The organism is Polaromonas sp. AER18D-145 (assembly GCF_002379095.1).
Lineage (GTDB): Bacteria > Pseudomonadota > Gammaproteobacteria > Burkholderiales > Burkholderiaceae_C > Polaromonas.
In genome coordinates this window covers 1-53622 of the sequence record NZ_NBZV01000022.1, presented here as the reverse complement: position 1 = coordinate 53622, position 53622 = coordinate 1, and the positions used below count along the sequence as shown (strand labels likewise).

Here is a 53622-nt window from a genome sequence, read left to right as displayed (position 1 = left end):
CAGTCGCAGGTTCGGCGCCTGCATCACCGGCTGCATCAGGTGCCGAACCGCCAGCTTCGGCAGCCCATCGGAAATGCCAACGACCAGCCGCACGGCAGGCGAGCCGGCCGCGTCACGCAACACCGCCGGCAGTTGTTCGCCGAGCTGGAAGATTTGTTCGGCCTGCCGCATGGCCGCGATACCCGCGTCCGTCAACGCAACCCCGCGCCCGGCCGGCTTGAGCAGGGCGTAGCCTAGCGAGCGCTCCAGTTCGCGAACCTGCGTGCTCACGGTCTGCACCGCCATGTCCAGCCGTTCGGCGGCGCGGGCCATGCCGCCTTCCTTGGCGACGACCCAAAAGTAATAAAGATGCCGGTAATTGAAGCCTGGATTCATATTCAGTTTTTTCAGAACTATTTATCTCTGATTATCTGCTTTTTTAAAACCTGTCGAAGCCGTATGGTTGAGCTTCGTTCAACTCAATGGAGCCATGCCATGCAAGTGATCTTTGCGTCCCGCGATCCGGAAGGCGCTCAATTGCGCAGGCTGGCGGTGCGCCGAGTCCGCTTCGCGATGCGTCGCCTTGTCTGGCTTGTTCCTCGTGTCAGGGGGCGACTGTCGGACGTGAATGGCCCGCGCGGCGGCATCGACAAACTATGCCAGGTGGCGCTGATGACGAACAACTCCGACTCTGTAGTCGTTACCTCAATTGCCAGAGACTGGCGTTCTGCGCTGCGGAGCGTGCTGACACGCGCCACGCGTGCGCTATTGCACAGCTGGCAGCGCGCCTGCAACCAGCAACGCTCGCGTCCTCCTGCGTTGACTCTTCACATCTAAACAACGAGAAGACACCATGGATCACACCCAGACAGTCCTGTCAAATAGCGCGACCGCTAGCCCGAAACTAATCATTCACGCGCCTGCGGCACTCAACACCGACACCAGCCGCGTCCTGCGCAACACCTATGCGCTGCTCGCCATGACGCTGCTGTTCAGCGCCGGCGTCGCGGCTACCAGCCTGGCGCTCAAGTTGCCGGCACCGGGGATCATCTTCACGCTGGCAGGATATTTTGGCCTGCTCTTTGCTGTTTACAAACTCAAGAACAGTGGCTGGGCCTTGCCGGCGGTGTTTGCACTCACCGGCTTCATGGGCTACACGCTGGGGCCAGTGCTGTCGCAGTCGCTAGCGCTGCCCGGTGGCGGCCAAATCGTGACGATGGCGCTAGCCGCAACGGGCGCCACTTTCCTCGCGTTGTCGGCCTGGGTGCTGACAACCCGGCGCGACTTCAGCTTCATGGGTGGCTTCCTGTTTGTCGGAATGGTCATCGCACTGCTTGTCGGGTTGGCCGCCGTCTTCCTGCAAATTCCAGCGCTGGGGCTGGCCGTCTCTGCGATGGTTGCGCTGCTTTCAGCGGGCCTGATTCTGCACGAGACCAGCCGCATCGTGCATGGCGGCGAAACCAACTACGTGCTGGCCACGGTGGGGCTCTACGTTTCCATCTTCAACCTGTTCTCCAGCCTGCTCAGCCTGTTCGGTCTGGGCGGATCGGATGAATAAGCTTTTTTTCCAGGAGAAAATTTTATGAAATGCCCGACCTGCCCCGACGCAAGCCTGGTCATGACGGACCGCCAGGGTGTCGAGATTGACTACTGCCCGCTGTGCCGGGGCGTGTGGCTTGATCGCGGCGAGCTCGACAAGCTGATTGATCGCGCCGCGGCGCTTGCGTCAAGCTCTGCCGCCGCATCATCGAAGCCGGACTTCGTGGACTCAGACTACCGGGGCGCGCAAGGTCATCACCACCGCCGAAAAAAGTCCTGGATGAATGACATCTTTGACTGATGCTCTTCACCTGACCCAAGGAATAAAAATCATGCGACCCTACCCGTGTAACAGCCCGCAGGCGGCCGCCCGTATCGTCGCGCTGGCTACGCTGGCCGACGGAAACATATGCAAAGTCGAGGTTGACGTGCTCGACCGGCTGCGCGTTCACGAGCAGCTTGGCCTGGTGCGGGCCGAGTTTCATGCAGTCGTGCACACCCTGTGCGAGGATCTGCTTATGCCAGCTCACCTTACCTGGGCCGATGCATGCCGGGTCGATCCTAGAGCACTTGCCGGGTTGATGGCCGAGGTCGCCGATCGGGACCTGCGCCTCAAGGTGCTGCACCTGTGTATCTCGGTGATTGAGGCGGATGAACGTGTCGCGGAGGGCGAAGCAGTTGTGCTCGTCGCAGCGGTCGAGCACTGGGGCCTGCATCGCGAGATGCTGCGGGAGCTTCCCAAACGAGGCGTCGAACATGCTTGACTACGCGCTCCCGATCGCAGCGCTGGGAGTCCTGATTTTGTGGTGCGCCTGGTACGAGTATGTCCGCGACAACCGGCGCGATGCTAAGCTGCTAGCCGCGTGTGGCGCGGGTGGAATGCTGGCGGGTGCCGCTGTGTGGCTGGCCTGACCCAACGGGCCGCTGAATATTGCCTCGTCAAACCGATCAGCTGAAGGAGTAAAGCCATGTCAAGAGTTCTTGTCCCGACCGATGGATCACCCAATTCGCTGCACGGCGTGCGTCACGTTGCGAGGGAGTTCAAGAAGAATCGGGAGCTCGAAATCCACGTGCTCAACATACAACGAGCGTTTTCGAGCGAGGTCGCCCGTTTCACGAGCAGGCGGGACCGGATGGCGTTCCATCAAGAGCAGGCCCAGAAAGCACTTGAGCCCGTGCGGCAGGCGCTGGACCGCGCCGGCATTCCCTACACCGTCCATACTGAAGTCGGCGACAAGGCCGATTGCATTGCGGATGCGGCCCGCCGGCTCCGATGCGAGCGCATCGTGATGAGTACCGCGCGCAAAAGTTCGCTGATTCGCTGGGTCGAGGACTCGGTCACCAACCAGGTGATCGAACGCACGACGGTGCCCGTGGAGGTGATTGCCGGGGACGCAGCCTCGAGTCTGGAGCGTGTTGGCATTCCGGCAGGCGTCGGGGCGGGCCTCCTCGTTCTGGGTATGGCGGCCGACTGATGTGGCTCGGTTGCACCGATTGGCGCGAATCACGCCACCAGGGTTTCTGCGTTCGACGTGGCCTAGCCACTTTGGACGCTGACGACCGGCGGTATGCCGCCGCCAACCCTCTCGCGCCGACGCAAATCGGCCCTCGACCAGATTTTTCTTGCTGACCCATAACGCCACCTGACAACCCATGAAAACAATCGCCTCAATCACGCCTTTTCGAAGAAGACCAGCCACGCACGCCACGTCTGGGGGGTGCCCATGAGCAATATTGAATCTTTCGCTACCGGGCCGATGTGGGCCGGCTTCATCGCCTTCGTCATTGTCATGCTTGCCCTGGACTTGTTTGTACTGGGTGGTAACAAGGCGCACCGTGTTTCGGTCAAGGAGGCCGGGAGCTGGGTCGTGGCCTGGATGCTCCTGGCCATTACATTCGGCGCCTTGTTGTGGTGGTACCTGGACGGCACGGCCGGTCGCGAGATCGCCAACCGCAAGGCGCTGGAGTTCTTCACTGGCTACCTGATCGAGCAGACCCTGTCGGTGGACAATATGTTCGTGTTCGTGATGATCTTCACCTACTTCGCCGTTCCGCCGGAGTTGCAGCGCCGCGTGCTGTTGTACGGCGTGATAGGCGCGATTGTCATGCGCGCCGGGATGATCATGGCCGGCGTCTGGCTGGTGTCGGAGTTCGCCTGGGTTCTCTACGTGTTCGGCGCGTTCCTGGTGGTGACCGGCATCAAGATGCTGGTCATGGCCGATCAACAGCCCGATCTGGAGAAGAATCCCTTTCTGCGCTGGCTGCGCGGCCACATGCGCATCACCCCGGGCTTTCATGGCGAGGCCTTCTTTGTGCGCATCAACGGCCTGCGTTATGCGACGCCCATGTTCCTGGTGCTGATGATGATCGAGGCCAGCGACCTGGTTTTTGCCGTTGACAGCATCCCGGCAATCTTCGCGGTGACCACCGATCCGTTCATCGTGTTCACCTCCAACATTTTCGCCATCATGGGCCTGAGGGCGCTGTACTTTCTGTTGGCTGACATGGCCGAACGCTTTCACCTGCTCAAGTACGGCCTGGCGCTGGTGCTGGTCTTTATCGGCGGCAAGATGCTGGTGATGCCCTGGTTCCACATGCCGGTGCAGTGGTCGCTGTTGATCGTGGGCTCCATCATTCTCATTTCCGTTGTCCTCAGCTTGAAGATGACTGCCCGCCAACCTTCCAGGAGTGATTCATGACCGATGCTGCAACACGAGACGCCATGCCGGCACCGGCGCTCGAACGACGCGATGACATGGGCCGGCTCGTCGCCGTGACCTGGCACGGCGACGAGGCCAGTGACGGCAGCGGGAGCGCGCGCTGGCTGGTGGCGGTCGATGGCTCGGCGTGCTCGTTGCGCGCCGTCGCGATGGTCGCAGGGCTGGCGGCACTGGAGCAGGGCGCCGGGGTCGATCTGGTGCATGTCCAGCCCTGGCTTAACAAAGAGGCTGCAGAGTCTGAACTGGCGCGGCGCGGATGGACCGCCACGGCGCAGGCGCGCCAGTTGCTCGACGCGGCGTCGGTCCGCTGGCGCCTGCATGTCGTCATGGGAGAGGGCGCGCCAGAGATCGCAAGCTTGGCCGATGCGCTGGGCAGTCGCGGCATCGCCATCGGCTCGCGCGGGCTGACCGCCACCGAATCCCTGTTGCTGGGATCGGTGGCCTACAAGGTCGTGCACCTGGCCAGGCTGCCTGTGCTGATCGTGCGCTGACGCCTGCCACGTCCATAACTGACGATGCCCTACTTCGAACCCGTCATCCTGTTCTTCGTGCTCGGCATGATCGCCGGCTTCGTGCGTTCGGACCTCAAGATCCCCGGCGTCCTCTATGAGTCCTTGAGCATCTTTCTGCTGCTCGCCATCGGTCTCAAGGGCGGTGTCGAGCTGGCGCGTTATCCGCTGCTCGACGTCGCGCTGCCGGCCCTCGCCGTGGTGGTGGCCGGCGCCCTGATCCCCCTGGCCGCGTTTCCGGTCCTGCGCCGCGTCGGCAAGCTGTCAACCGCCGATGCGGGATCGATCGCCGCGCATTACGGATCGGTCAGCGTGGTCACCTTCGCCGTCGGCTCCAGCTATCTCGCCCGGCTGGGCGAGGCCGCCGAAGGCTACATGACCGTGTTCCTGGTGCTGCTCGAGTTTCCTGCCCTGATGATCGGTGTGTTGCTGGCCCGGCGCGGCGAGCAAAGCACCCCCTGGGGACGGGTGATGCACGAGGTTTTTGCCGGCAAGAGCATCGTATTGCTGCTGGGCGGACTGATGATCGGCTGGGTAGCCGGGCCCGGCGGCATCGCGCCGCTCGACAGCCTGTTCTTCGACCTGTTCAAGGGGCTGCTTGCTTTCTTCCTGCTGGAGATGGGCCTGGTGGTCGCCCGGCGTTTCGGCGACCTGCGGCGGGCGGGCGCCTTCCTGGTCGTGTTTGCCGTCCTCATGCCGCTGGCGGCCGCGGGTCTGGGCCTGATCACCGGCATGCTGCTCGAGCTGTCGGTGGGTGGCGTCACGCTGCTGGCCACACTGTACGCGAGTGCCTCCTACATCGCCGCGCCTGCGGCCATGCGCATCGCCGTGCCGCAGGCCAATCCGGCGCTGTCGATCGGCGCGGCGCTCGGCATCACCTTCCCGTTCAACCTCGTGGTGGGCATTCCGCTGTACCACCGGCTTGCCCAGTACCTTCATCACGCCGGAGCCTGACGCCATGGAATTGACCACCCGCAAGCTGCTGACGATCGTGACCGAGGCCGCCCTCGAGGACATCCTCGTGCGCGACATCGAAAATCTCGGTGCGCGCGGTTACACCATCACCGATGCACGCGGCAAGGGCAGTCGCGGCATGCGCGACGCCACCTGGGCGCCGCACGCCAACATCCGCCTCGAAGTGCTCTGCGACGCCGACACGGCCCATGCCATCTGCACTGCGCTGCGCGAACGCTACTACGACAACTACTCGATGGTGATGTACGTTGGCGAGGTCGTCGTTTTGCGCCCCGAGAAGTTCTGATTCTGGAAACAACAACCGAAAGTTCAGGATGCAAATCGCCACCCAAGGCCGTCTGGCCGTGATCGCTATGCTGGATTTGGCCCTTCGCACCGATCACGGGCCAATTGCGCTGGCCACCATCGGTGCACGGCAGAAGATCTCACTGACGTATCTCGAGTCGCTGTTCGCACGGCTGCGTCGGCGAGGTCTGGTGCGCAGCACGCGCGGGCCCGGCGGCGGCTATGGCCTGGCGTGCAGCGCTGCTGACATTACAGTCGCCGACATCGTGCACGCTGTCGACGAGTCGGGGCCGCGATCCACCCGCACCGCAGCCCAGTCGTCCAGCCGCGACCATCCTCCGGGTCAGCGGATTGCCAGCGACTGGTGTGCCGACCTTGAACGCGAGATGGCGCAATTCCTGGCGTCGGTTTCTCTGCACGACCTGGTTTTGCAGCATGGCCGCCGCGGCGCAGCCCCGGAGCCAGCCTCCGTGCGGGCTGCGATCATCGGCGACGTGATGCACCAGCGGGGGGTGGGAACAGCGCCCAACTCGGTCGTTTCAGTGCCTCGCCGCTTAACGCTGTGATCCCGTTGAACTTGCCGCCACTTGAGCGACCCAGAAATATCGAAACATGAAAGCGCGCCTTCGCACCCATGGCATCGTTGCCAGTCATCGCCATGGCTACGGCCATGTCTGCGGTTTGCGCCTCGCCCTGGGCACGAATCCATCGCTTTCATTGTGTTCCGATATTTCTGGGTCGAAGTACCAGGCAATCGGTCTACCAAGCTCCTGGCATGGCTGACTTGCGCATTGAATCTGCCGGTGTCGGGCGCGCCGACGCGCCCGCATGGCACGCCCTCGACGCTGGCGCCGCACTGGCCGCGTTGCAGGCCACGCCGCATGGCCTGAACGCTGACGAGGTCGCGCGCCGCCTGGCTACGCATGGCCCGAACCGGCTGGTCGAAGTCCAGCCGCTGAGCACGCTCGAGCGGCTGCTGCGACAGTTTCACAACCTGCTGCTGTACGTGCTGATGGCCGCGTCGGTGGTCACGGCGCTGATGGGCCACTGGGTCGACACCGCGGTGATCGCCGCGGTCGTCATTCTCAACGCGGTAATCGGCTTTGTGCAGGAGGGCAAGGCCGAGAAGGCGCTGCAGGCCATCCGCCACCTGCTGGCGCCGCATGCGGTGGTGCTGCGTGACGGCCATCAGCACGAGATCGCCGCCTCCGACCTGGTGCCGGGCGACATCGTGCTGCTGGCCTCGGGCGACAGCCTGCCGGCCGACGTCCGGCTGCTGCAGGCGCGCAACCTGCGCGTCGATGAGGCGGCGCTGACAGGCGAATCGGTGCCGGTCGACAAGGGCATCGACCCGGTGGTCGCCGACGCCGCGATCGGCGACCGCCAGTGCATGGGTTATGCCGGCACCCTGGTCACGCAAGGCCAGGCGCGCGCGGTGGTGGTGTCCACCGGCGCCGCGACCGAGATCGGACGCATCGGGCGCATGCTCGAATCGGTCGAACCGGGTACGACACCGCTGCTGAAGAAGATGGAAAGCTTCGGGCGCACGCTGACCTTCGTCATCCTTTGCGCGGCGGCGCTGCTGTTCGTTTTTGGCACGCTGGTGCGAGGCATGCCCGCCAGCGAGATGTTCATGACCGCGGTCGGCCTGGCGGTGGCAGCGATTCCCGAAGGCCTGCCGGCCATCATGACCATCGCGCTGGCGATCGGCGTACAGCGCATGGCTGCGCGCCACGCGGTGATCCGCCGGCTGCCGGCGGTCGAGACGCTGGGCTCGGTGACGGTGATCTGCTCCGACAAGACCGGCACGCTGACGCGCAACGAGATGACGGTGCAGCAGGTGATCTGTGCTGGCGGGGTGGTCGATGTCGATGGCGGCGGCTACGCGCCCGTGGGCGCACTGTGGCTGGCCGGCACGGAGCTTTCGAATGGCGCACTGGCCGAGCATGTACCGGCGGCCTGGGCGCTGGCCGAGGTGGCGGCGCTGTGCAACGACGCCGCCTTGCACGAGCGGGAAGGCCGGTGGCATCTGTCCGGCGACCCCACCGAAGGCGCGCTGTTGACGCTGGCGATGAAGGTCGGGCTGAACCCGGCCGAGCTGGCGCTCGATCGCCCGCGGCTTGAGATGATCCCCTTCGAGTCCGAGCACCGCTTCATGGCCACGCTGCACTCGGCCGGCGATGCGACGGTGGCGCTGGTTAAGGGCGCGCCCGAGCGCGTGATCGGCATGTGCGACGACCAACTGGGCCCCGACAACCGGCCGCAACCGCTGGACGAGGCCTACTGGACGGCGGCTATCGAGACCCTGGCGCGTAATGGACGACGTGTGCTGGCATTGGCGCGTCGCCAGTTGCCGCCGGACACCAAGGACCTGGGCCACGCCGACATTGCGTGCGGGCTCACTCTGCTCGGCTTGGTCGGCATCATCGATCCGCCGCGCCAGGAGGCCATCTCCGCGGTTAAGCAGTGCAAGGACGCGGGCATCCGTGTCGTGATGATCACCGGCGACCACGGCGTCACCGCGATCGCGATCGCCGGACAGCTTGGCATGGGCGACGACCTGGAGGCCATCACCGGTCCCGAGATCGAGGCGATGGACGAAGGCGCGCTGCGCGCGGCGGTGCGCACGACGCGCGTGTTCGCGCGCGCCAGCCCCGAACACAAGCTGCGCCTGGTGCGCGCGCTGCAGGCCAATGGCGAGATCGTCTCGATGACCGGCGACGGCGTCAATGACGCGCCGGCGCTCAAGCAGGCCGACGTCGGCGTCGCGATGGGTATGAAGGGCACCGAGGTGGCCAAGCAGGCCGGCGCCATCGTGCTGGCGGACGACAACTTCGCTTCCATCGCGCACGCGGTCGAGGAGGGCCGCACGGTCTACGACAACCTGAAGAAGACGGTGACCTTCCTGATGCCAATCAACGGTGGAGAGTCTCTCTCGCTGTTGCTGGCGGTTCTGCTGGGTGTGGCACTGCCGATCGCGCCAGCGCAGATCCTGTGGGTAAACATGGTCAGCTCGGTCGCGCTGGCGCTGGTGCTGGCTTTCGAGCCGACCGAGGCCGACGTGATGCGCCGCCCGCCGCGCCGGCCCGACGAGCCGATGCTGTCGGGCTTTGTGCTGTGGCGCATCGCCTTCGTCTCCATGCTGTTCCTGGCTGGCATCTTCGGCATGTTCATCTGGGCCATGCAGCAAGGTGCGAGCATCGAGACCGCGCGCACGGTGGCCGTCAACACACTGGTATGCATGGAAGTGTTCTACCTCTTCAGCGTGCGCTACCTGAAGGCGCCGTCGTTCACGTTGCAGGGTGTCAAGGGCACGCCACGCGTTCTGGTGGCGGTAGCGGCGGTGTTCATGCTGCAGTTGGGCTTCACGTACGCACCCTTCATGCAGCAGTTTTTCGTGACGACCGCACTACCGCTGACTACCGTGGTGCTAATCGTTGGCGTTGGCGTGGCGGTGCTAGTGATTCTGGAAGTGGAAAAGCTGATGCTGCGCCGGCTGGGCGTGGCGGTTCGGTGAGCAGGCCATCGAGGTCGCGGCCCTGTTGCGCAGTTGGCGCCCGTGAACCTCGCCCCGCTCTTTGTCCCGATCCTGTTCCTGCTGGGCTGGGCCGCAGCCATCGTTCTGCTGTTCCGGCACCTGCGCATCCCGTCCAACCTGGGCTACCTACTGGTCGGCCTGCTGCTCGGGCCGCACATCGTGGGCCCGGTCGTCGGCGTCCCGCCGGTGCAGGCGCTGGCCGAGTTCGGCCGGGCCGCCCAGGCCAGGGCGCTGCAGATGCCGATCTCACCGGCGCGGCTCTGGCAATGGATGCAGTCCGGCGGTTGAACGCCTGACCGTCGATCGGTCGAAGTCAGGGGCGTTCTGGCCGCACTTCGGCCAACCGGGCGGACCGCCTGTAGCTACACTTTTTAACTACATTGACTTTGAAGGCGCTCCGTGTTTCGTCACCTTGTGGCCGCTATGGCCATGCTGTCAGGCCGTGCCCTCGCGCATGCCAAAAAAGCTGTTTATGCCTTCTCCCCGGTCAGTCCGTACGAGATCCATCTGACCGCTGCCTGCCGGAACCCGATCATCCAGCGCGTTTCTACCGTCCAGCGGGGTGGCACGGCCAGCCCGCTGGCCGTGCCACCAGCCGGCCTGCCCGGCCTGCGCTGAGCGGCTGCCAATGATCGCGCTGGCCCGACTCCTTCCGCAATCGCTGGTTGCGCGGGTCTACCTTCTTTACACGGTGACACTGCTGCTGTTTGTCTGCAGCGGCTTGTGGCTTTTTTATCATTACCAGTTCTCCGAAGCCGTCGAGAAAGCCCAGGACTCGGCGACCATGCTGGTCGAGGTGGCCGTGCAGACCATTTCCGACAGCGCCGTGATCGGGGACCATGACACCATCAAGCGCATCCTGGACAAGGTTGTCCTGCGGTCGCAGTTTTCGTCGGCCTCGTTCATCGATCTGGCAGGCGGGGTCATCGAACGCCGCAACCCCCAGCCGTCACCGGTGCAGCCCCCTGCGTGGCTGCGCGACGCGGCGGCAGCCCATCTGCATGACGTCCACCGGACCATTTCCCTGGACGGGCGTGACTATGGCGTGCTGCGCCTGGGTTTTGCGGTGGACCAGGTGGCTGCAGGCTTGTGGCAACTGATGCTGGCCGCCCTGGGGCTGGCGCTGGCCGGTGTTGCCGGCGGGCTGCTGCTGATCTGGTTTCCGCTGCGCCACTGGCTGGGTTCGCTGGAGCGCGTGAACACCTTCAAGGCGGACTTTCCTCGCCATGGCGATCCCGCGTCGAGGCCACTGCTGCTGCAGAGCCTGCCCCTGGAATTTCGCCCCACGTTCGAGGTTCTCGACCAGACCGCCCACAGCCTGAGAAAAGAGCTGGACAACCGCGAGGAGGCCTTGGGGTCGCTGCGCAGCGCGCTGGCGGAACTGCTGCCCCACGTTGCATCCGACGGTTTCGCAGGAAGTGACGACATCGCTGTGTTGTCCCGCACGATTGCCGACCTGGTGCAGGAGCGTGGGGCCAGGCGCGACGCACTGCAGGAGGCCGTCGCGGCAGCACAGTCAGCCAACCGGGCCAAAAGCGAATTTCTCGCCAACATGAGCCACGAGATCCGCACCCCCATGAACGGCATCCTGGGCATGACCGGCCTGGTGCTCAGAACCGAGCTGACGGCGCAGCAGAGACAGTTTCTCGGGATTGTGAAGACTTCGGCCGATGCCTTGCTGACCATCATTGACGACATTCTGGATCTCTCGAAAATCGAGGCAGGCATGCTCACCATGGAGCTGATCCCTTTCGATCTGCACCAGTTGATGGACGAAGCGGTTCAGTCGCTTTCCATGCGGGCCCAGGAAAAAGGGCTGCGCCTGAGCAGCACCATGGCAGTTGCGGTGCCCCGGCGGATTGTGGGCGAACAGGTGCGCCTGCGGCAGATTCTGTTGAACCTGATGGGCAATGCCGTCAAGTTCACCGACCGCGGCGAGGTCAGCGTTCACTGCACGCTGGAGCCCGGCGCATCCGGCGGCGCCATGCTGCACTTCACCGTGACGGACACCGGCATCGGCATTTCCCCTGAAAAGCAGCAGCATATTTTCCAGGCCTTCAGCCAGGAAGACACGTCGACCACGCGCAGGTTTGGCGGCTCGGGCCTGGGGCTGACAATTTCGCGCCGCCTTGTCGGCTTGATGCAGGGCGAGTTGTGGGTGGACAGCAGCCCCGGCGCCGGCAGCAGTTTTCATTTCACCATGGCCTTCACCGAGGACGCGACGCCCTTGCCGGCACCGGACGCCTTGCCGGTTTTCTCGGCGACCCTTCCGCCGGGGACGAAAGAGGAGCTGCCCGTGCTGGTGGTGGAAGACAACCTGATCAACCAGACCCTGGTGATGACGCTGCTGCAACGTGGCGGCTACCGCGTGACCCTGGCGGGCACAGGGCGGGAAGCCGTGGAGAAATTCCTGATGCACCGCTTTTGCATCATCCTGATGGATATGCAGATGCCCGACCTGGACGGCATGGAGGCGACCAAGGCCATTCGCCTGCTCGAACGCAAACAGGAGCGCTTGCGCACGCCCATTGTGGCCATGACGGCCAATGCCATGCGGGGTGACCGCGAGCGCTGCCTGGAGGCCGGCATGGACGACTACCTGGCCAAGCCCATCAAGACCGCGGAGCTGTTTGCCATCATTGAAACCTTGATCGCGGACTGACCAGGGGCGCGTTGGTCCCGGCCGGCACCTCTTTCAAGCTACGTCACCTGCCACATGGTTTCCACCATGTGGATCTTCTGCGTCTGCGTGAAGTGCTCGTTCATGGCGGAGGTGAAGCGGTGGTAGTCGTGGCTGGTCCTGGCCGTGTCATTTGACCTTGATCAAAGTTCGGTCGGATCCATGCCTGCGCGGCAACAGGCCTGAAGCCATAATCAAAGTAATTTATCAATTACTTGGATGCCCATGAATGCAGAAGCAAGCGGCAAGCGCCTCAAGCAGGCCACGGAAGTCCGCCAGGCCGGCTTGGTAGAGGCCGCCCTGCAACTGGCCGCACAGCGCAGCCCGGCTGACATCACCACGGGCGATCTGGCGCAGGCCGTGGGCATCAGCCAGGGCGCGGTGTTCCGGCACTTTGCCAGCAAGGAGGCCATCTGGCTGGCTGTGATGGACAGGGCTTCCGACACGCTGATGTCCCGGCTGCAAACGGCCGCTGGCACGGCGCCCACCCCGCTGGCAGCGTTGCAGGCGGTATTCATGGCGCATGTGGACTTTGTGGTGGCCCATCCCGGTGTTCCCCGGCTCCTCTTTCAGGAGCTGCAACACGCGCAGGACACCGCACTCAAGGCCAGCGTGCGCAGCCTGATGCAGAAATACCGGAGCTTGCTCATGGGTGTGTTGCAGCAGGCGCAGGACCAGCGCTTGCTGGCACCGGGCACGGACCTGCAGGCCGCCGCCGTCTTGTTCATCGGTTCGGTGCAGGGCCTGGTCATGCAGTCGCTGCTCAGTGGCGACGTCCGTGCCGTGACCACGCATGCTCTCGGGGTGCTCACGATTTACCTGCGCGGGCTCGCCGCCGGGAGAAGCCGGACACCGGCAACAGACCGGCATGCCCCCGCCTTGAAGGAGACCTCATGAAAGGCAAACTCCCGTTTTCACGCCGCATCACGCTGGGCGCCCTGGTCCTGGTGCTTGTGGGCGCGCTGGCCTGGGTGGCGCTGCGCACCGGCCCGCTGGCGGCCACGCGCATCACGGTCATGCGGGTGCAGGAGGGGCGTCTGGCCCCGGCGATTTTTGGCATCGGCACCGTGGAAGCGCGGCGCAGCTGGATGGTTGGCCCGACGGCGGCGGGACGGGTGCTGGCTGTCCGGGTGGACGTGGGCGACACGGTCAAGGCCGGGCAGTTGCTGGCCGACATGGACCCGGTGGATCTCGACCAGCGCCTCGCGGCCCTGGATGCCTCACTGGCCCGCGCGGGCAGCACGCAGGCAGCGGCGCAGGCCCAGTTGAAGGACGCTGCGGCCAGGCGGGAACTGGCCGCCATCAATGCCAGACGCAACCAGGAGTTGGCTGCGCAAAATTTCATCAGTGCCGCTGCGCTTGAATCCCGCATGCAGGAGAAAGCGTCCGCCGACGCTGCGCTGCAGGCTGCCCAGGCCAATCTGGCCGGCGCTGGCCAGGACGTGGCCCGCCAGAAGGCGGAACGCGCCGGCCTGCAGCAGCAACGCGGCAATGTCCGTCTGCTGGCCCCGTCCGATGGGGTGGTTACCAGCCGCGACGCCGAAGCCGGCACCACCGTGGTGGCAGGCCAGCCTGTGCTGCGCCTGATCGATCCGGCCAGCCTGTGGGTCAAATTGCGGGTGGACCAGGGGCGTTCGGCCGGCCTCGCGCCGGGCTTGGCCGCGAGCATCGTGCTGCGTTCGCATCCGGGTGCGCCCGTGCCGGGGCAGGTCGCGCGCGTGGAGCTGCTGGCCGACAGCGTGACCGAGGAGCGCATCGCCCAGGTGGCCTTTGCGCAGGCGCCGTCCGCCAGGGCGATGGGGGCCTCCGTGGGTGAACTGGCCGAAGTCACGCTGCAACTGCCCGAAACAGCTTCTTCACTGCTGGTGCCCAGTGCCAGCATCCAGCATCGCCAGGGTGAAACCGGCGTCTGGCGCATCGAGCATGGCAAGCCGGTGTTCGCGCCCGTGCGGCTGGGCGTCCGCAGTCTGGATGGCCAGGTGCAGGTGCTTGACGGCCTCAAAGCGGGTGACGAGGTGGTGGTGTACAGCCAGAAGGCTCTCACCCCCGGCGCCCGCGTGCAGGTGGTGGACACGCTGATCCAGGACGGACACAAAGGGGCCGTACCGTGATCAGTCTGGCCGGGCGCGACATTGCGCACAGCTGGGGCAAGTTTGTGCTCACGGGCCTGGGCCTGGGCCTGCTGATCGGTGTGACGCTGACCATGGCCGGTGTCTACCGCGGCATGGTCGATGATGCACAGGCCCTGCTGACCAACAGCCGGGCCGACCTGTGGGTGGTGCAAAAAGACACGCAGGGGCCGTATGCCGAATCGTCGAGCCTGAAAGACGATGTGGTGCGCAGCGTGCGTGGCATGCCCGGTGTGGCGCAGGCAGCCAACGTGACCTACTTCACCATGCAGGTTCAGCGCCATGACGGCGACGACATCCGCGCCATGGTGGTCGGGATGGAATCCGGCCAGCCTGGCGAACCGGGCTATCTGGTGGCGGGCCGCCAGCTCACACGCAGTCATTACGAGGCCGTGGCCGATGTAAAAACCGGCTTTGCCCTGGGCGAGCGCATTCGGATCCGCCGCCACGATTACGCCGTGGTGGGACTGACGCAACGCATGGTGTCCTCGGGCGGCGACCCGATGGTGTTCATTCCGCTCAAGGACGCCCAGGAGGCGCAGTTCCTGAAAGACAACGACGCCATCATCAACGACCGTACCCGAACCGCCACCAACCCGGCCTTCAACCGCCCCGGCGTGCCGGGCCTGCTTGATGCGGTGCAGGCGCTGCAGACCAGCAGCCACAACGTCAATGCCGTGCTGGTGCAGCTGGCACCCGGGTTCGAGGCCGGGCAGGTGGCCGAGCCGATTCGCCGCTGGAAGCACCTGGAGGTGTTCACGCGGGCCGGCATGGAGGAAATTCTGGTTGCCAAGCTGATTGCCACTTCGGCCAGACAGATCGGCATGTTCCTGGTGATTCTGGCGGTGGTCAGCGCAGCGATCGTGGCCTTCATCATCTACACCATGACACTGGGCAAGATCCGCGAGATCGCGGTGCTCAAGCTCATCGGCACGCGCAACCTGACGATCGCCAGCATGATCCTGCAGCAGGCGCTGGGCCTGGGGCTGATCGGTTTTGTCGTCGGCAAGGTGAGCGCCACTATCTGGGCGCCGGTGTTTCCCAAGTTCGTGCTGCTGCTGACGCAGGATGCCATGATGGGGCTGGGTGGCACGCTGCTGATCTGTGCGCTGGCCAGCACACTGGCTATCCGCGCGGCACTCAAGGTCGATCCCGCAGAGGCGATCGGATGACCCAGGGGATGGACATGACCCCTGCAACCCCGGCAAGCGCCGGCGGCATCCGCATTGAAGGCCTGCGCAAGGTGTATGGACAGGGCGACACCGCGGTCGAGGCACTCAGGAACGTCAACATGACCGTGGGCCCCGGCGAGGTCGTGGGACTGGTGGGCCCCTCGGGCTCGGGAAAGAGCACGCTGCTCAAATGCCTGGGTGCCATCATTGAACCCACGTCGGGGCGCATGACGCTGGGCAACGATGTGATTTACGACAATGGCTGGACCACCTCCGACCTGCGTGCCCTGCGGCGCGACCGCATCGGTTTTGTGTTTCAGGCACCGTACCTGATTCCCTTTCTGGACATCACCGACAACGTGGCCCTGCTGCCCATGCTGGCCGGCGTATCCAATGCCCAGGCCAGGGCCCGGGCGCTGGAACTGCTGACCGCGCTGGATGTGGCCCACCGCGCCAGGGCCGAGCCCTCGCAACTGTCGGGCGGTGAGCAGCAGCGCGTATCGATTGCGCGGGCTTTGGCGAATCGTCCGCCCGTGATCCTGGCCGACGAACCCACCGCCCCGCTGGACAGCGAACGGGCGCTCGCCGTCATGCGCATCCTGAACCAGATGGCCCGGCAGGCCCAGACCGCGATCATCGTGGTGACCCACGACGAAAAAATCATTCCCACGTTCAAGCGCATTTATCACATCCGTGATGGCCAGACGATTGAAGAAGCCGGGCAGGGGCTGAGCTTGTGATGCCGGATTGGCGCGCGCCGGACGCATGAAAGGACTTGCATGAACCTCTCCCGGCTCCTCAGGTTCCTCGCCGCGGTGGCCATCGTTTTCGGGGTACTCACGGTCTTCAGTGGTGGGCGAGCGCTGTTTGGCGGCGCAGAGGCACGCGCCGCCGTTGGCAACGCCGTGGACTTCGTGTTGTGGTTCAACTTTTTTGCCGGCTTCGCCTATGTGCTCAGCGGCTTCGGGCTGTGGCGGCGGCGTCGCTGGGCCGCCCGGGCGGCCAGCCTGCTGGCGCTGGTCACGGCCCTCGTGGCGGGTGCCTTTGCCGTGCATGTTGCGGGTGGGGGTGCCTATGAAACACGCACGGTGGGTGCGCTGGCGCTCAGGCTGCTGTTCTGGGGGGTGGTGGCCGTCGTGGCGCTGCGTGTATTGAAACCATCACGCTGACCCCGGCTGGCGGGAGTCGGTAAAAAGTGCCTGCAACCCTTTTAGAACGGGCGGAAGATGCTATCAATAACAGAGCATATTCAGGCGCCAAACTCCCGCTCAGGCATGGCCGGCGGCTTCCTTGGCACGCATCTTGGCGCCTATGTATTCGCCATGCGTGACATGCAGCAGCCCGGCAATCTTGCTGATCAGGTGGTTTCATGGGCGTCGAGGTGGGCGTCCGAATACGCCACCTCACACATGGTTTCCACCATGTGGATCTTCTGCGCCTGCGTGAAGTGCTCGTTCATGGCGGAGGTGAAGCGGTGGTAGTCGTGGCTGGAATTGGCCGTGTCTTCGGCCAGTTCCAGCAACCGGGCCAGCTCGTCGTCGGCGAGCGAAAATTTTTCGCGCAGCGTGTCCAGCACGGTGGCCTTTTCGGCGGCGGTGATGGCAGGGTCGGCACGCATGACTTCCACCAGCAGCACGGCGGTGCCCAGTTGCAGCGCATGGTCGCGCTCGCCCGGGGATGGGGCCTGGGCCGGCGCGGTGAAAGTGTCAAACAGGTCTTTGAGGGTTCTGAGCATGGGCTTCCTTGGGAGCTTTGCGGCCATGCGCGCAAACACTTGCACGATGGAGCCGGCGGGCGCAGATTGGTTCCCGCTCCGGTGCTGGGCGGCAGGCTTCCACGCCTTCAACAGGGACAAAGAGGGCGCCGCTGCAGGGCGGGAGAAGCCGGGTTAAAACATGAAACATCTTTGCTTCCCATCGTGCCTGACCCCTGATTCATGTCATGGCCGGGCGGTGCTTGCCGTGGAATACTGGGCATTTTGCGACAAGCTTTTCATGGAGTGCCGTGCCCCTGATGAACTGGTTGAAAAAACTCCCGAACTCCCGGCGCGCCGCCAGCGGCCTGGAATGGACGCTGTGGCGCAAGCTGCCGCTGATTGCCGCGGTGGGCACGCTGCTGCCCCTGCTGGTCCTGGGGCTGGTGTACCTGTTCAACGATCCTGCCGCCGGTGCCGCCCAGGCGCGCTGGGAGCAGATGGTGGGCTACATGGTGCTGGGCGCGATCCTTTTCCATTGGTCCATGGTGGTCACGGTGGCTTTTGGTTGCGTGGTCGTGATGATCATGAAAGGCCCCGGTTATGTGGCCGACGGCCTCTGGGTGTCGCACAGCGACCGGCCGCGCGACGGCATGGAAAGCGTCGAAGAGGCCGCCAGCCGCCGGCCGCCCCAAGAAGCCCAGCGCGACTGATCCGCGAAGAAGCCCCCGCCGCTGGGCGACAATCAGAGGGCCATGAAAACCATACTTCCCCTGCAACTGCTGGTTGCCCCCGACAAAAACGACCCGCAGCCCCTGGTTCTTTACCACGGCCGCGGCTGTCCGGACGGCTTTGCCGCGGCCTTGGCCGCCTGGCTGTATTACGAAGGCCGGGCCGAGCTGGTGGGGCTGGACCACGGCGACACCCGCTCGGTCGATGACCTGCCGGCGCTGGCCGGGCGCGCCGTGTACATCCTCGACTTTTCGTTTTCCGCCGACATCCTGCGCGGCATCGAAGAACGCGCCGCCAAACTCGTGATGCTGGACCACCACAAAAGCGCCGCAGAAAAACTCTCGGGGTTTGCCTGCCGCTGCGGTGTGGTGCACTTCGACATGGACAAATGCGGCGCCCGCCTGGCCTGGGAGTTTTTTCATCCCGCCGCCCCCTTGCCGGACCTGGTGCGTTACATCGAGGACCGCGACATCTGGGTCTGGCGCCACCCCGAGAGCCCGGCCTTCCTGGCTGCGCTCGACATGGAGCCGCACGACTTTGCGCGCTGGGCGGCGATCGCCGCCTTCAGCCCCGAGCAGGTGGCGGCCTTCATGGCGCGCGGCCAGGCCATGGACGAAAAATTCAGCAAGCTCGCGGCCGGCATCGCCGAGAACGCGCAGCCTGTCACCTTCAACGGCCAGCATGGCCTGATGGTCAACGCACCCGGCGTGTTTCACAGCCTGGTGGGGGAGATGCTTTCAAAACAAAGCGGCACCTTTGCGCTGATGTGGACGGTGGCCCCGGGTGGTGTCGTCAAGGCCGGTCTGCGTTCGCAACGCGGCTTTGACTGCATCGCGCTGGCCGAGAGCATGGGCGGCGGCGGCCACGCGCAGGCCTGCGGTTTCAAGATGGGCGTCGCGCGCCTGCCCGAGCTGCTCAGCGGCGTGTTTGACGCGGCCGCAGCGCCGGACGCCAGCGCCCGGCAACCCACCTGAAAACCATCCACGGACACCCCAGCCATGCCACGCCTTGCACCCCTGCCGCCCGACACCACGCCGGCGCTCAAACCGCATTTCGATTTTTTCCTGACCACGCTGGGGTTCACGCCCAACAGTGTGCTGACCATGCAGCGCAAGCCCAAACTTGTGCAGGCGCTGGCGCAGCTCAATGGCGCGGTGATGGACCCCGAAGGCGAGGTGGACCTGGGCTTTCGGCGGCTGATCGGCCATGTGGTGAGCAAGGTGGCGGGCTGCCTGTACTGCCAGGCGCACACCCTGCTCGGGGCCAGAAACTTCGGCATCAGCGAAGCCAAGCTCGCCGACGTCTGGAGCTATGCCAGCAGCCCGCTCTACAGCCAGCGTGAACGCCTGGCCCTGGACTTTGCCCTGGCCGCGGCCAGCCAGCCCAACGCCGTGACCGACGAACAGTTTGCACAGCTGCAGCAGCACTGGAGCGACAGCGAAATCACCGAAATCCTCGGCGTGGTGGCGCTGTTTGCTTTTTTGAATCGCTGGAACGACACCATGGCCACGCCGCTCGAAGCCAGCCCCGCGGCCGTGGCCACGCAGGCCCTCGGCGATCAGGGCTGGACGGCGGGCAAACACGGGTGATGGCGCGGCCCTAGGGCATCAGCGTCACGCGCCACCACGAGGCGTCCGCCAGCAGCAGGCAGCCGCCACCGGCCAAAGGGGTGAGCCGTTCGACGCGGGCCGGCAGTGGCTTGGGATCGGCAAGCTCTGTCCATTGTCCCGGCGCGTCCCAGCGCAGCGCATGCAGGGCCGCAAGCTGCATGTCCGGCACAACGATCGTGGGCCGGCTGCCAGACTGTTCAACCGTCACCGCCAGTTGCTGCTCCAGCGCGCCCATGCGATGGTTGGAGACATCCATCGCCCTGGCGTAGACCTCGAGCCGGGGCGGGCGAAAGTGGTACAGCGTGAGTACGCCGCCCACATGGGGTGTGGTCACGCTGGCAATGTCAGGCTTGCCGTCGCCATCAAAGTCGGCAACGCCCACCGGGTTGAGCCAGCGGAAGGTGGCGCCAGCATAGGGGCTGCGGGCCACTTCGGACAAGGCCTGGCCTGAATCCGCGTCCCTGGCGGCGCGGGGCTGCGGGCTGGCGCGCAACCCAAACACCACCACAGCCGCACCACGCAGCGCGTCTGCTTCGACAAGAATGATTTCATCGCGTCCGTCCGCATCCAGATCGGCGAGCCGGGGCACCCTGTCTTCAAACACCCGGTGCAGCGGCAGGTGATACACCAGCTCTTGCGACGCACCCGATGCGCCGGTCACCAGCACATGCAGGCTGGCCGCGTGGACCGGTGAACCCAGCGCCGCGTGCGGGTAGCGTGCGGTGGGCGAGCCCAGCCAGGCCCACAGAATGTCCTTCTGCCCCTGCACGGCCTGGCTTTGCGGCAGGCGTTGCCTGGCCGCTGCGGATGGCGCAGGCGGGGCCGGCGCATGAACGCCACACTGGGCTGACGACGCTTCCACCCGGAGCTCCATCGCCGAGGACGTGCCGGCCAGCGCCCATGAGGCCAGCAACAGGGGCAAGCCGCGGCGCAGCAGGTATGGGAGCCGGGGTTGGCCCGGGGAGATGGATGTCATGAAGATGGGGTCGTACCGGGCTGACTTTTCTTACACGAATCATGCCCATGTTGGCAGGGGTGTGCCGCGTTGCGAAGGTCGGACGCCGGACTTGCACCAGCGCGTCGGTTCCTGCGCGCATCTGGATACCACTGCAGTCGCGCGGTAAATGCCCGGTAAATCTCCGTTTTTCTTACACGGCGTTCACAAAGCCAGGCCAACAATGGCCTCACTGAATCACACACAAGCCTTCAAAAAGCAGCGATTCAGGAGCAGCTCCCACCGCCGCTTGCCGACCCTGGAAACCGCTCCAGCCACCGCAAGCTGCCCACCGGGCTGCTGGTTATTCATCCGCATCGCAGGAGAACCCCATGAAATCGAAACTGTTGACCGCTTCCTTGTTGGCATCCGCCTTGTTCGCCGGTCTGGGCATGGCCCCGGCGATGGCGCAGGGCAACTACACCCCGGGCATTGATCAGTCGCAGCAGGCGATCGGTGCGCGCATCCAGCAGGGCATGGCGTCCGGCCACATCACGCCTTCCGAGGCGCAGGCGCTGTACCAGCGTGACCGCGACATCGAAGCCCGCGAAATGCGCTTCAAGGCCAACGGCAGTGCCAACCCGCAGGAGCGCCAGCAGTTGCGCGCCGACCTGGGCGCCCTGAGCGCCGATGTGGAACGCATGATGGCCAACCGCGACGTGGTCCGTCCCGGCTATGCAGACCAGGCCGTCGCCACCCCCGGCATCGACCAGCGCGCGCAGGAGATCAGCCAGCGTATTGACCAGGGTGTGCGCTCTGGCCGCATCACCCAGCGCGAAGCGCGCAGGCTGTACAAACGCGAGCGTGTGATTGAGCGCCAGGAGCAAGCCTTCAAGTCTGACGGTGTCGTGACCCAGCAGGAGCGCCGGCAACTGCGCGCCGAGCTGTCTGCACTGCGCGACGACGTGGAGCGCATCATGCGCAACGACCGCCGTAACGGCCGCGACGGCCACGGTTAAGGCCGACACCGGGCGTTCACAGCGCACGGACAAAAAGCCAGGCAGTGCCTGGCTTTTTTATGCTTGATGAGGAAAAATGCTTTCAGCCCAATAAATACCTGCGCAGTTTGCTATTAAAAGCATAGCTGCTGAGCGACGCAGGCTCATGCCAGGTATTGGTTTTCGCGCAGCCAGGTCGCCAGGCGTTCGGCAAACACCTTGTAGCCCTCGGCATTGGCGTGAATCTGGTCCGAACGCAGCTCGGGCCGCGACAGCACATGCGACCAGCCGCCGGCAAACAGCGGCACGGCTGTGGCGCTGGCGACTTCGGCATACACCCCATGGTCTTTCAACGCGCCGGTGGTCAGCGCCATCAGTGCCGGCTCGGGCTGCGCAATCAGCACCACCTGCGCGCTGGCCGCGGCCGTCTGCACGATGGACGTGAGCGCGGCACGCGTGCGCTCCGGCGGCAGCCTGCGCAAAAAGTCATTGCCGCCAATCGACACCAGCACCAGGCCCGGCGTGTTGGCCTGCAGCAGCGCCGGCAGGCGGGCCAGCGCGCCTTCGGCCGTGTCGCCATTGACACCGGCGTTCTGCGCCACGCGGCCGGTCAACTGCTCGAGCAAGGGCGGGTAGGCGGTGCCCGCCGGCGCGCCATAACCGAAGGTCAGCGAGTCACCGAGGCACAGCAGCGTGGCGTCCTTCGCTAATGTTCTGGCTGTGGGTTTGGCCGATTTCGAGCAGCCGGTGGCCAGCAGCAGGGTGCTGGCAAGGCTGCCGAGCAGCCACTGGCGCCGCGTGGTGGCGGCCGGGTGGGGCAGGGGATGCATGAAGCTGACGAAGTGAACGAAAAACTTTGGTGGAGAGGAGGAGGATCGAACTCCCGACCTCTGCATTGCGAACGCAGCGCTCTCCCAGCTGAGCTACCCCCCCACACCAGTAAATTCTAGCGAACTGCGCCGCGCGCCGCCAGCCCTGCCGGGGCCCGCTTCCAGCTTCCCGGTTCAGGCGTGCCGCGGTCGGGCGGCCGCCAGCAGCTTTTGCACCAGCGGGTGCAGCAGCTTCTTGTGCGCGGCGAGGGCGTAGACGTGTTCTTCCACGCCCTCGCAAGGCCCCACCCGCCTGACCTGGTAACGCCCGGTCATTTCCTCCTGCACCAGCTCGGCCGCTGGAAAGACGCCCATCCCGGCCGCACCGAAAGTCTTGAGCAGCGCGCTGTCTTCAAATTCGCCAGCGATGTTGGGGGTGATGTCCAGCCGCTCGAACCACTGGTCGATGGGGGCGCGCACCGCGCTGTGGCTGGTGGGCAGCAGCACCGGGACCCGGGCCAGCGACTGCGGGAAACCCCGGCGCGCCGCGGCATACAACGAAGGCGGCGCATACCAGGCCAGCGGCGAAGAAGCGAGCGGGTGGCTGTACAGCTTGACGTTGGGGTTGGGCGGCGCGGGCCGGTCCGCCAGGATCACATCGAGGCGGTGCAGCGCCAGGTCACCGAGCAGGTCCTCGAACTCGTCCTCGTGGCAAAGCACCCTGAGCCTGGGCTCATGCATGACCGGCTGCAGAAGGCGCCGCACCGCCAGCTTGGGCAGGCCGTCGGAGATGCCCACCGCCAGCCGCACCGTCGGGGTGCTGGCTGCCTCGCGCACCGCGGTCGGCAGCTGTTCGCCGAGCTGGAAAATCTGCTCGGCCTGGCGCATGGCCGCAGCGCCTGCCGGCGTGAGCGCCACGCCGCGGCCCTCGGGTTTGAGCAGGGCGTAGCCCAGCGAGCGTTCCAGTTCGCGCACCTGCGTGCTGACCGTCTGCACCGCCATGCCCAGACGGTCGGCGGCGCGCGTCATGCCGCCTTCCTTGGCCACCACCCAGAAATAGTAGAGGTGGGGGTAGCTGAAGTCTTTGCTCATGTTTCTGTTTTTCAGAAGTATTTATTCACAATTATCTGCTTTTAAAGAAGTACGTGTCACGGTATCGTCAGAGCCTTACAAAGCGAAGGACTCCCACATGCAGATCATTTTTGAATCGCGCGAACCCTGGCTGGAGCGCCTGCGCGGGTTGGCAATGCGTCGGGTGCGCCAGGCCACGCGCCCGCTCGGCTGGCTCGCGCCGCGCGCCAGGGTGCAGATGTCGGACGTGCAGGGCGCCCGGGACGGCATCGACAAACGCTGCCAGGTCGAATTGAGCGCCGAAGGCGCCGGCACGGTGGTGGTCACGTCGATCACCCGTGACTGGGGATCGGCTCTGCAAAGCGCGTTGTCGCGCGCTGTTCGGGCGCTGCTGCGCAAGCTGCAGCCCGCCCGCACCCGGCGCCGCGCCATAACTCACCAGCGCTGAGCGCTGCCGTATAACCCTCGAAAGGAACACCCATGAAATGCCCCGTTTGCCCCGACGCGACCCTGCTGATGTCTGAACGCCAAGGCGTCGAAATTGACTACTGCCCCCAGTGCCGTGGTGTCTGGCTGGACCGCGGAGAGCTCGACAAGCTGCTGGACCTCTCCGCCGCAGCGCCCGCCGCCCGGCCGGTTGTCCAGCCGGTCCAGCAGGTCCAACCTGACTTTGTGGACTCGGATTACCGGCACGGCAAGCGCGGCTATCCGCGCCGGCAGAAATCCTGGCTCAGCGAAATTTTCGACTGAGCCCAGGCTTCCTCCAACCCTTCATTTCCACCGCCCATCTGTTTCGCACAGATCCCGGCGGACAGTCCGGCGGCTTTGCAGCTTTTTTACATCGTGCATGCGGCGGCAAGCAACCCCGGCGGGAGATCAACCGCCGGTGGCTGTGGTACGCTGGTTTGCATGGATGACGCCGCGTTGTGTGTGTATGCCCCCACCGCTTTGCCGGGGCGGTCCGGCACGTCTGGCGCTCCAGAAGACTGATGCCAAGGAGTACCCGGCTTTGAACCTGTTTTGCATGCGTTTTCCACCGGCGGGCCGGCTTGGCCTGTGTGCGCTCGCCGGCCTGTTGGCAGGCTGCGCAGCCCCCATCAAGCAGTTTCCCTTGCAGGAGCAGTTCGCATCAACCGCCACTTACTCGCGCCTGTTTGACGCCACGCCCGCGCAGACCTGCGAGGCCTCACGGCGCGCGCTGCTGAGCCAGGGCTACCTCATCAACACCGCCAGAAAAGACCTGGTGGATGCCCAGAAAAGTTTCCAGCCCGAGCCGGAGGCCCACCTGCAAATCGCCATTCGCGTGGTGTGCGCGCCGGAAAGCATCGATGGCAAGGTCAGCCTCGGTTTTGTCACGGCCCTGCAGGACACGTATGCCCTGAAGAAAAGCAACAACTCGGCCAGCCTCGGGGTGGGGGCGATCGGGTCGGTCTCGCTGCCCTTCAGTGCCAGCAATGACTCGCTGGTCAAGGTGAGCAGCGAAACCATCACCTCCGACGCGTTTTACGACCGCTTTTTCGACCTGGTCAAGCGTTACCTGGTGATGGGCGACACCGAGTAAAGCGCACAGGCCGAGTTCAGGCGGGCAGGGCTTCGCCCCAGTAGTGGAAGGTGAAGGGCCGCGGCCCGGGCAGGTAACGTGTGTGCAGGTCAGGCAGCACAAAGCCGGCTTCCTGCAGCAGCGCCGGAATGTCGCGCCCCAGGTGGCAGCCGCCGGCCACCTTTCCCCACAGCGGCTGCAGCCGCTCCTGCCAGCGCCGCACCGAGGCATCGGGCGCGCGGCCATGTTCGCAATACAGCAGCCGGCCACCGGGCGCCAGCACGCGGCGCATTTCCTTCAGCGCGGCCAGCGGGTCGGGAATCGTGCACAGGGTGTAAGTCATCAGCACCGTGTCCACACTCGCGTCGGGCAAGGGAATTTTTTCGGCCGACAGCGCCAGCAACTCCACCTCCAGCCCGGCCTGCGCGATGCGTTCGCGCGCCAGCGGGTGCAGCGCCAGCGCCGGGTCCAGCGCGATGATGCGGCTGACGCGGGTCTTGTCGTAGTAAGGCATGTTCAGCCCCGTGCCCACGCCCACCTCCAGCACGCGGCCGCGCGCCAGCGGCACCACCAGCTGGCGCTGGCGGCCCAGCATGGGCAGGCCGCAGGCAAAGTCCAGCGCGCGGGGCAGGATGTGGCGGTCGTACCAGGACGTGCCGGCATCGCGCTGCAGCGGCTCCTTCGCCGGCCCATTTTCAGGCATCGTCATGGTCAGTCTCCTGCGTCAGTTCCCGCCAGCTTCCCGGCGCCAGGCCGTCCAGGCGGTAGGGGCCGATGGCGGCGCGGATCAGGCGCAGCGTCGGAAAACCCGTGGCCGCCGTCATGCGCCGCACCTGGCGGTTGCGGCCTTCGCGAATCACCAGCTCGATCCAGGCGGTGGGAATGGCTTGCCGTGTGCGTATCGGCGGTTCGCGTTCCCCCACCTCGGGCGGCGGCACCAGCAGGCGGGCCCTGGCCGGCAGCGTGAGGCCCTCCTTGAGCTGCACGCCCGCACGCAGCGCCTGCAACGCGGCCTCGTCGGGCACCCCTTCGACCTGCACCCAGTAGGTTTTTTCCATCTTGAAGCGCGGGTCGCTGATGCGGGCCTGCAGCCGGCCGTTGTCGGTCAGCAGCAGCAGGCCTTCGCTGTCGGCGTCGAGCCGGCCGGCCACGTACACGTCCGGGATCGCAATGAAGTCCTTGAGCCCGCGCCAGCGTCCTTCTGGCGTGAACTGGCTCAGCACGCCATAGGGCTTGTTGAAAAGGATCAGGCGGGCTGGGCTGTCGTTCACTTCGCCCGCAGCCCCTGCACCAGCGCGCCCAGCGAGATGCCGGCCAGCGCCCACAGCAGGTCCCAGTTGCCCGCGCCCAGGCCCGCAATGGCCGGGCCGGGGCACACGCCGCACAGGCCCCAGCCCACGCCGAACAGCGCCGCGCCCACCGCAGTGTCGCGGTTCCAGGCGCTGGGGTGGGCGTGGAAGTGGTCGCCCAGCAACGGCCTGGCCAGCAGCCGGGGCGCCAGCTTGTAAACCAGCGCCACCACCACGACGGCGCCACCCATCACCAGCATCAGCCCGAAGTCTTCAAAGCGCAGAAAGCTCAGCACCACCTCGGGCCGGATCATGGTCGAGTACGACAGGCCGAAGCCAAACAGTGCGCCCGCCGCCAGCGTGGCCAGGCCGCGTGCGGCGCTCATTGCGCAGCCTCCGCGCGACGCGCTGCGGTATTCACCTTGGGAACGGCCCGGCGGTTCATGCCAGCCACCTTGCAGCCAGGTTGGCCGTCAGGAAGGCGGTCGCCATGAAGGTCAGCACCGCCATCAGGGAGGGGAGCTGCAGCGAGCCCAGCCCGCAGATGCCGTGGCCCGAGGTGCAGCCATTGCCCAGCCGCGCGCCGTAACCCACGAAGAAGCCGCCCACCAGCAACTGCCACACCGGCACCGCCGTGGCTTCCGGCTTGCCACCGGCAAAGCCCAGCCACCACACCAGCGCGCCGAGGATCAGGCCGGCCGCATACACCAGCCGCCAGCCGCGCGACTCGACAAAACGCGCCTGCTGGAAAAACGGCCGACGCAGCACGAAGGACCAGGTGCTGGAAAACACCGTGCTCATGCCGCCGATGCGGCCCGTCAGCACGAACAGCAGCGACGTGCCCAGGCCAATGATGAGGCCGCCGAGCAGGTAGTGCTGCCAGCCGAGGGGGAAGAGGGAAAGTGAAAGGTTCATGGGATGGAATTATCCGTGAGCGCAGGCCTTCTTGTCGCTGAATGTTGCCAGCGGGATGCGCCCTCGCTGCCTCCGGCCTCAGCAGCCCAGCTGCTCCGCCAGGGCCAGCAGGTCTTTCGCGTGCCAGGTGTTGGCGGGGTCGGGCGACACGTCCTTGGGTTGCGCCGCGCCAAACTCGGCCGGTCGCTCGATGTAGGCGGTCTGCAGGCCGCAGGCGCGGGCAGCGGCCAGGTCGTCCTGGTGGGCGGCCACCAGCATCACGTCGGCGGGCGTCAGGTCAAACACTTTGGCCACGCCCAGGTAGGTGGCCGGGTCGGGCTTGTAGGCGCGAAAGACTTCAGCCGACAGGATGCAGTCCCACGGCAGGCCCGCGCGCTTGGCCATGTTGGTGAGCAGGCCGATGTTGCCGTTGGACAGCGTGCAGATCGTGAAGCGCGACTTGAGCCGCGTCAGGCCCGCCACCACATCGGGCCACGGGTCCAGCCGGTGCCAGGCCTTGTTCAGGTGCTGCTTTTGCGCCTCGCTCAAATCGGCCAGGCCGAACTGGCCGAGGATGCCGTCGAGGATCAGCCGGTGCAGGTCATCAATCAGCGTCCAGCCCAGCTCGCCGGCCATCACGCGGCGCATGGCCGGCTGGTAACCGGCGCGCCAGGCCAGCGCAAACGCGGCGCCGTCCACATCTGGGCGCAGGGCCTGCACTTCGCGCGTTATGCCGCTGTGCCAGTCCACCACGGTGCCAAAAACATCGAAAGCCAGAACCTGGGGAAGCGCGGGTGGGGGTGGTGTGGTCATTTGCGCATTATCCGCACGCTGGGAGCCGGCGATACGCGCCACGCGCCGGGCCGCTTCAAGCTGCCGATGAAAAAGACCAACGCCCGGAAAGGTGGCTACCTTTCTGGGCGAAGAATGCTACATATTTGATAGCTAGTGGCGCTCGCCCCTCAAGGGGCGAGGCCATTCTTTCTTCTTAAAGAGCAACGGCGCAGGTAGTCTGGGCCGGTTTTACTCCCTCTCCCCCTGGGAGAGGGCGGGGTGAGGGCTGGCGGACTGTGCCAAGAGCTATCGTAGGTTGTGGCTTGCTGGCCCTCACCCCAACCCTCTCCCGGAGGGCGAGGGGGCAAGAAAAGCGTGCTGCATGCAGCGACTGAGTCGTTACCTTAAAAATCCGTATCAGGCGGCCTTGGCAGCGCGCCGCTGGCTGAAGGCCGAGCTGCGTTTGGTCTTGACGGTGGTGGCGTCGTCGCCGGCGATCTTGCCGGCCAGGTCGGCGGTTTTCTGCTCGATCTGCGCGGCCAGCTTGCTCAGCGCCAGGGCGCCGGGTGCACTGGCCTGGGCCAGCGTGGCCAGGGTGCTGACGCCGGTTTTTTCTTCAAACAGCGCGGCGTTGGCGGCGGCGCGTTCGACGCCGGTTTCGGCCAGCTTCACCAACTGGCTCACCACCTGCTGCGCGCCGTCCGAGCTCAGGGTCAGGCCCTTGCTGTAGAGCGCGCTGAAGGCCAGCTGCGCGGCCGTGGCGTTTTTGGCGACTTCAGCGCTCAGTTCCGAGCGCGACTGTTTCAGCGCGCGGTTCCAGCGCTGCTCCAGCTCGCTGACCACACGCTCGCCGCCGGCGCGGTAGGCCTCGATCACGTGGTTGGCGGTATTGCCGTAAGACTCGATCAGGTCGGCAGCAACGGCAGACAGGTTTTTGGCGCTCATGGGGTTTCCTTGGGGAAGTGGTTCAACAATGCCCCAATCATGCGGGTTTTCCCTAGTGTTTGCGACCTAGTGGGCTAGGGGCGGGCATTCAGAACCGGGCCGCGACCGGGCCAGAGAGCCGAATTTGCTACGTTTTTGGGAGCTACAGGCGCACGCAGCTATTGGGCTGGAGGCACATTTTGCATGTAAATTTGCGCTTAACCGTTCGGGCTGAGCTTGGCCTGTCCTGAGCTTGTCGAAGGGTCGAAGCCTGTTTGCGTTGTGGCCACCCTTCGACAGGCTCAGGGCGAACGGGGGTGGTGTCGCCTGAAAAACAGCATGGGCACTCGCCCGCAGGCCGCCCCCACCGGCGGCGCCACGCCTCAGGCGGCCAGAAACAGCGCCGGGTCCACCATGGTGCGGTTCAGCATCACGCCCCAGTGCAGGTGCGGCCCCGTGACGCGGCCGGTGGCGCCCACGGTGCCCACACGTTCGCCGGTTTTCAGCACATCGCCCAGCTGCACGTCGATGGCGCTCAGGTGGCAGACCATGCTCAGCAGCCCGCCGCCGTGGTCCAGCCAGACCGTGCTGCCGTTGAAAAAGTAGTCGCCGGTGTCGATCACCCGGCCCGGCAGCGGCGCCAGCACCGGCGTGCCCGTGCCGGCCGCGATGTCCATGCCGCTGTGCGGGCTGCGCGCCTGCCCGTTGAACACGCGCCGCAGCCCGAACGAGCTGGAGCGCCGTCCCGGCGTGGGCACCTGCATGCGCAGGGCCTGCGCCAAGGGCTGGCTGAACGTCGCCATCACCACAGCCTGGTGCGCGCGCTCGCGCTCGTAACGCGCCAGGTCTTCCGGCGACAGGTCCACCGTGCGCGGCGAGACCTTGAGCTGCTGCTCGCGGTAGCGCTTGGGCGCCACCGTGTAACCCAGCGGCCGCTGGCCGCCTTCGGGTGCCTGCACGGCAATGCTCGCCTCGCCGGGCGCGGCCGACAGCGTTATACCCACCAGCGCCGTCCACTCGATCACGTCGCCCACCACCAGCAAGGGCACGTCGCCATCGGCCTGCAGCAGATGCGCCACCGGCCGCAGCGCCGCCGGGCCCAGCGAGAGCCGGGCAATGCCGCCGGGCACGGCCAGCGCGCGCGGCCAGACCCCGGAGGAAGACGGCGACGGCGCGGCTGGGGCGGCGGCAAGGCGCGCAGCCGGCCAGGCCAGCAGGCCCATGCCGGCGAGCAGGGCACAACGGCGGTTAAACAGCGCGGGTGCGGGGTGAGGAGGGCGGGTGGGCACGGTGCGGACGGGCAGGTTGGCTTGTTTGTTTGCTGATTTATTCCGGTATCCAGGTGATCTTGCCGTCTTTCACATAGTCGTCAAACTGGGTGATGGGAATGGCCGTCAGGCCGGCGATGCCCGGGGCATCTTCCCAGCTCAGGGTGGCGCTGTCGAAAGACAGCGCGACTTCCACGCGCACCTGCGGAATCGTGATGGGCGCACCGTCACCCGGTGTGTAAGTCACGTCACCGGTAATCATGGCGAACTGGGGCATGGCAATCTCCTGGAGGGATGGGTGAATGATGTGAACGGCAGCGGGTGCAGTGTTGCACTAACAGGCCGCAGAAAACATATTACGCGCGGAGACGGGTGTTGTGTGTCGGCGAAGGACGCGACTTGCGGCAGCCAGGGCATCAAACTATTGAGACTTTCCTAAATCATGACAGGCCACTTACGACCGTTCGCCCTGAGCTTGTCGAAGGGCCCTTCGTCCTTGCTCAGGACAGGCTTCGACCCTTCGACAAGCTCAGGACAGGCCAGGCTCAGCCCGAACGGTGTGGTGGCATGAATTACGAAAACAAGTGCAACGCGGGGCGGGCGGAGCCGTTCTGCAGCGCCCGTTGGCTGCACTGCGATAGCATCACCGCATGAGTACCCAATACGAGAGCCTTCACCCCGCCACGCTTTACCCCGATGCCTTCCATGTGGCGGCCCCTGCTTCACCAGTGGGGCGCAAGGTGTGGCCGCGCCAACCGGGTGTCTTCATCCGGGCGGCCCTGGCCGCAGAGCCTCAGGAAACCGCAGAGGCTGCAGAAGAGGTCGAAGAGGCCGCAGACGCTGACCAGCCCCCGCGTGAGGCGCTGGTGCGTGAGTTGGTGACCGGGCAGTTCGGCCTGGTGCCGCGCTGGGTCAAGTCGGCGTCTGACGCCAAGCTGCGTTCCACCAAGCTGGTCAACGCCCGCTCGGAAACCGTGACCACCTCCAACAACTTCCGCGACGCCTGGCTGGGCGGGCAGCGCTGCATCGTACCCATGATGGCCTTCATGGAAGACGACTGGCGCAGCGGCAAGGCCGTGCCCACCCGCATTGCCCGGCTGGACGGCAAACCCATGGGCGTGGCGGGCTTGTGGGAGAGCTGGACGGGCGCCGACGGCGACGTGATCATCAGCTACACCCTGCTCACGGTGAACGCCAACAGCCACGCCCTGATGAGCCGCTACCAGCAGCCCGGCAACGAAAAACGCATGGTTGCGATTTTGAACGAGGGCGCGGCCGATGCCTGGCTCAGTGCCCGACCTGAAAAAGCCAGGGAGTTCATGCGGGCTTATCCGGCCAACTGGCTGACCGCCAACCCGGTTGAGAAGAAGAGCTGATCTTCCGGCGCAGGGCACGCCAGCCCTGTCGGGCTGGGGTGCTGCCGGCTACCCACCACGCAGCAACCCTCTTAAAACGTTTCCCAACTTCCTTCCGCGGTCGCCAGGGCACCTGCATGGCTCAACTGCCGCTGCACAGGGGTAGCCACGGCCTGTTTGGGCCGGGGCGGCTGCGTGGGCGTCACGTGCGGATGGCTGTGGGCGGTGTGCCGCGCTGAATCGCCTTGTCCGGGGTGTTGTTGCTGATTCAGCCTGAACACACTGACCACCTGGCTCAGCCCGCTGGCCTGCTCCTGCAGGGAGGACGCTGCCGCGGCCGCCTCTTCCACCAGCGCCGCGTTTTGCTGCGTCACCTGGTCCATCTGCGTGATCGCCTGGTTGATCTGCTCGATTCCGGCGGTCTGCTCCTGGCTGGCCGCCGTGATCTCGGCCATGATGTCGGTCACGCGTTTGACGCTGTCCACAATCTCGTCCATGGTCTTGCCGGCTTCGGCCACCTGTTTACTGCCTTGCTTGACCTTGCCCACGGAATCGTCGATCAAACCCTTGATCTCCTTGGCCGCTGTCGCACTGCGCTGGGCCAGGTTGCGCACCTCGGCGGCCACCACGGCAAAACCTCGTCCTTGTTCTCCGGCACGTGCAGCTTCCACCGCAGCGTTCAGGGCCAGGATGTTGGTCTGGAAGGCAATACCGTCGATCACACCGATGATGTCGACGATCTTGCGGGACGAGTCGTTGATGGCGCTCATGGTGCCCATGACCTCGGCGACCGAGCTACCGCCGCGAACGGCGACGCTGGAAGCCGAGACGGCCAGCTGGTTGGCTTGGCGGGCGTTGTCGGCGTTTTGTTTGACGGTGCTGGTCAGCTCTTCCATCGACGCGGCGGTCTCTTCCAGGGAGCTGGCCTGCTCTTCGGTACGGGACGACAGGTCGTGGTTGCCGGCGGCGATCTGGCTGGAGGCTGTGGCTATGGTGTCGGTGCCGCTGCGGACTTCGCCGACCACCCGGGCCAGGCTGCTGCACATTTCTTTCATCGCAAACAACAGGCTTGATTCGTCACCCGCGCGGGTCTGCACATCCATCGTCAGGTCGCCGGCAGCGATGCTGCTCGCAATAGCCACCGCGTAGTCGGGCTCACCACCGAGTTGCTTCATCACATCGCGGGTTAGCCAGAAGGTGATTCCAACACCCAGCAGAATGGCAATACACGCCATGACCACACTGATCAGCAGCATCCGCTGCGTGAATTGATGCAGTTCTGCTTCAGTGCTTTTGGCTGCCTCGTTTTTTGCCTTGATGAACTCCTGCAGACGCCCGCGCATATCGCGCCAAGTGGGTGTTTCGGCGGTGTTCAACAGGCTTTTGGCGGCATTCGAATCACTCAGGGCGAGCGCTGCAATTTCCTTCTGCAGAAGCGCCTGCTTGTCACGCAAATCGCCGATCTTCTGCAGGATTTTCAAGGTGTCCCCGTCCCCTTTCGAAAGGGATAACGCCGCCTGGTAGGAAGTTTTGAATTCGTCGCTGGCAGCGTCCAGATTTTCCTGCGCTTTTTTATTCGTGGGGTCGAGCACGATATTGCGCAATGCCTGCCCCATCTGCAAACCCTGGGCGTACAAATTGCTCCCGGCTTGAAGCAAGGCCTGGTCCTGCTGGAGAAAATTCTCGAACTGGCTTTTCGCGTTCTGCATGCCTACCAGCGCCACCCCAATGGCCAAGGTGAAACAGGCGCAGACCAGCGCCATCACGGAAATCATCTTGGTTCGGAGTTTCATGGTGCACTTCCCTTTTTTTAATTTCACAGAAAGAGCTGTGGCGGTTCGGCGGCGGTCGATGCCATTTAAATGGCTTCAATACATCCAGGCGGGATACGCAGGACTTCACACGCTTCGCATTCACGGGCCCACGCAGCCGGGTGCAAAAACCAGCCGATACGCTGGCAGCCCCTGCTGAGGCCTTGCCGGTGCCTCTTATTGAATAACGGCAAGTTGCGCCAAAACTTGAGGTCCAGCTTATGAGGGGGTGATTTGTGGGAAGGCTGGACGGGGGCAGACGGCGACGTGATCATCTAAAAGAGCTGATCAGGGGACCGGTCCCAGTCGTTCGCAGCGACTAATGGGCGGAGTCCCTATGCAGCCACCGCCATTTGCATACGCGTTTTGCAGCGCGGGTAGTTGCTGCAACCCCAGAATCCGGCTCCGCCTTTAGCCGGCGTACGTTCGACCAGCTTGATGCCGCAACTCGCGCAAGTGGGGCGCCAGTATTCGCCTTCATGAGCAACGTCCAGCAAGGCTTGCTGCTGTTCGGGCGTGCGTTTGGCAATCAGGGAGAGCAGGGCGGTACCATCGAGCGCATTGATGCCGTTGTCTTTTGCAAACTTCTGTGCATCGGCGGTATAGGTAGACGTGGTCGCATAGGTGCCGCGGTTGAGCTGGTGCGAAGCCATCACGCCGTAGAACTCGCGTATCTCTTTCACAGTCACTGCCTTGCCGTTCCAGTGCTTGCACTGCACCACGGCCACCGGACCTTCTGCGTTGGCCGAGTGCAGCCAGATGTCCACGCCGCCGTCGGCGCCATGGGATTGCGCCCGTGTTGCAAATCCCGCCTGCGCAAACAGTGTTTCGCACACTGCCTCAAACCGACGCCATTCGATAGCTGCGAACACGGCGGGACTCCATTGGGTGGCGAGCCGGCGGGCGCTGACCGCTCTGGAAAAAGGCTCGCGCCTGTCCTCAGCTGCAGAACCCCCCGGGGCTGGAGGAATGGCTTGGCCGAAAGCGCTCTGGCGATCGGTTGGCTCCTGGCGCCTGGCCGCAGAGTCTGTCAGGCTCGCAGCCGGTTCAACCTTGCTTTTCAACAGCAAGCGAATGCCCAGCAGCACCAAGCCAATGCCCAGCGCCATCCAGCCGGGAACCCGCAATGCGCCTGCAAGGGGCTTGAGCATCGGCGAGACCCCGAGAAACAGTGGCACAACCAGTAAACCAATCCCTAATGCTGTGAGGGACGCGCCTTTCTCCAGCAACTCGTCGAGTCCGCTTTTCTTCTGCTTGCGGGTTTTTGACCGTGGCATGTTTTTTCCTGTATCTACACTGCGCCAGTTCACTCTAACCAAGGTCAATCACATTGTCGCCACGCTTGACGCCGGCGCTGCTCAGTATCTCGAGCGTGACGTTGTCGGGGAGGTGAGGAAAGGGACTTCTTCGATGGGCTGGACGTGGGCTGGGGTGCCCAACAGAACGCTGTTGCGGTCAGTACTTCGTATTTGAGGCCATGCGGTGCAAAGATCTATTTAGTATTTGAAGTGCTGTTGTCGGAACCATCTGCTGCTGGCGCTGGCAACGCTCTCTGCAAGTCATCCGCGTGCTCAACGAATTCGGCATCTGGCTTGGAATACTGAAGCTCAAGTTGAATTTGCGAGGCGCGCTCAAATGCTGCAAGTTTTTTCTTTTGCTCTGCTGTGGGTTGCTCGCCCTCAGCAACAGTAGGCTTCTCAGGTAGTTCTAACCGCAGTTCAATCCTGGCACCTTCCGCAATTTTTCTTGAAAGCTTTTGCAACGCGATCGACATAGCAGTACGCAGTTCATTTTTCCTCCCTTTGTCCGGCCCTTTGTAAAATTCAGACACTAGTTTTGATGCTAGTTTTTCTAGGTCAGTTTTTACTTTCGATGCGTTATGAGTTTCAAGTGACTTTAGGATTGGCTTGGGGGTGTTGGTGCTGACTAGCTGCGTGTAAAGCGATTTCATCTTTATCAAGTCGCGCAATATTGCATTCACGCCCTTTGTGCACTGCGAAACGCCGTATATAAAGGAAGCAGTCCCGGCCAAGTACAACAACCAGGAACCAGATGCCAGCGTGCGCACTGTGACAGGATTGCGTTCTGGGTCAAACGTTTCGGAAATGGTTTCGCAAATTCGATTCCACTCCTTTGCCTCTTTTGAAAGATCGTCAAGTGTTTTTGTTTCTGTGGAAACTGGAAGATCAATCAACATCTCTGCCTCACCTTCACCTAACTCAAAGTATTCAACCTCAAGTTCTGTGAATGCTTCATTCATGGATCGGATATATCTCAGTTTCTTTTTTGCCAGTTCTTTCAATTCGTTGAGTGCGGTCGCCGCTAAATTTGCGCTAAGGTGATTTGCTTGGACGCAATCCAGTACTCTTGTGAAAAGCTGGTCACCGAGGAAGCTTTGGAGATGTAAATCGGCGACGACTTGCGCTGTGTCGTCGTCAGCCCTGTTAAGTGGGCTAATCTCGAATAATTTTCTGAGCTGCTCTAGATGATCTTTGAAAACGTTAGCTATCTCAACATTCCCGGGATTGCTAGCAATATTGTTGAGATCGGTAATCAGTTCCTGAAGACGTGTATCTATGTCGATTCGTTTCAGGTCATCATCGATTAACGCAATGGCTCGGTGAAAGCGTGCTAAATCCATTTTTGCCTCCCCAGTTTTTATATCGTCGGGCTATTTGTTACTTTCCCCAACTGTCCTTCATCCCCGTAACTCGATTGAACACCGCTTTCCCCTCAGCGTGATCCTTCAAGTCAGTGACAAAGTACCCATGCCGCTCAAACTGAAAACGCTGCCCGGCTTCAACATTCGCCAGTGAAGGCTCCACATAAGCCGTGACCACGCTCAGGCTGTCCGGGTTCAGGTTTTCCAGAAAATCCTTGCCGTCCGCCTCGGGGTGGGCCTGGGTAAACAGCCGGTCGTACAGGCGCACTTCGGCCTGTACGGCGTCGTTCACGCCGACCCAGGTGATCACGCCCTTGACCTTGACGCTGTCGGAGCCGGGGGTGCCGCTTTTGGTGTCGGGGATCAGTTTGGCCTGCACTTCGGTGATGTTGCCGGTGGCGTCTTTGGTCGCGCCCATGCATTCGATGACGTGGCCGTATTTCAGGCGCACCTTGCTGGCCGCGATGGCCTGGCCGCTGGTATTGGTGTGGGCGGGGAAGAGGCGGAAGAAGCCCTTGGGTGGCGTTTCTTCGTAGTCGGTGCGTTCAATCCACACTTCCTTGCCGATCTTGAAGTGGCGTGTGCCCATGTCGGGGTGGTGCGGGTGCACGGGGGCGGCGCAGTCGTCCAGATAGCGCCCATCTACAGCGGCTTGACCGCTGTTTTCCATTTCAGCGTCCCAGTTCGTCAGCACCAGTTTCACCGGGTCGAGCACGGCCATGGCGCGCGGGGCGGTCGGGTCCAGCGTGTCGCGCAGGCAGCCCTCCAAAGTGCTGTAGTCAATCCAGCTGTCGCTTTTGGTCACGCCTATGCGTTCGGCAAACAGCTGGATTGCCTCGGGTGTGTAGCCGCGCCGGCGCAGGCCGACGATGGTGGGCATGCGCGGATCGTCCCAGCCGCTCACGCGTTTTTCGTTGACGAGTTGGGCGAGCTTGCGTTTGCTGGTCAGCACATAGGTCAGGTTGAGCCGGGCAAACTCATACTGGTGCGGCAGCAGGAAGAGGTTGGGGCGTTCGCCGTCGAGTGCGTGTTCGAGCAGCGGTGTGAACTGCGCGAGTTCCGTCTTGAGCAGCGCAAAAAACGCGGGCAGGTCGTGCAGCACGGCGTCGGGGTTGTGCTCCCAGCGCACAAACATGGCGCGCATCTGCGCCTCGGCCTCGCTGGCAAACAGCTTGTCGGCGTGGTTGTGGCAGTGCAGGGCAAATTCCTTGCCGGCTTCCAGGCCCTGGCCTTCGATTTTTTCGACCAGCTCGCGCGCAAGGGCAAACTGCGGCGCGCGCAGGATGGGCACGATGCGCTCCAGCGTCCAGTCGTAAAACGGGCGCTGGTCTTCAAACTCCAGCGTGCAGATGCTGTGGGTGATGTTCTCGAGCGCGTCCTCGATCGGGTGTGCAAACGCGTACATCGGGTAAATGCACCACTGGTCGCCGGTGTTGTGGTGCGTGGCGCGGCGAATGCGGTAAATCGCTGGGTCGCGCATGTTGATGTTGGGGCTGGCCATGTCGATCTTGGCGCGCAGCACGGCGGCGCCGTCGGCGAGCTTGCCGTCGCGCATGTCGCGAAAACGCGCCAGGTTGTCGGCCGGTGTGCGTTGGCGGAAAGGGCTGTCCACACCGGCAAGCCGGAAGTCGCCGCGGTTGGCGCGCATTTCGTCGGCGCTTTGTTCGTCCACATAGGCGTGGCCGGTCTCGATCAGGTATTCCGCGGCGCGGTACATGAAGTCGAAATAGTCGCTGGCCTGGAACAGGTGGGCGGTAGCGACGCCGTTGACCCGGGCATTCCAGTCAAACCCCAGCCATTTCACGGCATCGATGATGCTGTTGACGTATTCGGTGTCTTCTTTTTCGGGGTTGGTGTCGTCAAAACGCAGGTGGCACACGCCGCCGTAGTCGCGCGCCAGGCCGAAGTTCAGGCAGATGCTTTTGGCGTGGCCCACATGCAGGTAGCCGTTGGGCTCGGGCGGGAAACGGGTGCGGATGCGTGCGGTATCGGGCTGGCCGGCGGCGTGGTGGGAGGCGTCGCCGGGGCTGCCGCCCCATTTGCGGCCGGAATAGGTGCCGGCGGCCAGGTCATGCTCGATGATCTGGCGCAGGAAATTGCTGGGTTTGTGGGGTTCTTTGTCTGCAGGGGCGTTCATGAGGCTGATTCTAGGGCGTTGCCACTGGACAACCCAGTTTGGGCGTTACTTTTGGCTACGCTCTTCACTGTGCGTGCGGTAGGCCGTTACCCGGCTGGCGCGTTTAATACCTACATGGGCTTTTTCTGCCCAGTACAAGGAGAAAGCAATGCTTAAGACAACTGTTCAAGCCGCACCGTCCCGCAAGCCGATGCTGATGGCCGGCGCTGCTGCCGCCCTGGCCATCGCGGCAATGGGGTTTGCGGGCGGTGCCCATGCCCGCAGCGATGTGCAGTTTTCCGTCGGTGTGGTGCTTCCGGGCGCGCAGATCGGTGTGACCAATGCCTACCCGGTGTATGCGCAACCGGTTTACGTGCAGCCCCAGCCGGTCTATGTGCAACCCCGCCCTGTGTATGTGCAGCCTGCACCGGTGTATTACCAGCCGGCGCCGGTGTATTACCAGCCGCGTCCAGTCTACGTGCAGCCCGCCCCGGTGTATTACGGTCGCCCCCATGGCTGGCACAAGCGGCATGGCCATCACGACCGCGACGACGATGACCGCCGCGGTGGTTATCGCCAGGGTGGTTACTACGTGCAAAACCAGGGCTCAGGTTATTACGGCCGCTGAACCCGCCGCTTGCCACCATCAAAAAAGCCCGCAGCGTCAACCCTGCGGGCTTTTTTGTGGGCGCCGTGGCCCAGTGCTGGAGACGGCGTTTCAGGAGCCCTTGGCGCGCCAAAAAATGTAGTCCGCCTCGTAAGGTACGGTCTTGCGCATGCCCAGTTGCGCCGAGGTGCAGGGGGTGCTCGATATCCAGCCGCCCACGGTGCGCAGGCGCTGGACATAAGTGATGTTGTGCAGCGTCCCGGATACGCCGGAAGACTGGGCGTTGTAGCGCTGCAGGGGCAGGTTGTTGCTGCCGTTGCCCACCTCGGAAAATTCGCGGGCCATGACGCTGGAGCCATCACGATGGACCCAACTCGCGCGTGCCCCGGGCTTGTGCATGATGGTGCCGCCGTAGGTGTCGGTCAGGTCCACGCTGGCGTTTCTCATGAGCCACTCGTATTCATACGGCGCGCGTTTGACGGCCTGGCATTCGTACAGCAGCCTGCCGTTGCTGGTGGCTTCCAGCACGGGCTGGTAACCGTCGGGCACACGAACGGCTTCGGGCAGGTCTTTCTGGTTGTTGTAGGGCTGGAGCGGGCGGTAGCCGCAGGCGCCCAGCAAGGCGGCGCTGCCGATGATCACAAGCAGGCTGCGCGACAGGCGACCAAAGGGGACATTGCTGCGGGAGGGTGTTTTCACGAAGGTTCCGGAGGGTGAGCTTGCCCTAGTAAACCCCATGATCATGGGGTGTTCTGTACGGGAAAACCCCCGCACGCCGGCGCGGTTTGTCCCGTCCGCGACCGGCTCCAGGTGCTTTTTAGCCCACGGTGGTGCAGGAAATGTCATACGCGGCCAGTGTTTTGGGCTTGGCGCCTTGGCCGGTCAAGGCACTGTTGCAGCTTTTCAGGGTCTTGCTGAAGCCGCCTGGTTTGGCCTGCAGGCTGTAGCTGACACGGCTGAAGACCGGCGCATCCAGGGTGGGGCGCATGGCCACAACGGCGCTGCTGCGGTTGTCCTGAGCCAGGGCGGTTTGCGGAGCCGGCGTCAGCTCCCATTCCTGGGTTCCGTCCGCTCGGGCCACGCGCTGGTACAGCACATGGTCGTCGCCCGCCGGTGAAAGGGCTTGCGCAGCGTCAGGCAGGGGCGCGAGCACCACCGGCTGGTCATAAGCGCCATACGCGCGGGGGGTTAAGGCCGGGCCTGAAAAGGCAGCGATCATGGCCGCCGTGCCGGTGACCACCAGCAAGGCCAGGCCGATGGCCAGGCTGATCGCTCGAAACATATGGTGCGTGTTTCTCATCTCAGGTTACTCCTTGCACTCATCAGACCGCAGCTCCGGGCCGGGCCCTGTAGGCGGTTGCCTCTTGCATGAGACAGCGCACAGCGCGGCGTGGAACAACGGTCTCCCATGGGTTGAGGCTTTTCAAACTGGCTGAAGGGGAGGCGTCTCATGGAAGGTCTGGTTCATTATTGGGTGGAGCTGTTGACCAGTTTCGGTTGCAACAGGTGTAAGCGTATGTAGGACGCCGCGCCAGGGATTTGCGGGCAAAAAACGCGATCGACCGCATGCACCAAAAAAAACCTGCAGGCCACCGCTCGCGCGATGGCCTGCAGGCTGTCAAAGCCGGCCCCGCCAGACGCGGAGCCGGCCGCTCACCATTCCGGCGAACCTCCCGAAGAAATGCAGCGCGGGGCTTACATGGCCTTGTAGAAGATGTAGTCGGCCTGGTACTTGACGATCTGCTTGGCCCCCAGGTTGCCGGCGGCGCACGGTGTGGCCGGTGCAACGCCGCCCAGGGTGGCCACGCGCTGGATGTAGGTGACGCCCTGCATGGCGCCGCTGCCCATGGCGGGGTTGCCCTTGACGAGCTGCAGCGGGATGTTGCCGGCCATGTTGGGCGCGACGGCGAGTTGTGTGGCGGTCAGCCTGGAGCCGTCCACGGCCTCCCAGGTGGCGGGCGGGCCGTAGTATTTGCCGACCTGTTTGCCGCTGCGGTCCATCAGTTTGGCGTCGGGGCCGACAAACACCCACTCGAACTGGCCGGCCATGTCTTTTTTGGCGCTGCACTGGTAGGTGATGTCACCCATGCCCACGGTTTCGAGGGCCACCCGGTTGCCGGCGGGCACCTGGACGGCGGCGGGCAGGCCGGCCTGCGAGTAGGTCGGCATCATCGGGGTCATGGTGCCGCAGGCGGCAACAAGGGAGACGGCGGCGGTGGCGATGGCGGTACGGATCATCATGAGGGGCACTCCTGGTAGTGAGCTGGCGGGCGCCAGTTGTTGGTGGTGGATGTCGCGGGTTCAACGCGTCGGATGGCCGCAATCAAGCCGGCAGTTCGATGGCGTCTGCCGGGGGTACGTGGCCGGCGCGCCGGTGGATTCAGCGCGGGCAGGCGGGGTGTGAAAAAAATTCACGCAGTGCAGTGCAGTGCAGTGCAGTGCAGTGCAGTGCGGTGTTGTGCGGAGCGGGGAGTGGACGGGTGGTGCTGGCGGGCGCGTTACTCCCGCGAATTCGCGCCGGCCGGTCCAGCGGTGCGGTGTTCGGTTAAGGGCCTATTGCCCGAAGCGCGGGCCGATTTTCAGGAACTCGAATTCCAGCGCGCTGCTGGTGCGCCCCAGTGCGGCGTTGCGGTAGGGAAAACGGCCATAGCGGGCAACGATGTCGCGGTGCTTGATGGCAAAGTCCAGCGAGCCCTGGGCGCTGGCACGGTGCGCCTCGGGCGCGGCCGCGGCCAGCGCGCTGAAGCGGCGCACGCCTTCTTCCTGCAGAGCCAGGTTTTCGGCATGGGTGAGCGGCATGTACAAAAAGACACGGCCGACCCAGGGCAGGGCCTCGTCGATGCCCTGTGCGAGTGCATCGCTGACCAGCCGCTGGGCCTGCTCGTCGCCGGCAAAGGCCTGGCCCTTGCCGCGAAAGATATTGCGGGGAAACTGGTCGAGCAGGATGATCAGCGCCAGCCGGCTCAGCGGCTGCGCCTCCCAGTCGGCCAGACGGCCGGCCAGCGCCTGTTCGACCAGCTCGCCGAAGGTCTGGCGGATTTCCTCGTCGAGTTCGGGCCCGCCGTTAAACCAGCGCTTGCCCATGTCCTGGCTGGGCCAGCCCAGCGTGACGCCATCGCCGAGCCAGAAGTCGAGGACCAAGTCGGGCGAGGCGGAGGTCGGGGAGGGCGTGGAAGGTGTGGACGACGTGAAGGAAGAGGGCATGGGCGGCAGGTACGGTCAGACAGAAACGGGGCTGTTTACATGGCCCTGAATTGATGACTGTACATGCGACTGACCGCTAGTTTCTCTATCCTGCCGCGCAGGCTCAAGGTGAGTTTGCCGGTCTCGTCCCGGCTGACGGTTTCAATCGCGCCGGCCTGCACCACCGTGCCGCGGTGGATCTGCCAGAAGCTTTGCGTGTCCAGTTGCGGCAGCAGGTCTTTCAGCGGGGTGCGTATCAGGTACTCGTGATCGGCGGTGAGCACCCGCACGTATTTGTCGGCCGCTTCAAAATAAACCACCTCGCCCACCGGCACCATGCGAATGGTCTTGTCCACGCTGATCTGCAGCACCTTCAGCGGCCTGTCCTGCGCTTTGTCGAAGGGGCCGCCCAGGCCGGTCATGCGGATGTCAAAAAACAGCAATTCGGTCAGCAGCTTGGCGGCCCAGTCGATGTTCATCGCTGCGGGCCGTCACCGAACTCGCGCTGAAGGCGTTCTCGCTCTTTCTGCACCATGCGCTCGCGCAGGCCGCTGCCGTTGCCCAGCACAAACACCGACATGCCATGCAGCACCAGCCCCAGGCCCCAGCCCAGCAGCGGGAACAGCGACCAGGGCCGGCTGCCGAAGCCGTAGGCCGACGTGGCGAAGATCACCAGATTGACCAGCAGGTAGAGCGCGGCGTGAACATACCAGCCCAGCTTGGCACCCGCGCGCTTGTGGGCCAGGCGTTCGATGTCTTCGGGCAGGGACGGTGTAGGCATCATGGCAGGGGTGTGAAGAACCAATCATTTTATTGAGACTTCCATAAATCATGACAGGCAACTTACTACCGTTCGCCCTGAGCTTGTCGAAGGGCCCTTCGTCCTTGCTCAGGACAGGCTTCGACAGGCTCAGCCCGAACGGTGTAGCGTCATGAATTACGAAAACATCAATAGAACAGGGGAGCGGCTTCAGGTGCGGCAAACCCGGATGAAGGGTTGCCGCTTCACCAGGGATCCCGCTGCATGCCCAGTGGCGACCACTCAGGTAAGACAGCGTGGCGAGCAGCAGGTTGACGGCGATATAGATGCAGAGGTGAACATACCAGCCGAGCTTGGCCCCTGCTCGCTTGCGGGCGAGTTGTTCAAGGTCGGGGTCTTTCCGGGTTGTGGTGTGCATGGCGAGCTCCTTGTTCATTGTTCATTGGTGAGGTGGTGAGGTGGTGAGGACGTGCAAGGTGCGGGCTGCAGCGGATGGCCGCGCCGGCGCGAGGACTTTGCGACGAAATGCAGGAGCAGCGGCGCGAGTTGCGCCCAGCGAACGTGAAAAGCGCAGCCCCACGCCTGCCGCGCCCCGGGGGGTGCAGTGGGCCGACAGCGATAATCAGCCCATATTTTTGGAGCGCGTGTGGACATTGCATTGCTGATCAAGGCTGCCGTCATGGGCATCGTCGAGGGTTTGACCGAGTTCCTGCCCATTTCTTCCACCGGCCACCTGATTCTTGCCGGCGCCTTGCTGGGTTTTGACGACGAGAAGGCCAAGGTGTTTGACATTGCGATCCAGACCGGCGCCATTTTTGCCGTCATCCTGGTCTACTGGCAAAAACTGCGCGACACCTTGGTGGCACTGCCTACGGAGAGGCAGGCGCAGCAGTTTGCGCTCAATGTCCTGGTCGCGTTTGTGCCGGCGGTGCTGCTGGGCCTGCTGTTTGGCAAGGCCATCAAGGCCCACCTGTTCACGCCCGTGGTGGTGGCGAGCACCTTCATCATCGGCGGCTTCGTCATTTTGTGGGCCGAGCGGCGCCAGAAAACCAACCCGGCCACGGCACGCATCCATGAGGTCGAGGCCATGACCATGATGGATGCGCTCAAGGTCGGCCTGGTGCAGTGCCTGGCCATGGTGCCCGGCACCAGCCGCAGCGGCGCCACCATCATTGGCGGCATGTTGCTGGGCCTGTCACGCAAGGCCGCGACGGACTTTTCGTTTTACCTGGCGATTCCGACGCTGATCGGCGCCGGTGCCTACAGCCTGTACAAGGACCGCGCCCTGCTGTCGGCGGCGGACCTGCCGCTGTTCGGCGTCGGGTTGCTGTTTGCCTTTGTCAGCGCCTGGCTGTGCATTCGCTGGCTGCTGCGTTACATCGCCACCCACAGCTTTGTGCCCTTTGCCTGGTACCGCATCGTCTTCGGTGTGGTGGTGCTGGTGACTGCGCAGATGGGCTGGGTCACCTGGGCGGCCTGAATTTTCCGTTCGCCCTGAGCTGGGCCTGTCCTGAGCCCGTCGAAGGGTCGAAGGGCTGTATCAATCCATCAGGTTGCGCAGGGCCGCTTCGATGGCCGCCGCGGTGGCCACGGGTTTTTCCATCGGGAACAGGTGGCTGCCGTCGAGCATCATGATGCGGCCACGCGTGACCTTCTCGGTCATGGCCATGCCCACCTGTTTCATCTCGACCGACTGGCGCCCGCCGATAAAGGCCACCGGGCATTTGAGCGGATGGCGTTTGAGCAGGCTCTCGAGGTTGTCGGGCAGGGTGTTGTAGATGGCGGTTTCCACGTCGCGGTCAAAACTCAGCAGGCGCTGGTTGTTACCGTCGCCCTGGGCGTCGTGCGTGCCGTGTTCGATGTAGTCGCGCAGGACCTGTTCATCCCAGCGTGCAAAGGCTTTTTTGCTGCGGAAATGCGCCAGCACTTCGGCCTGGTCCAGCCACTGGTGCCGGCGCTTGCGGCTGATCGCGCCGGGCGAGATCGAGCCGACCAGCTGCGCACGTTTGGCCACACTCAGCGCAGCGGCACGCCAGCCGCCCAGGATGGGCGAGTCGATCAGCAGCACACCGCGCACCGGCAGGCCGCCGAGCACGGGGTTGCGTGCGGCACACATCAGGCTCAGGAAACCGCCCAGCGAGTGGCCCACCAGAAACGCGGCTTGGCTGGATTTTTCGACCTGCTCGCTGGTGAAGTCGGCGAGTTGCTGCACCAGGTGCGGCCAGTTGCTGGTGACCGGGTAACGCGGGTCATGGCCGAATTTTTCAATCGCCTTGACCTGGAAGCCGCGCGACCTCAGCCCCTGGAACAACACGCCGTAGGTGCTTGCCGGAAAGCTGTTGCCGTGGGAAAAAATGATGAGAGGTTTGCTGGAGGTGGGCACGGGGTCGTTCAGTGGCGGCAGGACGCGTTCAGATCAGTTTTTCTTCGGGCGAAGAGATTTTTTTCAGGGGCTGGTTGCGCGTCAGCGGCGTCAGCAGCGGCACCTGCGTTTCGCCGCCGGTCCACATCGGGTCTTCGATGCTGTCAAAAACTTCGCGCAGCTTCTTGCCCCAGTTGTTGTGCAACATGCGGAAGTAGGGATTCTCGTGGTCGATGCAGACCACCTTGTCGCTTTGCAGCGAGTTGACTTCGTAGACCACCATGTCTAGCGGCAGGCCGACGGACAGGTTGGACTTGAGGGTGGAGTCCATCGAGACCAGCGCACATTTAGCGGCTTCGTCCAGCGGTGTTTCGGGGGTGATCACGCGGTCGAGCACCGGTTTGCCGTATTTGGATTCGCCGACCTGGAAGTAAGGCGTCTCCGGCGTGGCTTCGATGAAGTTGCCGGCCGAATAGACTTGGAACAGGCGCATGCCTTCACCGCGGATCTGGCCGCCGAAGATCAGCGAGACATTGAACTCGACGCCCGCGTGTTTGAGGTCGTCGGCATCGCGCTCGTGCACGCGGCGGATCGCGGCGCCCAGCACACGCGCTGCGTCGAACATGCTTTTGGCGTTCCAGATGGTGATGGGCGGGCCGCCTTCCGGGTCCTTGAGCTGCTCGACCTGCAGGATCTCGCGCACCGACTGCGAGATCGACAGGTTGCCGGCCGACAGCAGCACCATGAAACGGTCGCCCGGCTTTTCATAAATGATCATCTTGCGGAAGGTGCTGATCTGGTCCAGCCCCGCGTTGGTGCGGGAGTCGGAAAGAAACACCAGGCCGGCGTTGAGTTTGATGGCGACGCAGTAGGTCATGGGGGAAATCGTTGGGGTGGGGCGGCTCAGGCGGCCGCTATTTTTTTCAGTTGGTAAAGCGCGTCCAGCGCCTCGCGCGGGCTCAGCGCATCGGGGTCGATGCCGTGCAGGGCTTTTTCCACCGCGCTGGGTTCGGCGGCGGGCTGCTCGGGCGGCGCGGCAAACAGGTCAACCTGGGCGCGGCTGGCGGTCTGCTGGGTTTCCAGCGCATCCAGCGCATGCCGCGCGTGGTTGACCACGGCCGCCGGCACACCGGCGAGTTTGGCCACCGCGATGCCGTAACTCTTGCTGGCGGGGCCGGGCTCGATGTGGTGCAGAAAAACGATGCTGGCACCGGACTCGACCGCACTCACATGCACGTTGACCGCTGCGTGGTGGCGCGCCGGGAACTCGGTGAGTTCGAAATAGTGCGTTGCAAACAGCGTGAAGGCCTGGGTCTTGTTGTGCAGGTGGGCGGCAATGCCGCCGGCCAGCGCCAGGCCGTCGAAGGTGGAGGTGCCGCGGCCGATTTCGTCCATCAGCACCAGCGAATGCGGCGTGGCGGCGTGCAGGATCTGCGCGGCCTCGGTCATCTCCAGCATGAAGGTCGATTGCGCGTTGGCCACATCGTCGGCCGCGCCTATGCGCGTGTGGATGGCGTCGATGGGCCCCAGGCGGCAGGCGCCGGCGGGCACGTACGAGCCCACGCTGGCCAGCAACACGATGATGGCCACCTGGCGCATGTAGGTGGATTTACCGCCCATGTTCGGGCCGGTGATGATCTGCATGCGGCTCTTGCCACCCAGGCCGCAGTCGTTGGCGATGAAGGAGCCGCCTGTGGTTTCCGCCAGCCGCGCCTCGACCACCGGATGCCGGCCCTGACTGATCTCTATGCAGGGCTCTTTCACAAAGACCGGGGCGGTCCAGTTCAGCGTGAGTGAACGTTCGGCCAGCGCGCACAGGGCGTCCAGGCTGGCCAGCGCGCGCGCCAGGCGGCTCAGCACCGGCACAAAAGCCTGCAGCTCGTCGAGCAGTTGTTCGTACAGCCATTTTTCGCGGGCCAGCGCGCGTTCCTGCGCTGACAGGGCCTTGTCCTCGAAGGTCTTGAGTTCGGGCGTGATGTAACGTTCGGCGTTTTTCAGCGTCTGGCGGCGCCGGTAGTCGCTTGGTACCTTGTCGAGTTGGCCCTGGGTGACCTCGATGTAAAAACCGTGCACCTTGTTGAACTGCACGCGCAGGTTGGCGATGCCGGTGCGGGCCTTCTCGCGGCCTTCGAGGTCCAGCAGGAAGTCGTCGCAGTTGGTCTGGATCGCGCGCAGCTCGTCAAGGTCGGCGTCGCAGCCGTGGTTGATCACGCCGCCGTCGCGGATCAGCGCGGCCGGCTCGTCCAGCACATAACGCTGCAGCAGGGCGGCGCAGGCGGGCGGCGCCTGCAGGTCCCCGAAAATAGTGGTCAAAAGTGACGGCAGCCCTTGCTGGTTGGGCGCCAGCAGCTCTGTTTTTTGTAGCGTATCGCGCAGGGCAATAAGCTCGCGCGGGCGCACCTGGCGCAGCGCGATGCGGGCGGTGATGCGTTCAACGTCGCTGCTGCCCTTGAGGCGGGTGCGCAGTGTCTGCTGCAGGCCGGCGCGCAAGGCCGTGATGGCTTCGAGCCGCGCTGCCGCCTGGCTGCGCTCGCGCCGCGGGCTCAGCAGCCAGCTTTTGAGCGCGCGGCTGCCCATGCCGGTGGTGCAGGTGTCGAGCAGCGAAAACAGCGTGGGCGTGTCTTCGCCGCGCAGGGTCTGGGTCAGCTCCAAGTTGCGCCGTGTGGTCTGCGGCAGTTCGATCAGCTCGCCCGAACGCACGACCTGCAGGCTGTGCACATGGGAGAGCGCGCGGCCCTGGGTGTGTTCGGCATAACCGAGCAGCGCAGAGGCCGCCGCGTGGGCCTCGGGCAGGGCCTCGGCGTTCCACGAGGCCAGCGAGGCCACCTGCAGCTGCGCCAGCAGCCGGCGTGCGCCCAGCGCGCTGTCAAACTGCCAGGCCGGGCGGGCGCTGACAGCGCAGCGCTGGATTTTCAGGCGCTGCTCGAAGGCGGGCGTGACATCGACGTTGTAAAGCAGTTCGCTGGGCGCGATGCGGGCGATCCAGGCCTCGAGCTCGTCGCTGGCGCAGTGCGCCAGGTGGATTTCGCCCTGTGTGACGCTGAGCCAGGCCAGGCCGCAGGTGTTGCGGCTGCCTTGGTGCACCGCCAGCAGGATGGATTCGGTCTTGTCGCTGAGCAGCTCGGTGTCGGTCAGGGTGCCGGGTGTGACCACCCGCACCACCTTGCGCTCGACCGGGCCCTTGGCGGTGGCCACGTCGCCGACCTGTTCGCAGATGGCGACCGACTCGCCCAGCTTGATCAGCTTGGCCAGGTAGCCCTCGAGCGAGTGGAAGGGCACGCCGGCCATGACCACCGGCTCACCGGCCGACTGGCCGCGCCGCGTCAGCGTGATGTCGAGCAGGCGGGCGGCCTTTTCGGCGTCCGCATAAAACAATTCGTAAAAGTCACCCATGCGGTACAACAGCAGGGTGTCGGGGTAGTCCGCCTTCAGGCCCAGGTACTGGACCATCATGGGCGTGTGTTTTCCGGCCCCGGCGGTGGCCGGATCAGGGGTGTCGAGAGCGGGCGGGGGAAGGTTCACTGGGGTTTCAGGCAAGGACGGTAAAAGGCTGAATACACGGGTGAACTCAGGGTGGCTGCGGGGGTGGCGAGAGGGGCCGGGAAAATAATAGCACTTGCCGGCCTGCCCGCCGCCGCGGCCTGACGGAAATCGCTGCCAGGTCGACCCTTCCGGGAGGGGGCTTGAATGTGCGCCGGACCTGTAAATCCCGAAAGAACAGACATTTCACTACAAACAGGCAGGGTACCCCGAAGTAGACTCAACAGTTGCACGCCTGACATGCGCGATGGTCCCGTCCGGGATCACCACGGCAGGTTTGCGGCAAGTTCGACACTACCGACCAAGGAAAACCCATGACCGAGCTGAATTCACCAGCCGCCCCTGCTCCCGCCGTTACGGGCGAGTGCGATGTGCTGGTCATCGGCGGCGGCCCGGCGGGTTCCACGGCGGGGGCGCTGCTGGCCCAGCGGGGCTACAAGGTGGTGGTGCTGGAGAAAGAACACCATCCGCGTTTCCACATCGGCGAGTCGCTGCTGCCGGCCAACCTCCCGCTGTTTGAAAAACTCGGGGTGGCGGACGCCGTCCGGGCCATCGGCATCGAGAAATGGGGCGCCGAGTTTGTGTCGCCCTGGCACGACAACAAGAGCCAGACCTTCATGTTCGGCGACGCCTGGGACAAGTCCATGCCGTTTTCCTACCAGGTGCGGCGCTCCGAGCTGGACGAGATCCTGATACGCAATGCAGCCCGGCTGGGCGCCGAGGTGCTGGAGGGCTGCAGGGTGCGCGAGGTGGCTTTTGCGGCCGACCGCAGCGGCGCCACCGTGCACGCGCAGCATGAAGACGGCCGCATGCAGGACTGGCGGGCCCGCTTTGTGGTGGACGCCTCGGGCCGCGACACCCTGCTGGGCAAGCAGTTCGACATCAAGCGCCGTAACCCCAAACACAATAGCTCGGCCCTGTATGCCCACTTCACCGGCGCCACGCGGCACCCGGGGCAGGACGAAGGCAACATCACGATTTTCTGGTTCGACCACGGCTGGTTCTGGTTCATTCCGCTGGCCGACGGCGCCACCAGCATAGGTGCGGTCGTCTGGCCGCACTACCTCAAGAGCCGCAGCAAACCCGTGAAGGAATTTTTCCTGGACACGATCGCCCTGTGTCCGGCGCTCGCCGAGCGCCTGGCCCACGCCACGCTATCGTCCGATGTCGAGGCGACCGGCAACTTTTCCTACGCCTGCGAGCGCACGCATGGCCCCAACTACGTGATGATTGGTGACGCCTTCACCTTCATCGACCCGGTGTTTTCGTCGGGTGTGATGCTGGCCATGCAGGGCGGTTTTGACGGTGCCGACACGGTCGATACCTGCCTGCGCGAACCGGCGAAGGCCGCGGCCGCGCTGGCGCATTTCGACCGCCAGGTGCGCAAGGGGCCGAAAGAGTTTTCGTGGTTCATCTACCGCGTGACGAACCCGACCATGCGCGACATGTTCATGGGGCCGCGCAATGTGTGGCGCGTGAAGGAGGCCCTGCTGTCCATGCTTGCGGGCGACATTTTCGGCAAGACACCGATCTGGGGCTCGCTGGCGGTGCTCAAGGCGATTTTCTATATTTCATCGGCCCTGAATTACAAGCGCACCCTGCAGGCGATCCGCATGCGCAAGGTCAATATCCGTGTGGTTGAGGACGCGGCGCCTGCGGCGCGCTGACGGCCGCAAAGCGCGGATGCCATGAAACACGAGTCCAATGCCCTCATGACCGAGCCGCTGGCGCTGCCGTCGCTCCGCCGTGCCCTGCATGAAACCATCAAGTTGCATCTGGGCTACCTGGCGCTGGGCCTGATCAGCCTGGGTGTCACGTTGCTGGCCTTTCCGATGCGCGCACTGCTGCCGCGTGTGATCAGCAAACGGCTGGGACGCAAGCTGGTGACCGCTGTAACGCGGCACTACCTGCGTTTTCTGGTGCTGATCGGGGCCTGCCGCTTCGACCTGTCGGAACTGGACGCGTTGCGGGATGCGCCACCCATGGTCATCGCGCCCAACCACCCGTCGCTGCTCGATGCGGTGATGGTTCTGTCGCGCTTGCCCGGTACGGGCTGCATCATGAAGGCCGAACTCGTCAACAGTGTTTTTTATGGGGCGGGTGCGCGGCTGGCCGGCTACATCCGCAACACGCCGCTGCGCACCATGGTGCAGCTGGCGGTGGACGATCTGCACCAGGGCAGCCATCTGCTGCTGTTTCCCGAAGGCACACGCACCACGCGCTTTCCCGTGGGCCGCTTGCAGGGCACGACCGGGCTGATCGCCAAAAGTGCGGGTGTGCCGGTGCAGACAGTGTTTATTGAAACCAGTTCCGGTTTTCTGGGCAAAGGCTGGCCCTTGCTGCGAGCCCCTAAAATGCCCATCACTTACCGGGTCCGTCTCGGCAAGCGTTTTGATCCGCCGCAGCACACGGCGCGTTTCGTCAGTGAGCTCGAACAGTATTTCCAGACCGAGCTGGCGCACGCGCAGTTGCCCGGCTTTCCCGTTTCTCCGCCGGCCTGAGCATCGTGGCCTGGCGCCCCTTGTCCAGGTTTTCACACGATGACTGTTTCTGCTCCCGGTGCGTCCCGCACCCATCTGGTCCTGATACCGAGCTACAACCCCGGCCCCAAGGTCTATGAAACCGTGCGCGCGGCGCGCGCCCACTGGACGCCGGTCTGGGTCGTGGTGGACGGCAGCACCGACGACAGCGCCACCGGCCTGCAGGCCATGGCGGCGCAAGATGAAGGTTTGCGCGTGATCGTGCTGCCGCACAACGTGGGCAAGGGCGCGGCGGTGCTGCACGGGCTGGACCTGGCGGCGACGCAGGGTTTCACCCACGTGCTGACCATGGATTCCGACGGCCAGCACCCGGCCCACCTGATTCCGCAATTCATGGCCGCATCAAGCGCGCAGCCCGAGGTCATGGTGCTGGGCATGCCGGTGTTTGCCGCCGACGCGCCGCGCCTGCGTGTCAACGGCCGCAAGGTTTCCAATGGCTGGGCCAACCTGGAAACGCTGTGGGCCGGCATCGGTGATTCGCTGTTCGGTTTTCGCGTCTACCCGATCGCGCCGCTGCGGCGCGTCATGCACGGCCAGCGCTGGATGCGGCGTTTCGACTTTGACCCGGAGGCGGTGGTGCGCATGTGCTGGCTGGGCGTCAAACCCGTCAACCTGCCGGCCACCGTCAAATACTTCCGACCCGACGAAGGCGGCGTCTCGCATTTCAACTACCTGCGCGACAACCTGCTGCTGAGCTGGATGCACTCACGCCTGTTCTTGGGTTTTTTGCTACGGCTGCCCGTGTTGCTGGCGCGGCGCTGGTCCGGTCGCTCTTGAGTGGCAGCGCTCATGGCGCCCGCTTTTCTGCGCCGCCATGGCGCAAAAGGCGCGGTTTCAGGTTCCAGATAGCGGGCAACAGCACTAGGGTTTGATCGCCTGGTACTCGGAAAACACGCCAACTTCCACGTGTTGTTTGACCTGCACCAGCCCGGCGGCGCTCAGTGTGGCCATGACTTGTTCCGGCGGGACACAGGCTTCTATGCTGTCCCAGTAGTAGCGCCAGATTGTTGCGGTCTCTTTTTGCCGGGAAACAAACCGTGTCAGCAACGGTATCACGCCCCGCATATAGGTTTTGAGGACCCACTGTCCCAGACCGCTTTTTGCCTGGGTGATTTCGAGGATGCACAGGCGGCCGCCGGGTTTCAATACCCGTTGAAATTCTGCAAACGCCACCCCCAGGTCGCTGATATGGCGAAGGGCGTAACCCATGCTCAGGAAATCAAAGTGATTGTCGGGGAACGGCAATGATTCGGCCCGGCCCTCCATCAGTACCATGGTCTTGGGCAGCTTGCTGGCCGCCAGCATGCCGGAGCTTGGATCAATCCCGGTGACCAAGGCCGGGTCGCCGGTCAGAAGACAGGCCTGGGCCGCAACCAGGCCGGTTCCCACGCCCACATCAAGTACCCGCATGCCCGCTTTCAGGCCGCCGCGAATGAGGGCCTGACGCCGATAACGCGAACCGGTACCCCAGGCCAGCATGGCCTCGATACGGTCGTAGTCGGCAGCGGTGTTGTCAAAAATCCGGCGTAAATAGGCTTGCCTGTCCTGCTCGGTCTGGTAGTAATCGGTGAGCGGGCCATGCGGTGCATGCGCCGCGGGAACGGGTTCGGAAGTCTTCATGGGGTATTCGCCTTTCAAGCTGGAAAGTCAGTTGGACGCGCCGCGGGAGGTACCGTCATGGGTGTGTGTGCTGGCAAGGCACAAGGAGGAGCAGGCTGATGCCTGCGGGAAGGGGCGCCTCGGTCAGCGGGCTCGTGCGCTCACCCTGAGGGCGATGGCCTTTGACGCTGCATCAGCCAGCTTCATGCCCTTTGCCTCGCGCGTCAATCGGACAAGCGCCGGTTTTGGGGTCAGATCATGCCGCCATTGATGGAAATGACCTGGCCGCTGATGTAGGCCGCACGTTCGGAGGCCAGAAATCCGACGAGGTCGGCGACTTCCTCGGCCTTGCCCGCGCGTTTCATCGGCACCATGCGGTCGATGACGTCCTTGCTGAAAGCGCCCTGGGTCATGGCGGTGTCGATGATGCCGGGGGCCACGGCATTGACGGTGATGCCGCGGCTCGCCACTTCCAGCGCCAGTGACTTGGTGGCTGCATGCAGGGCGCCCTTGGCGGCCGAATAGTTGACCTGCCCGCGGTTGCCGGCCACGGCCGCGACCGAGGTGATGGTGATGATGCGGCCCCAGCGGGTCCGGATCATGGGCATGGTCAGCGGTTGGGTGACGTGGAAAAACCCATTGAGCGAGACATCCAGCACGCGCTGCCACTGGGCCAGCTGCATGCCGGGAAACACCGCATCGTCATGGATGCCGGCGTTGTTGACCAACACCTGGATGGGGCCGTCTTCGAGCAGGGTTTCCAGGGCCTGGCCGGTGGCGGCGGCGTCGGTCACATCGAAAGCCACGGCCTGGGCCTGGCCGCCTTGGGCCACGATGTCGGCGGCGACGGCCTGCGCCGTGGCCAGGTGGCTGTTGGCGTGAACGATGACGGCAAAGCCGTCGGCCGCCAGGCGCCGGCTGATGGCCGAGCCCAGCCCACCGCTACCGCCGGTGACCAGGGCGCGTTTGAGGGGTGGGGTCATGAGGGACTCGCTGCCGCTGCGGGCGGTGGGGTGGAGGGGGAC

General features: G+C 64.3%; 58 protein-coding genes, 1 tRNA gene and 4 pseudogenes (1 of these 63 only partly in view). 32 read left to right on the top strand and 31 right to left on the bottom strand.

Annotated features, from left to right (window positions below; translation table 11 throughout):
- Nucleotides 1-375, bottom strand: the 5' end (the start) of a protein-coding gene (locus tag B7G52_RS12565; RefSeq protein WP_096697913.1) for a LysR family transcriptional regulator. The gene continues 510 nt to the left of window position 1, outside the view; only the first 375 of its 885 coding nucleotides appear in the window; its start codon is at nucleotides 373-375; its stop codon lies beyond the left edge, outside the window.
- Here B7G52_RS12565 and B7G52_RS12560 point away from each other — a divergent pair.
- The 14 genes from B7G52_RS12560 to B7G52_RS12495 all read left to right on the top strand — a co-directional run bounded on the left by B7G52_RS12560 (nucleotide 349) and on the right by B7G52_RS12495 (nucleotide 12207).
- Nucleotides 349-816: an HPF/RaiA family ribosome-associated protein gene (locus B7G52_RS12560; RefSeq protein WP_240523437.1), complete on the top strand. Its 468-nt coding sequence runs from the start codon at nucleotides 349-351 to the stop codon at nucleotides 814-816. The genes B7G52_RS12565 and B7G52_RS12560 overlap by 27 nt on opposite strands.
- Nucleotides 817-832: 16 nt before the next feature.
- Nucleotides 833-1537, top strand: a complete 705-nt coding sequence (locus tag B7G52_RS12555; RefSeq protein ID WP_096697911.1) for a Bax inhibitor-1/YccA family protein — start codon at nucleotides 833-835, stop codon at nucleotides 1535-1537.
- 24 nt (nucleotides 1538-1561) lie between these two features.
- Complete coding sequence (locus B7G52_RS12550; RefSeq protein WP_096697910.1) at nucleotides 1562-1819, top strand: zf-TFIIB domain-containing protein; 258 nt, start codon at nucleotides 1562-1564, stop codon at nucleotides 1817-1819.
- 31 nt (nucleotides 1820-1850) lie between these two features.
- Nucleotides 1851-2282, top strand: coding sequence for a hypothetical protein (locus tag B7G52_RS12545; RefSeq protein WP_096697909.1), 432 nt, complete (start codon nucleotides 1851-1853; stop codon nucleotides 2280-2282).
- A 204-nt stretch (nucleotides 2283-2486) separates the two neighbouring features.
- The gene (locus B7G52_RS12540; protein ID WP_096697908.1) at nucleotides 2487-2993 is read left to right on the top strand and encodes a universal stress protein; all 507 of its coding nucleotides are present in this window, start codon (nucleotides 2487-2489) and stop codon (nucleotides 2991-2993) included.
- 249 nt (nucleotides 2994-3242) lie between these two features.
- Nucleotides 3243-4217, top strand: a complete 975-nt coding sequence (locus B7G52_RS12535; RefSeq protein ID WP_096697907.1) for a TerC family protein — start codon at nucleotides 3243-3245, stop codon at nucleotides 4215-4217.
- A complete protein-coding gene (locus tag B7G52_RS12530; RefSeq protein ID WP_096697906.1) occupies nucleotides 4214-4729 on the top strand; it encodes a universal stress protein in 516 nt (171 codons plus the stop codon). Before B7G52_RS12535 ends, B7G52_RS12530 begins: the two co-directional genes overlap by 4 nt.
- 24 nt (nucleotides 4730-4753) lie before the next feature.
- Entirely contained in the window at nucleotides 4754-5701 is a 948-nt protein-coding gene (locus B7G52_RS12525; RefSeq protein ID WP_096697905.1) for a sodium-dependent bicarbonate transport family permease, read from the top strand.
- A 4-nt stretch (nucleotides 5702-5705) separates the two neighbouring features.
- Nucleotides 5706-6008: a P-II family nitrogen regulator gene (locus tag B7G52_RS12520; protein WP_096697904.1), complete on the top strand. Its 303-nt coding sequence runs from the start codon at nucleotides 5706-5708 to the stop codon at nucleotides 6006-6008.
- Nucleotides 6009-6036: 28 nt separating this feature from the next.
- Complete coding sequence (locus B7G52_RS12515) at nucleotides 6037-6573, top strand: Rrf2 family transcriptional regulator (protein WP_096697903.1); 537 nt, start codon at nucleotides 6037-6039, stop codon at nucleotides 6571-6573.
- Between the two features lie 209 nt (nucleotides 6574-6782).
- Nucleotides 6783-9524: a cation-transporting P-type ATPase gene (locus B7G52_RS12510; RefSeq protein WP_096697902.1), complete on the top strand. Its 2742-nt coding sequence runs from the start codon at nucleotides 6783-6785 to the stop codon at nucleotides 9522-9524.
- A 42-nt stretch (nucleotides 9525-9566) separates the two neighbouring features.
- Nucleotides 9567-9833: a hypothetical protein gene (locus B7G52_RS12505; RefSeq protein ID WP_141397451.1), complete on the top strand. Its 267-nt coding sequence runs from the start codon at nucleotides 9567-9569 to the stop codon at nucleotides 9831-9833.
- 111 nt (nucleotides 9834-9944) lie between these two features.
- Nucleotides 9945-10163, top strand: coding sequence for a hypothetical protein (locus B7G52_RS12500; protein WP_141397450.1), 219 nt, complete (start codon nucleotides 9945-9947; stop codon nucleotides 10161-10163).
- A 10-nt stretch (nucleotides 10164-10173) separates the two neighbouring features.
- Nucleotides 10174-12207, top strand: a complete 2034-nt coding sequence (locus tag B7G52_RS12495; RefSeq protein ID WP_096697899.1) for an ATP-binding protein — start codon at nucleotides 10174-10176, stop codon at nucleotides 12205-12207.
- Between the two features lie 38 nt (nucleotides 12208-12245).
- On the opposite strand, the pseudogene B7G52_RS24460 reads toward B7G52_RS12495, so the two are convergent.
- Nucleotides 12246-12347, bottom strand: a pseudogene (locus B7G52_RS24460) (TerB family tellurite resistance protein); the annotation flags it as partial.
- A 103-nt stretch (nucleotides 12348-12450) separates the two neighbouring features.
- Here B7G52_RS24460 and B7G52_RS12490 point away from each other — a divergent pair.
- Genes B7G52_RS12490 through B7G52_RS12470 form a run of 5 tightly spaced genes read left to right on the top strand, consistent with a single transcriptional unit; the run spans nucleotide 12451 to nucleotide 16695 of the window.
- Nucleotides 12451-13122 (top strand): TetR/AcrR family transcriptional regulator, encoded by a 672-nt coding sequence (locus tag B7G52_RS12490; protein WP_096697933.1) that lies wholly within the window; start codon nucleotides 12451-12453, stop codon nucleotides 13120-13122.
- A complete protein-coding gene (locus tag B7G52_RS12485; RefSeq protein ID WP_096697898.1) occupies nucleotides 13119-14336 on the top strand; it encodes an efflux RND transporter periplasmic adaptor subunit in 1218 nt (405 codons plus the stop codon). The genes B7G52_RS12490 and B7G52_RS12485 overlap by 4 nt, the downstream gene beginning before the upstream one ends.
- Nucleotides 14333-15526, top strand: coding sequence for an ABC transporter permease (locus tag B7G52_RS12480; RefSeq protein WP_096697897.1), 1194 nt, complete (start codon nucleotides 14333-14335; stop codon nucleotides 15524-15526). Before B7G52_RS12485 ends, B7G52_RS12480 begins: the two co-directional genes overlap by 4 nt.
- 14 nt (nucleotides 15527-15540) lie before the next feature.
- Nucleotides 15541-16266 carry an ABC transporter ATP-binding protein gene (locus tag B7G52_RS12475; protein WP_096697932.1) on the top strand — a complete coding sequence of 242 codons (726 nt, stop codon included), beginning with the start codon at nucleotides 15541-15543 and terminating at the stop codon, nucleotides 16264-16266.
- A 39-nt stretch (nucleotides 16267-16305) separates the two neighbouring features.
- Nucleotides 16306-16695: a hypothetical protein gene (locus tag B7G52_RS12470; protein WP_096697896.1), complete on the top strand. Its 390-nt coding sequence runs from the start codon at nucleotides 16306-16308 to the stop codon at nucleotides 16693-16695.
- A gap of 188 nt (nucleotides 16696-16883) precedes the next feature.
- Here B7G52_RS12470 and B7G52_RS12465 read toward each other — a convergent pair whose 3' ends face one another.
- Nucleotides 16884-17261 carry a TerB family tellurite resistance protein gene (locus tag B7G52_RS12465; RefSeq protein WP_371329020.1) on the bottom strand — a complete coding sequence of 126 codons (378 nt, stop codon included), beginning with the start codon at nucleotides 17259-17261 and terminating at the stop codon, nucleotides 16884-16886.
- Nucleotides 17262-17539: 278 nt separating this feature from the next.
- Between B7G52_RS12465 and B7G52_RS12460 the strand changes: the two genes are divergently transcribed.
- Genes B7G52_RS12460 through B7G52_RS12450 form a run of 3 tightly spaced genes read left to right on the top strand, consistent with a single transcriptional unit; the run spans nucleotide 17540 to nucleotide 19540 of the window.
- A complete protein-coding gene (locus B7G52_RS12460; RefSeq protein ID WP_096697895.1) occupies nucleotides 17540-17932 on the top strand; it encodes a hypothetical protein in 393 nt (130 codons plus the stop codon).
- Nucleotides 17933-17974: 42 nt separating this feature from the next.
- Nucleotides 17975-18925: a DHH family phosphoesterase gene (locus B7G52_RS12455; protein WP_096697894.1), complete on the top strand. Its 951-nt coding sequence runs from the start codon at nucleotides 17975-17977 to the stop codon at nucleotides 18923-18925.
- Between the two features lie 24 nt (nucleotides 18926-18949).
- Entirely contained in the window at nucleotides 18950-19540 is a 591-nt protein-coding gene (locus tag B7G52_RS12450; protein WP_096697893.1) for a carboxymuconolactone decarboxylase family protein, read from the top strand.
- A 10-nt stretch (nucleotides 19541-19550) separates the two neighbouring features.
- On the opposite strand, the gene B7G52_RS12445 is transcribed toward B7G52_RS12450, so the two are convergent.
- Complete coding sequence (locus B7G52_RS12445) at nucleotides 19551-20537, bottom strand: VCBS repeat-containing protein (protein WP_141397449.1); 987 nt, start codon at nucleotides 20535-20537, stop codon at nucleotides 19551-19553.
- A 350-nt stretch (nucleotides 20538-20887) separates the two neighbouring features.
- On the opposite strand from B7G52_RS12445, the gene B7G52_RS12440 reads away from it, so the two are divergent.
- Nucleotides 20888-21514, top strand: coding sequence for a hypothetical protein (locus B7G52_RS12440; protein ID WP_096697891.1), 627 nt, complete (start codon nucleotides 20888-20890; stop codon nucleotides 21512-21514).
- 143 nt (nucleotides 21515-21657) lie between these two features.
- Here B7G52_RS12440 and B7G52_RS12435 read toward each other — a convergent pair whose 3' ends face one another.
- From B7G52_RS12435 to B7G52_RS12425, 3 genes are all read right to left on the bottom strand, one after another.
- Nucleotides 21658-22323, bottom strand: a complete 666-nt coding sequence (locus tag B7G52_RS12435; RefSeq protein ID WP_096697890.1) for a GDSL-type esterase/lipase family protein — start codon at nucleotides 22321-22323, stop codon at nucleotides 21658-21660.
- A 27-nt stretch (nucleotides 22324-22350) separates the two neighbouring features.
- Nucleotides 22351-22426: transfer RNA gene (locus B7G52_RS12430), tRNA-Ala, on the bottom strand.
- Between the two features lie 71 nt (nucleotides 22427-22497).
- Entirely contained in the window at nucleotides 22498-23394 is an 897-nt protein-coding gene (locus B7G52_RS12425) for a LysR family transcriptional regulator (protein ID WP_096697889.1), read from the bottom strand.
- Between the two features lie 97 nt (nucleotides 23395-23491).
- On the opposite strand from B7G52_RS12425, the gene B7G52_RS12420 reads away from it, so the two are divergent.
- The 3 genes from B7G52_RS12420 (at nucleotide 23492) to B7G52_RS12410 (ending at nucleotide 24934) form a co-directional block, all read left to right on the top strand.
- A complete protein-coding gene (locus B7G52_RS12420; RefSeq protein ID WP_096697888.1) occupies nucleotides 23492-23821 on the top strand; it encodes a hypothetical protein in 330 nt (109 codons plus the stop codon).
- Between the two features lie 32 nt (nucleotides 23822-23853).
- Nucleotides 23854-24123 (top strand): zf-TFIIB domain-containing protein, encoded by a 270-nt coding sequence (locus B7G52_RS12415; protein WP_096669699.1) that lies wholly within the window; start codon nucleotides 23854-23856, stop codon nucleotides 24121-24123.
- 274 nt (nucleotides 24124-24397) lie between these two features.
- Complete coding sequence (locus B7G52_RS12410) at nucleotides 24398-24934, top strand: DUF2242 domain-containing protein (RefSeq protein ID WP_096697887.1); 537 nt, start codon at nucleotides 24398-24400, stop codon at nucleotides 24932-24934.
- A gap of 16 nt (nucleotides 24935-24950) precedes the next feature.
- Here the strand turns inward: B7G52_RS12410 and B7G52_RS12405 are convergent, their stop codons facing one another.
- The 8 genes from B7G52_RS12405 to B7G52_RS12370 all read right to left on the bottom strand — a co-directional run bounded on the left by B7G52_RS12405 (nucleotide 24951) and on the right by B7G52_RS12370 (nucleotide 30339).
- A complete protein-coding gene (locus B7G52_RS12405; RefSeq protein ID WP_240523436.1) occupies nucleotides 24951-25622 on the bottom strand; it encodes a class I SAM-dependent methyltransferase in 672 nt (223 codons plus the stop codon).
- The gene (locus B7G52_RS12400; RefSeq protein WP_240523435.1) at nucleotides 25609-26184 is read right to left on the bottom strand and encodes a pseudouridine synthase; all 576 of its coding nucleotides are present in this window, start codon (nucleotides 26182-26184) and stop codon (nucleotides 25609-25611) included. Before B7G52_RS12400 ends, B7G52_RS12405 begins: the two co-directional genes overlap by 14 nt.
- Nucleotides 26181-26588: a DUF6691 family protein gene (locus B7G52_RS12395; RefSeq protein WP_096697886.1), complete on the bottom strand. Its 408-nt coding sequence runs from the start codon at nucleotides 26586-26588 to the stop codon at nucleotides 26181-26183. Before B7G52_RS12395 ends, B7G52_RS12400 begins: the two co-directional genes overlap by 4 nt.
- A gap of 55 nt (nucleotides 26589-26643) precedes the next feature.
- Nucleotides 26644-27117, bottom strand: coding sequence for a YeeE/YedE family protein (locus tag B7G52_RS12390; protein WP_096697885.1), 474 nt, complete (start codon nucleotides 27115-27117; stop codon nucleotides 26644-26646).
- Between the two features lie 78 nt (nucleotides 27118-27195).
- Nucleotides 27196-27909, bottom strand: a complete 714-nt coding sequence (locus B7G52_RS12385; RefSeq protein ID WP_096697884.1) for a haloacid dehalogenase type II — start codon at nucleotides 27907-27909, stop codon at nucleotides 27196-27198.
- A gap of 378 nt (nucleotides 27910-28287) precedes the next feature.
- Nucleotides 28288-28815 carry a hypothetical protein gene (locus B7G52_RS12380; protein WP_096697883.1) on the bottom strand — a complete coding sequence of 176 codons (528 nt, stop codon included), beginning with the start codon at nucleotides 28813-28815 and terminating at the stop codon, nucleotides 28288-28290.
- A 362-nt stretch (nucleotides 28816-29177) separates the two neighbouring features.
- Nucleotides 29178-30083, bottom strand: a complete 906-nt coding sequence (locus tag B7G52_RS12375) for a M23 family metallopeptidase (RefSeq protein WP_240523434.1) — start codon at nucleotides 30081-30083, stop codon at nucleotides 29178-29180.
- A 37-nt stretch (nucleotides 30084-30120) separates the two neighbouring features.
- Complete coding sequence (locus B7G52_RS12370) at nucleotides 30121-30339, bottom strand: hypothetical protein (protein WP_096697881.1); 219 nt, start codon at nucleotides 30337-30339, stop codon at nucleotides 30121-30123.
- Nucleotides 30340-30712: 373 nt separating this feature from the next.
- Here B7G52_RS12370 and B7G52_RS12365 point away from each other — a divergent pair, with 373 nt between their 5' ends.
- On the top strand, nucleotides 30713-31438 hold the full coding sequence (locus B7G52_RS12365; protein ID WP_096697880.1) for an SOS response-associated peptidase: 726 nt from the start codon (nucleotides 30713-30715) through the stop codon (nucleotides 31436-31438).
- A gap of 71 nt (nucleotides 31439-31509) precedes the next feature.
- Here B7G52_RS12365 and B7G52_RS24455 read toward each other — a convergent pair.
- The 4 genes and pseudogenes from B7G52_RS24455 to B7G52_RS12350 all read right to left on the bottom strand — a co-directional run.
- Nucleotides 31510-32541 (bottom strand): annotated as a pseudogene (locus tag B7G52_RS24455) (methyl-accepting chemotaxis protein); the annotation flags it as partial.
- Between the two features lie 1022 nt (nucleotides 32542-33563).
- Nucleotides 33564-34553 carry a restriction endonuclease gene (locus B7G52_RS12355; protein WP_240523433.1) on the bottom strand — a complete coding sequence of 330 codons (990 nt, stop codon included), beginning with the start codon at nucleotides 34551-34553 and terminating at the stop codon, nucleotides 33564-33566.
- Between the two features lie 167 nt (nucleotides 34554-34720).
- A complete protein-coding gene (locus B7G52_RS23345) occupies nucleotides 34721-35869 on the bottom strand; it encodes a hypothetical protein (RefSeq protein WP_141397448.1) in 1149 nt (382 codons plus the stop codon).
- Between the two features lie 37 nt (nucleotides 35870-35906).
- Nucleotides 35907-38027, bottom strand: a complete 2121-nt coding sequence (locus B7G52_RS12350; RefSeq protein ID WP_096697877.1) for a glutamine--tRNA ligase — start codon at nucleotides 38025-38027, stop codon at nucleotides 35907-35909.
- A gap of 148 nt (nucleotides 38028-38175) precedes the next feature.
- On the opposite strand from B7G52_RS12350, the gene B7G52_RS12345 reads away from it, so the two are divergent.
- Nucleotides 38176-38634 carry a hypothetical protein gene (locus B7G52_RS12345; protein ID WP_096697876.1) on the top strand — a complete coding sequence of 153 codons (459 nt, stop codon included), beginning with the start codon at nucleotides 38176-38178 and terminating at the stop codon, nucleotides 38632-38634.
- A 90-nt stretch (nucleotides 38635-38724) separates the two neighbouring features.
- Here B7G52_RS12345 and B7G52_RS12340 read toward each other — a convergent pair whose 3' ends face one another.
- The 7 genes and pseudogenes from B7G52_RS12340 to B7G52_RS24450 all read right to left on the bottom strand — a co-directional run.
- On the bottom strand, nucleotides 38725-39312 hold the full coding sequence (locus B7G52_RS12340; RefSeq protein ID WP_170954759.1) for a DUF3455 domain-containing protein: 588 nt from the start codon (nucleotides 39310-39312) through the stop codon (nucleotides 38725-38727).
- A gap of 118 nt (nucleotides 39313-39430) precedes the next feature.
- Entirely contained in the window at nucleotides 39431-39913 is a 483-nt protein-coding gene (locus tag B7G52_RS12335) for a hypothetical protein (RefSeq protein WP_141397447.1), read from the bottom strand.
- A gap of 395 nt (nucleotides 39914-40308) precedes the next feature.
- Complete coding sequence (locus tag B7G52_RS12330) at nucleotides 40309-40854, bottom strand: DUF3455 domain-containing protein (RefSeq protein WP_096697873.1); 546 nt, start codon at nucleotides 40852-40854, stop codon at nucleotides 40309-40311.
- 312 nt (nucleotides 40855-41166) lie between these two features.
- Nucleotides 41167-41817: a DUF924 family protein gene (locus B7G52_RS12325; protein WP_096697872.1), complete on the bottom strand. Its 651-nt coding sequence runs from the start codon at nucleotides 41815-41817 to the stop codon at nucleotides 41167-41169.
- 35 nt (nucleotides 41818-41852) lie between these two features.
- Nucleotides 41853-42176: pseudogene (locus B7G52_RS12320) on the bottom strand (LytR/AlgR family response regulator transcription factor); the annotation flags it as partial.
- A gap of 95 nt (nucleotides 42177-42271) precedes the next feature.
- On the bottom strand, nucleotides 42272-42577 hold the full coding sequence (locus tag B7G52_RS12315) for a 2TM domain-containing protein (RefSeq protein ID WP_096697929.1): 306 nt from the start codon (nucleotides 42575-42577) through the stop codon (nucleotides 42272-42274).
- A 298-nt stretch (nucleotides 42578-42875) separates the two neighbouring features.
- Nucleotides 42876-42974 (bottom strand): annotated as a pseudogene (locus tag B7G52_RS24450) (hypothetical protein); the annotation flags it as partial.
- Nucleotides 42975-43202: 228 nt separating this feature from the next.
- Here B7G52_RS24450 and B7G52_RS12310 point away from each other — a divergent pair.
- The gene (locus B7G52_RS12310) at nucleotides 43203-44036 is read left to right on the top strand and encodes an undecaprenyl-diphosphate phosphatase (RefSeq protein WP_096697870.1); all 834 of its coding nucleotides are present in this window, start codon (nucleotides 43203-43205) and stop codon (nucleotides 44034-44036) included.
- A gap of 60 nt (nucleotides 44037-44096) precedes the next feature.
- Here B7G52_RS12310 and B7G52_RS12305 read toward each other — a convergent pair whose 3' ends face one another.
- From B7G52_RS12305 to mutS, 3 genes are read right to left on the bottom strand one after another with little or no spacing between them, the layout of a single operon-like run.
- Nucleotides 44097-44939: an alpha/beta fold hydrolase gene (locus tag B7G52_RS12305; RefSeq protein ID WP_096697869.1), complete on the bottom strand. Its 843-nt coding sequence runs from the start codon at nucleotides 44937-44939 to the stop codon at nucleotides 44097-44099.
- A gap of 28 nt (nucleotides 44940-44967) precedes the next feature.
- The gene (locus B7G52_RS12300; protein ID WP_096697868.1) at nucleotides 44968-45795 is read right to left on the bottom strand and encodes a proteasome-type protease; all 828 of its coding nucleotides are present in this window, start codon (nucleotides 45793-45795) and stop codon (nucleotides 44968-44970) included.
- Nucleotides 45796-45821: 26 nt separating this feature from the next.
- A complete protein-coding gene (gene mutS, locus B7G52_RS12295; RefSeq protein WP_096697867.1) occupies nucleotides 45822-48371 on the bottom strand; it encodes a DNA mismatch repair protein MutS in 2550 nt (849 codons plus the stop codon).
- A gap of 401 nt (nucleotides 48372-48772) precedes the next feature.
- Between mutS and B7G52_RS12290 the strand changes: the two genes are divergently transcribed.
- From B7G52_RS12290 to B7G52_RS12280, 3 genes are read left to right on the top strand one after another with little or no spacing between them, the layout of a single operon-like run.
- The gene (locus tag B7G52_RS12290; protein ID WP_096697866.1) at nucleotides 48773-50125 is read left to right on the top strand and encodes an NAD(P)/FAD-dependent oxidoreductase; all 1353 of its coding nucleotides are present in this window, start codon (nucleotides 48773-48775) and stop codon (nucleotides 50123-50125) included.
- A gap of 21 nt (nucleotides 50126-50146) precedes the next feature.
- Nucleotides 50147-50959, top strand: coding sequence for a 1-acyl-sn-glycerol-3-phosphate acyltransferase (locus tag B7G52_RS12285; RefSeq protein WP_096697865.1), 813 nt, complete (start codon nucleotides 50147-50149; stop codon nucleotides 50957-50959).
- A 39-nt stretch (nucleotides 50960-50998) separates the two neighbouring features.
- Nucleotides 50999-51775, top strand: a complete 777-nt coding sequence (locus tag B7G52_RS12280) for a glycosyltransferase family 2 protein (RefSeq protein ID WP_096697864.1) — start codon at nucleotides 50999-51001, stop codon at nucleotides 51773-51775.
- A gap of 84 nt (nucleotides 51776-51859) precedes the next feature.
- On the opposite strand, the gene B7G52_RS12275 is transcribed toward B7G52_RS12280, so the two are convergent.
- Together B7G52_RS12275 and fabG are read right to left on the bottom strand one after the other, a co-directional pair.
- Nucleotides 51860-52618, bottom strand: a complete 759-nt coding sequence (locus B7G52_RS12275; protein ID WP_096697863.1) for a class I SAM-dependent methyltransferase — start codon at nucleotides 52616-52618, stop codon at nucleotides 51860-51862.
- A 230-nt stretch (nucleotides 52619-52848) separates the two neighbouring features.
- On the bottom strand, nucleotides 52849-53580 hold the full coding sequence (gene fabG, locus B7G52_RS12270; RefSeq protein ID WP_096697928.1) for a 3-oxoacyl-ACP reductase FabG: 732 nt from the start codon (nucleotides 53578-53580) through the stop codon (nucleotides 52849-52851).
- Between the last annotated feature and the right edge of the window lie 42 nt (nucleotides 53581-53622).

What these genes read in the sequence shown, in the direction of transcription:
- B7G52_RS12560 (WP_240523437.1), top strand. Translation starts at nt 349, where the DNA reads ATGCCGGTAATTGAAGCCTGGATTCATATTCAGTTTTTTCAGAACTAT.
- B7G52_RS12555 (WP_096697911.1), top strand. Translation starts at nt 833, where the DNA reads ATGGATCACACCCAGACAGTCCTGTCAAATAGCGCGACCGCTAGCCCG.
- B7G52_RS12550 (WP_096697910.1), top strand. Translation starts at nt 1,562, where the DNA reads ATGAAATGCCCGACCTGCCCCGACGCAAGCCTGGTCATGACGGACCGC.
- B7G52_RS12545 (WP_096697909.1), top strand. Translation starts at nt 1,851, where the DNA reads ATGCGACCCTACCCGTGTAACAGCCCGCAGGCGGCCGCCCGTATCGTC.
- B7G52_RS12540 (WP_096697908.1), top strand. Translation starts at nt 2,487, where the DNA reads ATGTCAAGAGTTCTTGTCCCGACCGATGGATCACCCAATTCGCTGCAC.
- B7G52_RS12535 (WP_096697907.1), top strand. Translation starts at nt 3,243, where the DNA reads ATGAGCAATATTGAATCTTTCGCTACCGGGCCGATGTGGGCCGGCTTC.
- B7G52_RS12530 (WP_096697906.1), top strand. Translation starts at nt 4,214, where the DNA reads ATGACCGATGCTGCAACACGAGACGCCATGCCGGCACCGGCGCTCGAA.
- B7G52_RS12525 (WP_096697905.1), top strand. Translation starts at nt 4,754, where the DNA reads ATGCCCTACTTCGAACCCGTCATCCTGTTCTTCGTGCTCGGCATGATC.
- B7G52_RS12520 (WP_096697904.1), top strand. Translation starts at nt 5,706, where the DNA reads ATGGAATTGACCACCCGCAAGCTGCTGACGATCGTGACCGAGGCCGCC.
- B7G52_RS12515 (WP_096697903.1), top strand. Translation starts at nt 6,037, where the DNA reads ATGCAAATCGCCACCCAAGGCCGTCTGGCCGTGATCGCTATGCTGGAT.
- B7G52_RS12510 (WP_096697902.1), top strand. Translation starts at nt 6,783, where the DNA reads ATGGCTGACTTGCGCATTGAATCTGCCGGTGTCGGGCGCGCCGACGCG.
- B7G52_RS12495 (WP_096697899.1), top strand. Translation starts at nt 10,174, where the DNA reads ATGATCGCGCTGGCCCGACTCCTTCCGCAATCGCTGGTTGCGCGGGTC.
- B7G52_RS12490 (WP_096697933.1), top strand. Translation starts at nt 12,451, where the DNA reads ATGAATGCAGAAGCAAGCGGCAAGCGCCTCAAGCAGGCCACGGAAGTC.
- B7G52_RS12485 (WP_096697898.1), top strand. Translation starts at nt 13,119, where the DNA reads ATGAAAGGCAAACTCCCGTTTTCACGCCGCATCACGCTGGGCGCCCTG.
- B7G52_RS12475 (WP_096697932.1), top strand. Translation starts at nt 15,541, where the DNA reads ATGACCCCTGCAACCCCGGCAAGCGCCGGCGGCATCCGCATTGAAGGC.
- B7G52_RS12470 (WP_096697896.1), top strand. Translation starts at nt 16,306, where the DNA reads ATGAACCTCTCCCGGCTCCTCAGGTTCCTCGCCGCGGTGGCCATCGTT.
- B7G52_RS12465 (WP_371329020.1), bottom strand. Translation starts at nt 17,261, where the DNA reads ATGCTCAGAACCCTCAAAGACCTGTTTGACACTTTCACCGCGCCGGCC.
- B7G52_RS12460 (WP_096697895.1), top strand. Translation starts at nt 17,540, where the DNA reads ATGAACTGGTTGAAAAAACTCCCGAACTCCCGGCGCGCCGCCAGCGGC.
- B7G52_RS12455 (WP_096697894.1), top strand. Translation starts at nt 17,975, where the DNA reads ATGAAAACCATACTTCCCCTGCAACTGCTGGTTGCCCCCGACAAAAAC.
- B7G52_RS12450 (WP_096697893.1), top strand. Translation starts at nt 18,950, where the DNA reads ATGCCACGCCTTGCACCCCTGCCGCCCGACACCACGCCGGCGCTCAAA.
- B7G52_RS12445 (WP_141397449.1), bottom strand. Translation starts at nt 20,537, where the DNA reads ATGACATCCATCTCCCCGGGCCAACCCCGGCTCCCATACCTGCTGCGC.
- B7G52_RS12440 (WP_096697891.1), top strand. Translation starts at nt 20,888, where the DNA reads ATGAAATCGAAACTGTTGACCGCTTCCTTGTTGGCATCCGCCTTGTTC.
- B7G52_RS12435 (WP_096697890.1), bottom strand. Translation starts at nt 22,323, where the DNA reads ATGCATCCCCTGCCCCACCCGGCCGCCACCACGCGGCGCCAGTGGCTG.
- B7G52_RS12425 (WP_096697889.1), bottom strand. Translation starts at nt 23,394, where the DNA reads ATGAGCAAAGACTTCAGCTACCCCCACCTCTACTATTTCTGGGTGGTG.
- B7G52_RS12420 (WP_096697888.1), top strand. Translation starts at nt 23,492, where the DNA reads ATGCAGATCATTTTTGAATCGCGCGAACCCTGGCTGGAGCGCCTGCGC.
- B7G52_RS12415 (WP_096669699.1), top strand. Translation starts at nt 23,854, where the DNA reads ATGAAATGCCCCGTTTGCCCCGACGCGACCCTGCTGATGTCTGAACGC.
- B7G52_RS12410 (WP_096697887.1), top strand. Translation starts at nt 24,398, where the DNA reads ATGCGTTTTCCACCGGCGGGCCGGCTTGGCCTGTGTGCGCTCGCCGGC.
- B7G52_RS12405 (WP_240523436.1), bottom strand. Translation starts at nt 25,622, where the DNA reads ATGACGATGCCTGAAAATGGGCCGGCGAAGGAGCCGCTGCAGCGCGAT.
- B7G52_RS12395 (WP_096697886.1), bottom strand. Translation starts at nt 26,588, where the DNA reads ATGAGCGCCGCACGCGGCCTGGCCACGCTGGCGGCGGGCGCACTGTTT.
- B7G52_RS12390 (WP_096697885.1), bottom strand. Translation starts at nt 27,117, where the DNA reads ATGAACCTTTCACTTTCCCTCTTCCCCCTCGGCTGGCAGCACTACCTG.
- B7G52_RS12385 (WP_096697884.1), bottom strand. Translation starts at nt 27,909, where the DNA reads ATGACCACACCACCCCCACCCGCGCTTCCCCAGGTTCTGGCTTTCGAT.
- B7G52_RS12380 (WP_096697883.1), bottom strand. Translation starts at nt 28,815, where the DNA reads ATGAGCGCCAAAAACCTGTCTGCCGTTGCTGCCGACCTGATCGAGTCT.
- B7G52_RS12370 (WP_096697881.1), bottom strand. Translation starts at nt 30,339, where the DNA reads ATGCCCCAGTTCGCCATGATTACCGGTGACGTGACTTACACACCGGGT.
- B7G52_RS12365 (WP_096697880.1), top strand. Translation starts at nt 30,713, where the DNA reads ATGAGTACCCAATACGAGAGCCTTCACCCCGCCACGCTTTACCCCGAT.
- B7G52_RS23345 (WP_141397448.1), bottom strand. Translation starts at nt 35,869, where the DNA reads ATGGATTTAGCACGCTTTCACCGAGCCATTGCGTTAATCGATGATGAC.
- B7G52_RS12350 (WP_096697877.1), bottom strand. Translation starts at nt 38,027, where the DNA reads ATGAACGCCCCTGCAGACAAAGAACCCCACAAACCCAGCAATTTCCTG.
- B7G52_RS12345 (WP_096697876.1), top strand. Translation starts at nt 38,176, where the DNA reads ATGCTTAAGACAACTGTTCAAGCCGCACCGTCCCGCAAGCCGATGCTG.
- B7G52_RS12335 (WP_141397447.1), bottom strand. Translation starts at nt 39,913, where the DNA reads ATGAGAAACACGCACCATATGTTTCGAGCGATCAGCCTGGCCATCGGC.
- B7G52_RS12330 (WP_096697873.1), bottom strand. Translation starts at nt 40,854, where the DNA reads ATGATGATCCGTACCGCCATCGCCACCGCCGCCGTCTCCCTTGTTGCC.
- B7G52_RS12325 (WP_096697872.1), bottom strand. Translation starts at nt 41,817, where the DNA reads ATGCCCTCTTCCTTCACGTCGTCCACACCTTCCACGCCCTCCCCGACC.
- B7G52_RS12315 (WP_096697929.1), bottom strand. Translation starts at nt 42,577, where the DNA reads ATGCCTACACCGTCCCTGCCCGAAGACATCGAACGCCTGGCCCACAAG.
- B7G52_RS12300 (WP_096697868.1), bottom strand. Translation starts at nt 45,795, where the DNA reads ATGACCTACTGCGTCGCCATCAAACTCAACGCCGGCCTGGTGTTTCTT.
- mutS (WP_096697867.1), bottom strand. Translation starts at nt 48,371, where the DNA reads ATGATGGTCCAGTACCTGGGCCTGAAGGCGGACTACCCCGACACCCTG.
- B7G52_RS12290 (WP_096697866.1), top strand. Translation starts at nt 48,773, where the DNA reads ATGACCGAGCTGAATTCACCAGCCGCCCCTGCTCCCGCCGTTACGGGC.
- B7G52_RS12285 (WP_096697865.1), top strand. Translation starts at nt 50,147, where the DNA reads ATGAAACACGAGTCCAATGCCCTCATGACCGAGCCGCTGGCGCTGCCG.
- B7G52_RS12280 (WP_096697864.1), top strand. Translation starts at nt 50,999, where the DNA reads ATGACTGTTTCTGCTCCCGGTGCGTCCCGCACCCATCTGGTCCTGATA.
- B7G52_RS12275 (WP_096697863.1), bottom strand. Translation starts at nt 52,618, where the DNA reads ATGAAGACTTCCGAACCCGTTCCCGCGGCGCATGCACCGCATGGCCCG.
- fabG (WP_096697928.1), bottom strand. Translation starts at nt 53,580, where the DNA reads ATGACCCCACCCCTCAAACGCGCCCTGGTCACCGGCGGTAGCGGTGGG.